Here is a 48881-nt window from a genome sequence, read left to right as displayed (position 1 = left end):
CGGCCCCCGATCCATCCCGGCTCGCCGCGTTGCGCCTCGCTTGCGTACCGCCTTGGGTACGCGACGCTCTGGCGCGCCTTGCGATCCGGGCGCCTCGGCGACCTCGGTGTTAACATGATTTCCGAAACGCAACACTAGGCGCGCGACAGGAGCAGGAGGATCTCGCGCGCCTTGCCGCCCGCCTCCGGAACGGGCTCGGCGCGGATCCTGAGGCGGCGCGGCGCCGCCGTCCCCACGTCCACCGAAACGACCAGATCTTCGGGGGCGGAGGCCGACTCGAGCGCCTGGCGGAGAGCCGCCGCGCAACCCTCCTCGGCCAGGATCCCGGCGATCCGCGCGTCGTCGGCGCCTTCGGGGCGGACGTCGAGAAGCCGCCGCGCCGGGCCGCTCGCGAAGATCGGCCGCAGCTCCCCGTCCACCACCACGATCCCCTCCTCGAGGCCGTCGCCCAGCGTTTGGAGGCGCCGCTCCGCGCGCAGCATGCGATCGGTCTTCAGCGCATCGAAGGTGCGGACCTGCCGCAACAGGCGGTTCAGGTGCCCGGCCAGCTTCCCCACCTCGTCGCTTCCCGCCGGCAGCGCGGCCACGTCCAGATCGCCGCGCTCCGCCTGCTGCAACACGTGCGTGACGCGCCTCAGGGAGCGGACCACGCGGGCCGGGAGGAACAGGACGAGGGAGATCCCCACCAGTCCCGTGAGGACGATCGTCGTCAGCAGGTTCCGCTGGGCCCGGTTGCTCAGGCTCATCACGTGGCGCCGGTGGACCTCGGCGTGCGCCAGCGCGCGGTCCTCGATCTTCTCCGCGATGGCGTCGATGCGTCCCCGAATTCCGGCGACCTCGTCCAGAATCCGGGCGCGGTCGGGGTTTTCCTCGCGGGCTCCCTCGAGCAGCTCCTCGGAGATGGAATCGGCCGCCTGGCGCATCCGCTCGAACAGGCGGCGCCGGGCGGCGGGATCCCGCTCGCCCTCCGCCTGCGCCCGCAGCGAGCGCAGGCGCGCCTGGAGGCGGAAGAGGGCGCGGTCGACCTCCTCCAGGGCCTGCGGGGACTCGGAAGGGGCGGCGTAGAGGTCCGCCAGCCGCGTCATCGTCAGATCGTACTGGTCGACCAGCGAAGCGATCCGCTCGAAGCCGGCGTCGGGGGCCCCGAGATGGGCGAGACCGTCCAGGGTGGTGCGCCGGATCGCGTCCATGGAGCGGCGGTTCTCTTCGAGGTAGGGGCTCGCCCGGAAGAGCACGAAGGCAATCTCGGTTCCGGCAGCCGCGTCCAGGTTCTCCCGGAGGGAGCGCGCCGAGTCGGCGATGCGCGCATCGATCTGGGTGATGCTGACGACGTCTTCCAGGATCTCGTTCAGGTAGAAGAGGGAAAGCCCGATCACCGGCATGAGGACGAGGAACGAGAAGAAGATGCTCAGCGAGACCTTGGTCCGCAGCGACAGGCTCCTCTCGATGTCGCGGGTGCGCGCGGGCAGCTGCCGCAGGAGCGGACGGCGCGGCGGAGCGATGTCAGTTTCCTCCGAACGGCAGGACGTGATAGGCGAGCATGGAGACGGCGGCCGCGGCGGGGATCGTCAGGATCCAGGCCCAGACGATCCGGTTGGCGACGCCCCAGCGGACCGCGGAGAGCCGGTGCGTGGCCCCGACTCCCATGATCGCGCCGGTGATGGTGTGGGTGGTGCTGACGGGAATCCCCCAGAGCGCCGTCCCGAGAAGCGTGACGGCGCCGGCCGTCTCGGCGCAGAATCCTCCGACCGGCTTCAGCTTCGTGATGCGCTGCCCCATCGTCCTCACGATGCGCCAGCCCCCGAACATCGTCCCGAGGGCGATGACGGCGTGACAGAGGAGGATCACCTGAAAGGGGATCGAGAACTCCCGGAGGAACCCGGCGGAGAACAGGAGCGAGCTGATGATCCCCATCGTCTTCTGGGCGTCGTTCGTCCCGTGGCCCAGGGAATAGCAGGCCGCCGAAACAAGCTGGAGGCGGCGGAAGAGCTTGTCGACGCGCGCCGGCGAGGCGCGCCGGCAGAGCCAGAGGATCGAGATCATCAGAAGGTAGCCGAGCGACAGGCCGATGCAGGGGGCGAGCACGATGAAGAGCAGCGTTTTGATCCATCCCGCCGCCACGAGGACCTGGAACCCCGCCTTGGCGATTCCGGCCCCTGCGTAGCCGCCGATCAGGGCATGCGACGAAGACGTCGGCAGTCCCCACCACCAGGTCAGGATGTCCCACACGATGGCGCCCAGGAGGCCCGCCAGGATCACCCGCGTGTCGACGGCCGAGACGTCGATGAGGCCCTTGCCGATCGTCTTCGCCACGGCCGTGCCGAAGCCGAAGGCGGCGACGAAATTGAAGAACGCCGCCCAGGCCACCGCCTGCATCGGAGACAGGACCCGGGTGGTCACCACGGTGGCGATGGAGTTGGCCGCGTCGTGGAAGCCGTTCAGGAAGTCGAACAGCAGCGCCAGACCGATCACCACGAGGACGAGCGTGGGCAGCATCAGGCGTTCTTCACCATGATCCCTTCGAGGACGTTGGCCGCGTCCTCGCAGGTGTCGGTGGCCCGCTCGAGCGCCTCCAGGACCTCCTTCGTCTTGATGAGCTGAATCGGGTCGGTCTCGAGCTTGAAGAGGCGCGCCATCGCCTCTTGGAAGACTCGGTCCCCTTCGTTCTCCAGCCGGTGGATCTCGATGCAGTGATCCAGGATGCGCTTCGGATCGACCAGGGCGCGGACCGCCAGGCGGATCTGCGCGGTCTGGAGCTTGACGACGCGCGCCAGCTCGGCGGCGCCCTCGATGCGGTTTCGGATGTCGAACAGGATTACCTTGTTCGCGGCCGCGTCCGACAGGTCGACGATGTCGTCCATGGACGACGCCAGGTGGTGGATGTCCTCGCGATCCAGCGGGGTGACGAAGGTCGAGTTGAGCTTCCGGATCAGGTCGTGGATCAGCGTGTCTCCCAGGTGCTCCTTCCCCTTGATCGCGCTCGCCCGATCGGGCAGCCGATCGAAGCTCTCCATCATCTCGACGAGGAGCGCCGCGGTCGCGTCGGCGTTCTCCGCCATGGTGTTGAACATCTCGAAGAACTTTCCTTCCCGCGGGATCAGCTTCCTCCACACGCCGCTCGTCTCCTTGGGGCGCGCGTCCCTCTCAGGACTCTCCGCGCGCCAGCCGCTCGATGTTTTCGTCGCTCCCCACGACCACCAGGATGTCGTTGTCCTCGATCACGTCCGTGGGCTTCGGGAGATCGTTGATCGAGATCTCGAACGCGTTCCTTCCGTCGGGCGCCACGACCGGATTCCTTTTCTGGATGGCGATGATGTTGACGCCGAACTGCTGGCGGAAGTTGATCTTGCCGATCGTCTGGCCGAGGAACTCGGGCCGCGGGACCACCTCGGCCAGGCTGTGGCCGGTGGCAAGCGGAAACTGCTCGTGAATCTCGGGGGCGATGATGCTCCGCGCCACCTGCTCGCCCATCTGCTCCTCCACGTTGATGATCCGCGAGGCCCCCACGCTGAGCAGGATCTGGGCGTGGAGGTCGGAGACGGCGCGCGCCACGATCTGCGGGACGCCGAGCCTCTTGAGGATCGCCGTGGTGAGGATCGACAGCTCCAGGTTCTCGCCCGGGGCGACGATCGCCGCGTCGACGTCCTCCAGCCCGGCGGCCCGCATGGCGTCCTCGTCGGTGGAATCGAGGCAGACCGCCTGCGCGACGTGGTCCTTGATCTCCTCCACTTTGCGGATGTCCTCGTCGACCGCCAGGACCTGCCCGCCCTTCTCCGAGAGGGTGAGCGCCACTTTGGTGCCGAATTTCCCCAGTCCGATCACGGCGAACTGCTTCATCGTCTCCCCGCCGGCCTCAGCCGATCAGGATCCGGGCGTCGGGATAGTGGAACGACGGCTGGGCGGCCCTTTCGCCGGCCGCCAGAGCCAGGATCAGCGGGCCGATCCGCCCCGCGCCGATCAAGAAGATGATTATGAGCTTGCCCGCCACCCCGAGCGTCGGCGTCACGCCCAGGGAAAGACCGACGTTCGCGAAGGCCGACACCGCCTCGAAGAGGAGGGCGACGAAGGAGCCCGGCTGGCAGGCCAGAAGCATCGAAAAGCCGAACGCCACGAGGAGCAGCGAGAAAATCACCACGGCGATCGACTTGTTGACCACCTTCCGGGGCACGCGGCGTCCGAACATCTCCGCGTCGTCGCGTCCCCGGAGCATGGCCCGCACCGCCAGAAGGAGGATCCCCGCCGTGGTCGCCTTGACTCCGCCGGCCGTGGAGGAGGGGCATCCTCCGATGAACATCCAGACGAGCATCAGCCAGAGCGTCACGTTCTGGAAGGAGGCCGGGTCCACCGTGTGGAACCCCGCGGTCCTCAGCGTCACCGCGTGGAAGTACGACGCCAGCAGCTTCTCCTTCACGCCGAGCGTCGCCAGGCTGCCGTCGAACTCGAAGAAGAAGATGAAGAGCGTGCCCGCCACGGTGAGAAAAAAAGTGGCCGCCAGGACGAGCTTCGTGTGGGTCGAGAGCCTCCCGAGGTGCAAGCGCCATCCGCGCCGCACGGGGGCCAGGCTCAGGAAGGCGGCCAGGACGGTGAACCCCACGCCTCCCAGGAGCACGAGGGTCGTGACCACCAGGTTCACGGCCGGATCGCCCCGATAGTGCGACAGGTTGCCGGAAAACAGGGAAAGGCCGGAATTGCAGAACGCCGAGACGGCGTGGAAGGCGCTCGAGAACAGGGCTTCCCGCTCGCTGGGAAAATCCTCCCGCCAGCGCAGGTAGAGCAGGAGGCAGCCGACCGCTTCGATCGCCAGGGTGACCCGGACGATGTAGAAGATGATGGAGCTGAACTTCTGGAGGCTCGCCTCCTCCTTCAGATCCTGCACGAGGGCGCGCGTCCCGGTCCCGAGCCTCCTCTTGAAGAAGGTGGCGATCGAGATCGACAGCGCCATGATCCCGAGGCCGCCGATCTGGATCAGCCCGAGAAGGACCGATTGGCCGAACGGCGTGAAGAAGCTTCCGGGGTCGACCACCGTCAGGCCGGTGAGGCAGGCGGCCGCGGTCGCCGTGAACAGGGCGTCGAGGAACGGGGCTCCGCGTCCGTCGGCGGTCGCCGCCGGCAGGGTCAGCAGGTAGGTGCCCGCCAGGATGAAGAGGAGAAACCCGAACGACACCTGCGGCATGGGACGGAACTGCAGATTGAGCAGCCGCTGCGGGATCCAGCGGGTCCGGGCCGCCATCCGGTAGAGCACGAAGCATTCCCGCAGGATCACCAGGCTGGCGCCCGCGATGGCGTGGCCGTAGAAGAGCGCGTAGAGCACCGGGGCGACCAGGACGAGATCGGGAAGGTGCGCTCCGGCCCAGCTGCGGCGGTCGGGCTCGAAGATCAGGTTCAGGGCCACGTCGGAGAGGAACAGGGCCATCGCCAGGTTGAAGACGACCGTCAGGAGCGGGCCGAACCAGAAGGGCGCCTGCAGCCGGTAGCCCTCCGACAGGAGAAGGAGAGCCAGGGCGAGCGCGGAGGCTCCCAGGGCAGGGAGCCGAAGGCGATTCTGGAGGGGGATGCGCGTTTGCATTTCGGGGGATATATCACATCGCGCCGATCGGGATCCATCGCCGCCGGAAAAGCGGCGCGGGGGTGCGGGAAGGCCGGCGGCGCGGTGCTATAATTTCCGCCGCTACCAAGGGTTGCATGGCCCGGTCCAGCCGGCCGGAGGTCCGCTCAAACGAAGGAGCCCTCGTTGGCCTCCCGCGGGCGAATCCTATTCCGTCTCGCCCTCTTTCTCCTGCTCGCCGTCGCGGCGGCCCTCGTCGTCTTGACCACGCCCTGGCCGGTGCAATGGGCCCGGGGGGAGATCCTCCGCCGGGTGGAGCAGCTCTCCGGCGGGCGCCTCGAGATCGATTCCCTGGAGTTGCATTTCTTTCCGCCGCGCGCCGTCGCCCGGGGCATCCGGTTCGCAGGCCGGGACGCCGAGGGACGCGCCATCCGCTTCGCGTGCGGCGCGGCGGACATCGCGGGACCCTATCGCATTTATTTCGGCCGGTTCGATCGGATCGGCTCCGTCCGGCTGCACCGGCCCGTCCTGACGATCCAGCTGAACCCGAACCCCCCCGCCGCAGCCGCCACGAGCCCGGCGCCGGGAGCCTGGCCGGGAATTCCCCTGGTCGTCGACCGCTTCGCGGTCGACGGGGGCGAGGTGCGGATCGGGGACGCCGCCGCCGGGTGGGAGGCGGTCCTGGAAGAGGCCAGCCTCACCGGGCAAGGAACGGGCGGGGTGGGCGGGCCGACCTGGGAGGGGAGCCTCGATTCGGGAAGGCTCTCGATAATCACCGGCGCCCGCCGGGTGAGCGGCCGGGCCGAGGCGGCGTTCCGGGTCGCCGGCAAGCGCGCCGACCTGTCGGGGATCCGGTTCAACCAGGAGAGCGATCCATTCCACGCCTCGGGCGCGGCGAGCCTCGACTGGCGGGAGGCTGCTCCGCGCCTGCAGCTCACCGCCGACGCCGCCCTGGCGAGACCCCGCGCTCCCCGCGAGGTGATCGGCGATCTCTGGGGGCGGTTCCTCCTCGATCTGCGCGGCGAGAGCCGTGGCGACGGCTTTCATGGGACGGCGAAGTTGCGCTCGCCCGCTCTGGGCCTCGCGGGGGTGCGCGCCGGGGAGGCGTCGGTCGAAGCGCTCCTCGGCCCGGGAAGGCTCGGCTTCTCCCGGCTCACCGCCAAGGTGCTGGGAGGAAGCGTGAGCGGCGAGGGAAGCTTGAGCTGGGAGGGAACGAGCCTTCCCCGGGCGCGCCTCGAGGCGCGCGCCGCCTTGTCGGGCGCCGCCACGGAAGAAATCGCCGGGCTCCTGCCCCTGAAGAGCCTTCCCGTGACCGGCCGCGTCGACCACCGGGGCGAATACCGGATGGAGGCTTTCGATCCCGCGACGCTCGAGGGAAAGGGAGAGGTCACTCTGGCCGGCCGGCTTTCGCAGGGGAGCCGCGAGAGGGTGGACGGCTCTTGCCGTTTCCGCGTCGCCCGCTCCCGCCTGGAGGTGGAGGAGGCGCGACTGAAGACCCCGACGGCGTCCGCCCGCTTCCGGGGATCGATCGCCCTCCCGGGAGAAGGGAGGATCGACGGCGTTCTGTCGGCGGCCGCCTCGAATCCACGGCTTCTGCATCCTCTCCTGCCGGAGCTTCCCGAAGCGGCCCGCGCTCCGCTCGCGGAGATCGTCGACGGCTCTCCGGGCGCCTCCCTCGCCTTCGACGGCAGGGTGTCCGGGAGTTTCGAGGAAATCGTCCTGGCGGGGAAGGGAGAAGCGCATTCCCTCGGGCTGCGCGGCAAGCGCCTCGGCGACTTGCGCTCCCGCCTCACGCTTTCCCGGTCGCGGCTGGAAGTCCAGGAGGCCACGCTGTCGGGCGGAGACGTCACGCTGAGCTTTTCCGGCAGTTTTCCCGCCGGCGGGACGCGCGGCGGGAAGGCCCTGGAGGTGCGGGGGAAAGGCGAAGGCATCGAGCTCGCCTGGCTGAAGGCTTGGTTCGGAGTTTCCTTGCCGGCGGAGGGTGAAGCGGCGATCACCGCCGACCTCTCGGGCCGTCCGGAGGAGCTCGCGGGCCGGATCGAATGGCAGATCCTGCATCCCCGCCTGGCGTCGGTGCCGGTCGATTCCGCGGTGGGAAGCCTGAGCCTCGCTCCCGGCGTGGTGACGCTGGAGAAGCTGGTCGTGAGCCGCGGCGCGGGGAAGATCGAGGCGGCGGGCGAGATCGGCTTGGCGGGAAGACCGATCCACGTCCACGCCGCCGGGGAAGGAATCGATCTGGCCTGGCTCGGCGAAAGCGGACTCCTGCCTTATCCCGCGCGAGGAGTCGTCCGGCTCCAGGCGGAAGTCGCGGGGACGATCGAACGGCCCACCGCCGAAATCGATCTGGAGACTCCGAGCCTCGGGGTGAAGGAGATCGACCTGGGAGAGATGGCGGCGCATTTCAGCGCCGGCCCCGACGGTGGTCGCCTCCAGGTCCGTCCCCGGGAAAAGGGGGTGGCGCTCGACGGCCAGGTCGGGTGGGGAGCCGGTCTGCCGTTCGAGGCCAGGCTCACGCTTGCGCAATACGAGCTGGCCGCCTCGCGGCTCGGCGGGGAGAACGCCCAATGGGACGGCAGCGCCACCCTCAGCGGCTCCTTCCTCGCCCGCGGCTCGCTGAAGGATTTCTCGCGCCTGGACGTCACCGGCGATCTCCGGCAGGTGGCCCTCCGTCTCGGCAAGGAGCAGCTCCTCTCCCGCGGTCCGGCCACCTTGCGCTGGCGGCCGCCCCGCCTCGAGCTGACGCCCCTCCAGCTGGCGGGTCCCGGATCGGAGGTCACGCTTTCGGGCGAATACGATCCGGAATCGGGATCGTACCGCTTCAAAGGGGAGGGAAGTCTGGCGCTGGGATCCCTGGCGTCGCTGTGGCCGGGCGTCGTCGCCGACGGTCGCGGGAGTTTTTCCTTATCCTTTCTCGGCTCGCCGTCGGAGTCGAGGGCGGAGGGGTGGCTGAGCCTCGAAGGCGGACGGCTGAGAGGGGGCGGGCTGCCGTTCTCCGTCTCCTCGCTCTCGGGGCGCTGCGTCCTCGACGCGCCCCACGGCTTTCATCTGGAGGGGGTGAGGATGGACGCCGGGGGAGGCCGGATCCTGGTGGAAGGGAAGGGCACCCTCGAGGGGGCCCGCGTCACCGGGATGGATCTCGCCTTGCGGGGAAGCGACGTCCTGGCGATCGCGCCGAAGGGATTCCGGGGGCGCTACGATCTCGACTTGCGGTTGACGCAGAGCGCCCGGGGGAGGGAGCTCGGGGGGAAGATCAACCTGATCCGCGGCGTCTACGATCGCGATTTCCACCTCGAGAGAAACCTCCTTTCCTTCGGCGGCGGGCAGCCGGTGGTGGAGGAAGAGACTGAATCGGCCGCCGGGAGCGGAGGCTGGCTCGACACGATCGGACTGGACCTGGCGCTCGAGGCCGATCGAGGCCTCTGGATCATCAACGATTTCGCGACGCTCGAAGGGACGGCGCGCTTCCACGTCGGAGGGACGGCGGCGAAGCCGGAGATCACCGGCCGGCTCAGCGCCCTGGAAGGGGGCACGATCCGTTTCCGGATGGTCCGCTACCGGCTGGAGCGCGGCAACATCGATCTGATCGACCCCGAGCATTTCAATCCGTACCTCGACCTGCTGGCGGAGACGACGGTCGCCGACTACCAGGTGACCCTCAAGATCGACGGAAGCATCGAGAATTTCACCTACGAGCTGACCTCCAATCCCCCGCTGAGCCAGCCCGAGATCGTGGCGCTTCTGGTTTCCGGCCGATCCCCGAACCCGTTCCTCGAATCGGGGAGGGTCGCGCAGGACATGGCGTCGGGGTACCTGTCGGCCGGGATCGCCTCGGGGCTGGGAGGCGTCCTGCAGGGCGTCACGGGGCTCGATCAGTTCAGCATCGACCCCGTCTTCCTCACCAGCCAGGGAGATCCCGCCTCGCGCGTGACCGTGGGCAAGCAGATCAGCGAGAAGCTGTTCGCCGCCTACTCCACCCTCCTGACCTCCTCCTCGGAGGAGATCTACCAGCTCGAATATCGCCTCGCGCGCGACGTCAAGTTCACCTCGAGCCGGCAGGCGGACGGACAGCTGGGAGGCGACTTCCGCTACGTGCTCCGGCTGAGCACCGCCCCGGGGAGTCCCGACGTGCGGCCGGCGGAGAAGCTCCGGGTCCAGGCGATCCGCATCCTGGGCTCTCCGGGAATGCCCACCCGGAAGCTGTTCCGGCTCTTCCGGGTGGATCCCGGCGACACCCTGGATCGCGATCGCATCGCCGATCGGGTCGACAAGATCCTGAAGCGGTACCGCCGCAAGGATCGCCTGCAGGCGGTGGTGGAAGCGCGGGAGGAGCCGGTGGAGGGAGATCCGGGCCGGGTGAACGTCGTCCTGCTAGCCGACGCCGGCCCGGAAGTCCGCATCCGGGTCGAGGGCGCCCCCCATCGCCGGAAGAGCGAGCATCGGATGCGGGAGCTCTGGAACGCCTCGGTCTTCCCGGAGGAGGTGCCCGAGGAGGCGCGCTCGAAGCTCGAAGCCGACTTGCGCGAGGACGGCTATTCGCGGGCCAAGGTCGAGATCGCGCTTCCCGTCGACACGCCGGCGCGGCGCGAAGTGATCCTGAAGGCGGAGGCGGGACCGCGGGCCAAGGTCGAGACGGTCGAGATCGCGGGCAACCCGACGCTGAGGACCGACTGGCTGATGGATTTCATCAAGACGAAGGAAGGGCGCACGCTGCACCCCGGCCGTGCCAGCGACGACGCGGCGAGAATCCGCTCCCATTACCTTTCCCTCGGGTTCGCCGAGGCGAAAGTCCCGCCGCCGAAGATCGACCTGTCGCCGGACGGCACCCGCGCGCACCTCCGTTTCGAGATCTCGGAAGGCGATCCCACCAAGATCGCCCGGATCCGCGTCGACGGGAACGCCGCGGTCCCCGAAGAGAAGCTCCTCCAGGGTCTTCCCCTCCAGGCGGGCGATTTCTTCACCCGGGAGAAGGCGCGCGCGGCCGGCGAGGCGATCCGGCGCGTCTACGACCGCGAGGGCTACAGCCGGGCGAAGGTGTCGTACTCGGTCGCCGCCGAGGGCGGCCCCGCCCTCGTCTATCACGTCGACGAAGGCCCGCGGCGGTTCGTGGGAAGGATCGAGATCGAGGGGAACCGGCTGACCCGCGACGAGGTGATTCGGCGGGAGATCACGCTGGCGGAGGGGAAGCCCCTCAGCGCGCAGGAAATCCTGAAGACCCGCCGGGCGCTCTACCGGCTGGGAGTCTTCAGCGCCGTGGATATCAAGGAAGTGGAGGGAGAGGATCCGGTGCGGCCGACGGTGCGGATTCTGGTGTCCGAGACGAAGAACCTGACCCAGGCCCTGGGAATCGGCTACGGGACCGACGAGGGGATCCGAGGGCTGTACGAAATCACCAACTCGAACCTCCTCGGCCGCGCCCGCTCGATCGGGCTCCAGCTGCGCGGCAGCGACGTCAACAGCCGGGTCCAGTTCCTGCTCCGCGATCCTTTCCTCTTCAACCGGCGGCTCGACAGCCTCCTCAGCGCGTTTTGGGAGAGGCGGGAGCGCGACAGCTTCACGCTGACCGAGCTGGGGACGACGCTCCAGGTGTCGGACCCCCACGGCGAGAAGGACCGGACGATCTACCGCTACACCCTGAAGGACGAGAACGTGTCGGACCTGCAGATCACGTCGGTGGATCCTGAAACGGAATCGATTCGCCTCTCCGGCCTCTCCGCGGCGTACGTCCACGACAGCCGGGACAACTTCTACAATCCCCGCCGGGGAGCCTTCGCGACGTTCGACCTGGCCGCCTACGGACAGGCCATCGGCTCGGAAGCGGCGTTCGTCAAGTTCTTCTCCCAAGGCAGCCTGTTCAGGAAAGTGTGGAAGGACAGCGTCTGGGCGCAATCGATCCGCCTCGGGGCGGCCCGTCCCTTCGGCATCTCCGACTCGATTCCGGTCTCGGAGCGCTTCTTCGCGGGAGGGGACACGACCGTGCGGGGATTCAAATTCGATCATCTCGGTCCCCGCGACCCGCTGACGGGAGAGCCGACGGGCGGGGAAGCCCTGTTCATCATCAACGAGGAGTTCCGGTTCCCGATCTGGAAGGCCCTGCGCGGCGTCGTCTTCCTCGACGCCGGCAACGTCACCGCCCGGCTCGCCGATCTCGATCCGCTCGACCTGAGGACGGTCCTCGGCGTCGGGCTGCGGATCGAGACTCCCATCGGCCCGGTCCGGTTCGAGTACGGCTGGAAGCTGGATCGGGAAGCCGGAGAGACGGCCGGAGAGCTCCACATCACCGTCGGGCCGGCCTTCTGAACGGAGCGGGTCGAGGCAAGGAGGAGCGATGCGCGCGCGGGGGTGGCCCGGACTCTGCCTGGGGCTGGCGGCGCTTCTGGCGGTGCTCGGGCCGCCGGCCGGCGGGGCGCCGGCCAAGGCGCCCTACGTCATCGTCCTCGGAATCGCCCAGGACGGCGGATTTCCGCAGGCGGGATGCCAAAGGGAATGCTGCCGCCGGGCCTGGAACGACCGATCGAGGCGCCGCTCGGTGGCCTCGCTGGCGCTGGTGGATCCCGAGTCGTCGGAGCGCTGGCTGTTCGACGCGACGCCCGATTTCCGCGAGCAGATCCACCTTCTCGACGCGGCGGCTCCGGTCCATGGCGCGCCGGCCCTGGCGGGAATCGCTCTGACCCATGGGCACATCGGCCACTACACCGGATTGATGCAGCTCGGCCGCGAAGTCCAGGACGCCCGGGGAGTTCCGGTCTACGCCATGCCCCGGATGGCCGAGTTCCTGCGCGGCTCCGGTCCCTGGAGCCAGCTCGTCCGCCTCGGGAACATCGTCCTCCGGCCCCTCGAGGATGGCAAGGAGATTTCGCTCAACGCGCGCCTCCGGATCACCCCGTTCCGGGTCCCGCATCGCGACGAATATACCGAGACGGTCGGATTCAGGATCCGCGGGCCGCGGAGGACCGTCACCTTCGTCCCGGACATCGATCGGTGGGAGAAATCGAGCGTTCCCTTGAAGGAGATTCTGGCGGGCTCCGACGCCGCCTATCTGGACGGGACTTTCTTCGCCGGAGACGAGCTGCCGGGAAGGGACATGACCCAGGTGCCGCATCCTCCGATCGTGGAGACGCTGGCGATCCTGGCGGCGCTGCCTCCCGCCGAGCGCTCCAAGGTGCGGTTCATCCATCTCAACCACACCAATCCGGCGCTCGATCCGGGCAGCGGCGCGGCGCGCCGCATCGAGAAGGCGGGATGCCGGGTCGCCGAGGAGGGGGAGCGCCTCGAGCTTTGAGCCCCGCTTAGCGGGCCCGGACGGCCACGACGGTCTGATCGTCGCGCGGCGTCTTGAGGCGGGAGTGGTCCTGGACGGCGACGAAGATGCGGTCCACGATGTCGGCGGCGGGTCGCGCGGCGTTCTCGACCACGAGGTCGCGAATCCGTCCGACGCCGAATTCGTCGTCGGCCGCGTCCATGGCTTCGGAGACGCCGTCGGTATACAGGATCAGGACGTCCCCCGGCCGCAGGGCGACGTAGCCGCGCATGTAGCGAATGCCCAGGCTGGGACCCAGGACCGGCCCGCCCTCCGACAGCTCCCGGAAGCGATTCCGGTGCAGCAGCAGCGGGGCGGGATGTCCGCAGTTGCTGTAGATGAAGTTCCCGAGAGCGTCCAGCTCGCCGTAGAAAAGCGAGACGAACTTGGACGCCAGGGCGGAGCGGTGGATGACCCGGTTCAGCCTCTCCAGCGTCTTGACGATCTTGAGATCTTCCGCCATCCCCATGCGCAGCCCGATGATGACGTCCCGAGCCTGAAGGGCGGCAGGGAGGCCGTGCCCCGAGGCGTCGGCGATCGCCAGCCCCAGCGTCTCTTCGGAGACGGGGAGGAAATCGTAGAGGTCGCCGCCCACCACCTCGGCCGGCACCGAGCGGCCGTGGATGTCGAAGCGGCCGAACTTGGGAGGCGTTTTCGGCAGCAACGAGACCTGGATCTCCCGGGCCTCGAGCAGCAGATCGAAAAGGGCCTGCTCCCTGAGCTTGAGGTTGATCACGTGGCGGATGGTGTTCAAGGCGTAGGAAGTCCTGCCTTTGAGGATCTGGCCCCGGAGCGTGAACGAGATCACGTATTCGTCATGCTCCCCGACGAGGATGGCGGCGAAGACCTTGACCCCCACCACGTCCTCGATGCGCGGATCGAAGCCCGGGTCGCTCTCGCTCATCAGCAGATAGCCGCTCCGGAGCATCTCCTTGATGGGGGCGTAATGGATCGGGATCTTGTAGCCGAGGGGCGCCCGGCTCTTGCCGGTCTGATGCGTCAGGACGTAGCGCGCTCCCTTCCTCTCGTAGAGGCGCCCGCCCACCACTCCCAGCTCGGCTTGAAAGTCGCGCACGATCGAGACGAGCGCTTCCGAGAGCATCTGGGAGACGGAGTGGGACCGCTCGATGGCGCCGAGAGTTCTTTCGAGTTTCCGGTACCAGGCTTTGTGTCCCGTGCCCGGGATCGGCGCGGGCGGCGCAGACGCTGACTTCTTGGATTCGTCCATAGGGGGCATCATCCTGAAGGACCCTCGGGGCGAAGTCAAACGGGCCCGTCAGTGGCCGGGAGCGGGGGCGGCGAGGTCGGAGCGGACCCAAAGGCGCGCGACGACATAATCGGGCGGGACCAGGACGTAGGAGCGGCTGACGTGGCCGGGAAGAGAGAAAGCCGGGACGCGGGAGAGCCCGGTGAAGACCTTCAGGAATTTCGGGTCGGCCCGGTCGAGCGTTACCAGGAGCGGGAGAGCGGCCAGCGATTCAGGAGGCTCGGCGGGCAGCGCGGTGCGCTGATACAGGACCCCGGGCTCGTCCTTGAGGTACCAGGCGATCGGCCAGGGATAAGGAAGGCAGACGATCGCCTGCGGAAAGGAGCCCGCCTCGAGGCGGGGGATCGTCGCGCGGATCTCGCGGACGAGCTGCATCGCCTCCTCGCCCGTCTGGTGATAGACGAGCGGCTCGGCGACGGGATCCGCGGGATGGACGAAATTCAACAGGAGCGTGCGCGGCAGGGGGAGAAGCGCCAGGAGCGCGGCGGCGGGAAGCGCCAGCCGCGCGCCTCCGGCCTTCTGCAGCGCCGCGAGCAGCCGCGCTCCCGCGCCGCCGCCGAGGATTGCCATCGGCAGCAGCGGCGTCAGCAGGAGCCAGGGCGTCTTGTACGGAAGCGCCAGGTGCACCGCGGTGAGGGCGGCCGCGTCCAGCGTCAGGAAGAGCGCGAGCGGTCTACCGGTTCGCAGCGCGAGCCAGGCGCCGGCGAGGGCCAGAGAGACGATCAGCCATTCGTAGCGGCCGAGGAGCGCCAGGTAGAACGAGGGCGGATGGGCGTGCAGGATCGCCGCGTCCTTGCCGGAAGCTCCCACCGCGATCATCTCCGCGAGGTTGCGGAGGAGGTTCTTCAGGCCAGCGCCGCTCCGGAAGAAATCGGTGTAGGCCGCGGTGACGATCAAGACGCCGCCGAAGAGCACGCCCGCCAGGATCCGGGGACGGCGGAGAATCTCCGCGGCGAACTGGCGAACCGCGGCGCGGAACCGGGGGCCGCCGGCCGCCGCTCCCAGCGCGAGGGCGATGGCGGCGCATCCCCAAACGACGACGAACGTCTCTTTGATCGTCACCATCAAGGCGCCCGAGAGCACGAAGCCGGCGATCACGCCGGGTCTGGCGCGGGCGGCGCATGCGGCGCCGCACGCCAGGAACAAGGCGCTCGCCAGCGCGAAATCGATCTCCTGGATGGCGTAGCGCGAGTAATAGACGAACGAGGGGGAGAAGATCAGGAGCCCGGCCGCCAGAATCCAACCGGGATCGGTGAGCTGCCGCCGGAGGGGAAGGAGGGCGAGCGGCAGAAGGCACCCCGCCAGGGCGAAGGGGAAGCGGATCCAGAAGGTCGAATCGCCGCCCACGGCCAGGGCGGCTCCTCCGGCGAAGTATTGGAAGGGACCGTGGCGATTGGACGATTCGTAGAGGAGGGAGCCGCTGTCGCGGAATTGAGCGGAGAGGAGCGCTCCCACCGCCTCGTCGCCGTGCAGCGGCCGGTTCTCGAGATCGGCGAGCCGCAGGAGGCATCCCGCCGCCAGGAGCGCCGCGAAGATCCAGGGCGCGCCGCGGGCGGGGCGGGGGGCGGCGCGCCGTTCGGCGACCGTCAAGGCCGTTCCTCGAGCCGCCTCTTCAGCGCCGCCGCGTCGGCGTTCCCGGGCTCGGCGGCCAGCGCCGCGTCGAGGTGGCGGCGCGCCGCTTTGCGGTCTCCCCGCGCCAGGAGCAGCTCCCCCGCCTTGACGTGGGCCCGCGCGTAGCCGGGATTCAGCCGGGCGGCCGTTTCGAACTCGCCCAGCGCCTCCGCCGTCTTGCCGCGCGCCTCCAGCAGGAGCCCGAGGTTGAAGTGCGGCTTCTCATAGGAAGGATCGAGCGCCGCCGCGGCGCGGTACTCCTTCTCGGCCTCGTCGAAGCTCCCTTTCTTCTGAAGAACGATCCCGAGCGTGTTGCGCAGGCTGGCGCTGCCGGGCTCCGCCGCGACGGCCCGGCGGGCGGCGTCGACGTCGCCGGCGCCTTGCGAGACGCCGGCTTGCCGCAGCTTCGCCTCGAGATCCGGACTCGCCGTCCCCAAGGAGAGCGCCTTCCGGTACTGCTCCAGGGCCTCTTCCGTCCTGCCTTGCTCCGCGAGCGTCTTGGCCCATTGGATGTAGGCCTTGGCGAAGCGCGGTTTCCGGAGCGTCACCTGCCGGTACTGGTCGATCGCCTCCTCGAAACGCCCCTTCCGGGTCAGCGCGTTTCCGAGGTTGATTCGGTAGAACTCGAAATCGCTCACGGCGAGAGCCTGCCGGTATTCCTCGATCGCCCGATCGTAATCCGCGAGGTCGTAGTAGAGGTTCCCCTGGTTGTAATGGACGTTGGCTTCCTGGAAGAGGTGATCCCGGCCGTAAGGGATCAAGGTCAAGGCTCCGGCAGCTGCGACGGCCAGGGCCGCCGGCAGGGCGTCGAGCAGCGCCCCTTGCCGCAGCCGCGCGCCGATCCTCTCGGCGGCGATGCCGGCGAGGATCGCCAGGGCCGGGACGACCGCGATCCTGTAGCGCGAGGAGACGTAGAAGAGCAGGGGAGGAGCCGCGGTCGCCAGCAGGTAGAGATAGACGGGAGCGAGACGGGCGATCTCTCGCCGCGCCATCCAGGCGCCGGCCGCCGCCCCGGCCGCCAGGAATCCGAAGGGGACGAAGAAGAGCCACAAGACGGACACCTGCCGGCGCTCGAGGGCGAGGCTGTATTCGGTCGAGTATTCGTAGCTCGAAAGCCAGCGCAGCAGTTTCAGCTGCAAGAGGCCGAGGAACTCTCCGGGATGATCGCGGATGACGTCCAGCCCCTGGCGAAACCAGTAGCCCGAGACTTCGGAGGCCGAAAGCTTCCGCCCGACCGCCTTCTCGGCGATCGCCTTCTCCTCGGCCTCCTGGGAGAGCGGCGAGCCGGTGAAGCCCTCCACCGGGCGGTAGAGTCCGCGCGAGGCGGGCAGGTTGCCTTGCAGGAACGTGATTCCGCCCTGCGAGGAGATCGGGAGGAAGCCGCCCCCGGAGCGAAAGTTGTGGAGAGTGGCGGGCGCCAGCGCCAGGATCGTCCCGGCGGCGAGGGCTCCGGCCGGCCGCAGGCCCCCCGCTCGGAACAGGAGCGCGCCGGCGAAGACCGGCGCGAGAAGAAGCGACGCCGGATGGGCCAGCGCCGCCAGCCCGACCGACACCCCCGCGGCCAGCCAGCGTGTCGCGCCGCCCTTCCGCCAGGCGTCGGCCAGCAGAGCCAGCGAGGCGACGGAGAGTGCCACGCCGAGACTCGTCGACATGAGCTTGGTCTCGAAGAAGGGAAGCGGGGCATAAAGGACGAGCAGCGCGCCCGCCAGGATTCCGGCGCCGGCGGAGGCGCACTGCCGGCCGATCCGGATCACCAGGTAGAGGACGCCGATCCCCAGCCCGATCTGGAAGAGGTAGACGGGGAGATAGTGGTGTCCCAGGATCCTGAAGAAGAACGCCAGCAGGTAGGGATAAAGAGGAGCGTGGTAGAAGGCGGGACCGGCGAGCCATTCTCCCGCCGCGATCCGCCCGGCCCAGAGGTCGTAGACCTGCGCGTCCAGCATCAGACGGCCGTAGAAGATGCTCCGGGCGCGGTACTCGAAAAGGTAGAGCAGGCGCATCAGCAGGGCCGCGAAAAGGATCGAGCTGACGAGCCGCCTTTCGGAGCGCGCGGAGAAAACCGGCGCCGCGGCCCCGCCAGCCGCGGCCGGCCGCCCGGCGGGTCCCTTATGGGCTTGGCGGGCGCGGCTCTTCTTCCCCAGATTTCCTCCCCGAAGACGGCGGTCGGCGCGGCGAGAAAGCGCAAAAAAGAGCGACAGTGTACACCGCTCCGGCGCCCGCCGTAATTGAATCGGGAGAGGCCTTCCATTAGAATGCCTGCAGCCCGGTTCGCGCCCCTTTCCGGGCGGGAGTCGGCCGTTATCCTGATTCGCAAGCATTTTTTCCTCGGTCTGGGCTTCGCCGGCGCCTTCTCGCTCGCCTCGGCGGCCGTGCGCGAGGTCGATTTGGTCGTCGAGGGGATGAAGTGTCCTCTCTGCGCGCGCGGCATCCGGGAATCGCTCGTCCGGCTGCCGGGCGTGGGAAGCGTCGAGGCCGATCTCGAAAGCGGCCGGGTGAAGATCGCGGCGATGCCGGGACACTCCCTGGACTTTCAAGGGATTCGAACGCGAGTGGAGAGATGGGGCTTTCAAATCGTTCCCGAGCCGGTGATCGTCCGGGCCGTAGGCACGATCCAGCACGGACCCCGGGACCGGCTGATGTTCCACGTCCTGGGAAACGATCAGGAGTTCGATCTCCTGGAAGGCGAGGAGCTCCGGCGGCTCCTGTCGAAGCTCCCTCCCTCCGGCGCCCCGCGGGTGGCGCTGACCGCCCGGCTGCACGCGCAGCCGGAGCATCTGCCCGCCACCCTTTCCGTCCTGAGCTACGAGGTCAGCCCACGATGAATCTACCCCGGCGCTCCCAGTCCAACTTCTTGGCGCTCGTCGCTCTGGTCGCGGCGCTCGGCTCGTTCCGGTGCTCGGGCGGAGCCACCGCCCCCGCCTCGCCGGCTTCTTCGTCGTCGAAGGAGATCCGCCTGAACTTCTCGCTGCCGACGCCCGGCGGTGCCCCGGTGGATCTGAAGAAGTTCGACGGGAGCATCCGCGTCGTCGATTTCTGGGCCACGTGGTGTCCCCCGTGCCGGGAGGCGATCCCTTCGCTGAACGCGCTGCACCGCAAGTACAAGGAACAAGGGGTGAACATCCTGGGAGTCTCGGTCGACGAGAATCCGAAAGTGCTGGCGGCCTTCGACCAGGAGGTTCACATCGAATACACCTCGCTGATGAGCAGCCGCGACGCCGAGGAGGCCTTCGGCGGCGTGGCCGGACTGCCGACGACTTTCGTCCTGGACCGCCAGGGGCGCGTCTTCCAAAGTTACGTCGGCCCGGTCGACCGGGAGACCCTGGAAGGGGACATCCGGTCGCTGCTCGCCGCCCGGTAGGAGAGATTCCCTTGGACGACCGTCTCCGGGAGCTCGACGAGGCCCTCCTCAAGGTGATGTCCGTGGTCAAGGAGCGGATCATCAAGGGGGAGATGAGCCGCGAGGAGATCGTGAAGTTCCTCGACATGCTCTCGGAGCGGATCAAGCTCCTGCCGGAGCGGGTGGCGCGCTACGAGCGCTTCGGCTCCCTCCCTTTCACCGAGAAGCGCCGGGTGGCCCGCGAGCTCAGCAGCAAAGTGGACGAGGCGCTCGCCTCGTTCAAGGAGTTCATGAGCGAGTACCTCGAGGAGACGGAAGTCCGCGAGGACGAGGAGACGATCCACTGAGGTTTCCGCTCACGGCCCCGCCAGCCGTCTGAAAATCGGATACAGCGTCAGCAGGATGCCGGCGGCCGTCGCCGCGAAATCGGCGCGCGCCAGCGCCGATCCGAAGTCCCGCCGCGTGAAGATCTTCCCCACCTCCAGCCAGTTCCCCCCGGCGCGCTCGGCCGCCTGCACTCCTTTGAGGAAGTCCTCTCCGGAATCGAAGACCGCCCGCGACCCTTCCGGCCAGGGGGCCGTGCGGTAGACCCGGCAGCGCAGCCCGGCGGGGACCGCGATCCGGGCGAGGACCCGCGGGAGGTCGCCATGCGACATGAGGAAGAGGAAGCGGCCGAAGCCTTCCCCGGCGGTGTCGAATCCCAGCCGCACCGCAACGTAGGGCTGGTGAATCCCGACGTTGAGCTGGGCGAGCTGCTGGTAACGATGCGGGTGCGAGGAGAGGGCGAGCCAGGTGCAGAAGGGCTGGTAGCCCGGCGGCCAGTTCAGCTGGGGAAGGTGCGGGTGAAGCCCCTCGATCCCGCGCCGGCGGAAATCGGCCAGGATGTCCTCGCCGAGCGCCGACAGCTTCGGGTGGAGGAGCCGGAGAATCTCCTCGCGGCGGCGCGCGCGGTCGGCAATCCGGAAAGCGGCGAAATCCTCAGGAGAGAAGCCGGGAAACCGGAACGAGGCGGTCATGGGAGAAGTCCACGGAGATCGGCTCCGGACGATTATAGTGCAGCATGAGCCGGTCCGCGGCGCCCCGCGCCGGTTGAATGATTCCCCCGACTTCGGTACGATGGGGCAGAGCCTAGGCCCCTCCGCATTCCTTTCCTTCGGGGAAAAACGTGCCGCAGTCGCCTGTCAAGGTGGACGCGATCGTTCTGGCCGGCACGCATCAGGACAAGCGAAGACTGATCGCCGGCCAGAACAAGGCCTTCCTGCCGCTGGGAGAGCGGATCTGCCTGGAGCTGATCCTGGAGGCGCTGGGAGCCGCGCGCCGAGTCGGGCGGATCTTCGTGGTGGGCCCGGAGGTCGAGCTGCGGCGGCGGGTGCCGCCGGAGCGCTGGGGCCAGCGGATCGTCCCCGAGTCGGGGCGGATGCTCGACAACGCCTGGAAGGCGTTCGCCGCGGCGGAGGAGTCGGCGATCGGCCTGACTTCCGCCGAGCTGGAACGGCGCCCTTACCTCTTCCTCACCTCCGACATTCCGCTGGCCGTCAGCGAAGCGATCGATGACTACGTCGAACGGTGCTTCATGCTGGAAGAGGAGCGTGGCGCGACGTTCGATTTCCTCCCCGGGCTCGCCGACGAGGCGGCCCTCGCCCCCTTCTATCCCCGCACCTCGCGGCGGGGAATACGCCGTCCCTACATGGAGCTGAAGCACCAGCGGCTCCGCCTGGCGAACATCCACCTGGCGCGCCCGCGGCGCATCCGGAACCTCGAAATCCTCCAACAGGGCTTTTCGGCCCGCAAGCTGACCCAATGGTGGAGCGTCGGCCGCCTCATCGGCTCCTTCCTGAGGAATCCGGGCGGGATCCGCGGCGCCTGCCACGTCGCCTGCTTCCAGGCGGCGTCCGTCCTCGAGCGGCACGGCTGGTCCTGGTTCTCCTCCGTGGTGCGAAACTCCCTCGATCTCGCCGCGGTCGAGCGCAGCGCCTCCGCCATGCTGGGATGCGGTTTCGCCGCGGTGATCACCCCGTTCGGCGGCCTTTCCCTGGACATGGACGAGGAGTCGGATTACGAGATCATCCGGGAGAACCTCCTGCCGTGGACGGAGCACCAGCGCACCCTTCTGGCGGCGGGGGTCGCGCCGCGGGCGGCGTCGGCGGTGGCCGAGACCGCCGCGGGCCCTCCCCCCGGAGGCGCTCCGGCCCCGCCGTTACGCCCGACACGGGAGCCCGACCTTTGAAATCGGGCCCCCCGGCGGCCGGAGACCGGGCGGCCCGGCCCGCCGGGAAAGGCGCCCGGGGCCCCTTCCCCCTCCACGACGACGCTCCGACTCACCGCAGGATGGTCCGTTTCCTGTTCGCCCTCTCCGGGGCGAGCGCCTTGGTCTACGAAGTCATCTGGACCAAGCGTCTCACCCTGGTCGTCGGCGTGAGCACCTTCAGCCTGAGCATCGTCCTCGCGGCGTTTCTTTGCGGTCTGGCGCTGGGCAGCCTCCTGTTCGGCAGGAAGGCGGCCCAATGGAGCCGGCCGCTACGCGCGTATGCCGCCCTGGAGCTGGGCGTCGCCGCCGGCGCCCTGGCGCTTCACCTGGTTCTTCCCGGGCTCGAAAGCGCCTACGCCGGGCTGCACCGGCACCTCGGCGCATCGCTTGCGGCCGTCCGGCTCGTCCGGATCGTGATCTGCTTTCTCGCCCTTCTGCCGCCGACCCTGCTGATGGGCGGAACGCTGCCGATTCTCTGCCAGCGCGAGGTTGCGCGCGGCGAGACGCTGCCCGCGAGCCTGGCCGGCTTGTACGCCGTGAACACCTTGGGCGGCGCCGCCGGCACGCTCTTGGCGGGGTTCGTCCTCATCGAGCGACTGGGGCTCACCGGGACGCTCCTGGTCGCCGTCCTCCTCAATCTGCTGGCGGCCGCCGCGGCCTGGACGCTCGACGCCGCGGAGGCGGGCGGCGCCCCCGGCCGGGATCATCCGGGGCGCTCCGGAGAAATGCCCCGCGGCGGGCGCTCGCCGGGGGAGGCCGGAGCTCTCGATCGGCGCGGGCGCGCCGTCCTGCTCGGCGTCTTCGCCCTCTCCGGCTTCGCGGCGCTCTCCTTCGAGATCCTCTGGACCCGCTCTCTGAACATCTTTCTCCGCAGCGGCTTCGTCTATTCCTTCACCCTCATGCTCGCCACGTTTCTTCTCGGGATCGTCCTGGGGAGCTGGATCTTCCACCGCTTCCTCGATCCACGCGGCGTCGCCGGGCTGCTCGGGTTCGCGGCCCTCGAGATCGCCGTCGGCGCCTGGGGCCTTCTTTCGATTCCCCTGCTGACCCGCGCGGCGTCGCTGCCCGAAGCGGTCTCGAAGTCCCTCGGATCGGGGGAGTATTCCTGGGGCGAATGGACGCTGGCCTGGATCTTCGCGTCCGTCATGGTCCTGATCGTCCCCTCGACGCTTATGGGGATCCTGTTCCCGCTCGCCGGCAGGCTCTTCGTGATTCCGGCGCGCGCCGGCAGCGGGGTGGGAGCCTTGTATGCGGCGAACACCGCGGGATGCGTGGCGGGGGCCGCGGTCACCGGCTTCCTCCTGATCCCGCGCTTCGGCACCCTGGAGAGTCTGCGGCTGATCTCCATCTTGAACCTGGCGTGCGCGGCGCTGCCGCTGCTGGCAGTTCGCGGCGCCGGAGGGGCCCGGCGCTCGCGCCGCGCCCTGGCGCTTTCGGCCGCCGCGCTCGTCGCCCTGGGAGGCCTGCTCCTTCCCTCCGGACTGATCCGATCGCGGATCATCGCGTCGCGCCCCGGGCGCAATCTGCTGTTCGCCGAAGGGGCGGCCGGATTGGTGGAAGTCTACGAACGGCGGGGAGTGGAGGGGAACTCCTATCGGAAGCTCTATTTCAACGGCACTTCCTACGCGGGAACCACCCAGAGCGGCCGGCGCTACCACCGTCTTCTGGGGCATCTCCCGGCGTTGCTCCATCCCCGGCCGAGAACCGGGCTGGTCATCGGCTTCGGCAGCGGGATGACCTTCGGCGCCATGATGCTGGACGCGCGGATCGAGCGGGTCGACTGCGCCGAGCTGTCCCCCGAGGTGCTCCGGGCCGGCTCGCTCTTCGCGCGGGACAACGGCGGAGCCCGCGACGACCCGAAAGGGAGGATCATCCTGGGCGACGGCCGCGAGCATCTCCTGATCACCACGGAGCGCTACGACCTCATCACCCTGGAGCCGCCGCCGCCGCGGTTCGCCGGCGTCGTCAACCTCTACTCCGAGGATTTCTACCGCCTGTGCCGCTCCCGAATCCGGAACGGGGGCCTGATGGCGCAGTGGATCCCGATGCACAGCCACAGCGTCCCGGAGATGCGCAACCTCGTGCGCTCCTTCCTCGAGGTCTTTCCGGAGGCGACGTTCTGGGCGCCGACGCCCCGGGACGGGATCCTGGTCGGCTCGGTCGCTCCCGTCCCGGTCAGCGCCGCAGAGCTGCGCGCCCGCATGGCGGCGCCGCGCGTCGCGGCCGATCTGGCGTCGATCGACGTCCCCGATCTCGGGGCCCTTCTCGGCTCGCTCCTCCTCGACGCCCCGGCCCTCGCCGCCTACGTCCGGGACGCCCGATCGATCACCGACGATCGCCCCACCATCGAATACTTCGCGGCGTTCGATCTGGTCGAGCATCCGGGACACCTGGAGGACGTCCTCCGGAATGGGATCAATCCGGCCCGGTGGCTCGAGGCCGCCGGCGGCGGGGCGCCGCTCTCCTTGAGCGCCGCGGAGGTGCGGCACCTCCAGGCGATGCAGCGGCTGCTGCTCGGCGCGGTGGCGGGGGATCGGGGAGACCTGGAAGGGAAGCGCCGGGAATATGCCGCGGCGCTCGGCCTCCATCCCGAGTCGATCTTTCTGCGCCGTCTGAACCGGGTGGGCCCCGGGGGCGACGACTAGTGTTGCGTTTCGGAAATCATGTTAACACCGAGGTCGCCGATGCATCCCGGCTCGCCGGGTCGCGCCGGGCTTGCGTACCGCCCTGGAGCCACGGCACGCATACCGTGCCTTGCGATCCGGGCGCGGCGAGGGGTCAGGCTTCCCGGAGCCCGGCCAGGACGCGGCGGACGGCGGCCTTGGCGAGAGCGACCTTATAACGGTTCTTGGAGAGGGGGGCGGCGCCGGCGAGCGCCGCCTCGGCGCAGCGCGCGAGGCGCGCCGGATCGAGGGCGCGGCCCGCCAGGATCTCTTCCGCCTCGCGGCATCGCCACGGGACGGGCGCCACGCCGCCGAGCACGATGCGGGCGCGCTCGCAGGTCGGCCCTGCGAACGTCAGGACCGCGGCGCAGGAGACAAGCGCGAAGTCGAAGGAGGCCTTCTCGCGGATTTTCAGGTAGGCGCTGCGTGTCCCCGCCAAGGGCTTAGGGACCTGGATCGCCGAGAGAATCTCGTCATCCTTCAGGACGTTCTCGCGCGTCACGTCGGCCGAGGGCATGGCGAAGAACTCGGCAAGCGGCAGGCGCCGCTCGCCGGACGGCGACTGGATCGCCGCCGTGGATCCGAAGGCCACGAGAGCCGGGGCCGTGTCGGAGGGATGGACGATCCGGCATTCGTCCCCCCCGAAGATGGCGTGATACTTGTTCTCGCCCTCCAGGGCGAAGCAGGTGTCGCCCCCCTTCTTCCGGCAGAGAAAGTCCTCGCTGCGGTAATACCAGCAGCGCGGGCGCTGGCACAGGTTGCCGCCGAGCGTCCCGGCGTTCCGGATCTGCGGGGACGCGGCGGCCCCCGCCCCTTGCGAAAGAGCGCGCCAGCTCGAGGCGATCTCCGGATGCTCCGCGATCTCGGCGAGCGAGACGAGCGCTCCCAGGCGCAATTCTCCTCCGTCGCTGTCGATCCGGTTCAGGCCGGGAACGCCCTGGAGGTCGACCAGCCGCTCCGGCTCGGCGATCCGCTCCTTCATCTGGGGGATGAGATCGGTGCCGCCCGCGAGGACCTGCGCTTTCCCCGCTTTCTCCCGGAGGAGCGAAACCGCCTGCTTCAGGCTCCGCGCGCTGGCGTACTCGAAGGCCTTCATGTCCGCCTCGCGGCCGCGGCCTCGAGGGCGTCCAGAATCTTGTCGGGAGTCAGCGGGAGATCGTAGATCCGGAGGCCGAGGGCGTTGGCCACGGCGTTGGCCACGGCGGCGGCCGTGGGGATGATCGCCGGCTCCCCGATTCCCATCACCTGGGTGTTGTTAAAGCCCGCCGCCACCGGGAAGGGATGGATCTCGATTTCCGGGACTTCCAGGGCGCCGATCACCTTGTACGCCTCGAGGTTCGGGTTCAGCACCTTCCCGAAACGATGGTCCATGACCCGCTCCTCGAGCAGCGCGAACGAGATTCCCTGGAGAATCCCCCCGTTCACCTGGCTCTCCCAGAGAAGCGGATTGACCACCCGGCCGGAATCGTGGACCGCCACGACGCGCAGCACGCGCACCTGCCCGGTCTCCACGTCCACCTCCGCTTCCACGAACTGGCACCCTGCCGTTCCCCGGTGGTACCCGGAGAAGTTCGGGGCGCGCTCCCCAACGCCCGCGAGGGTCCCTCCGGGGACCTGGCGCAGGACTTCCTCCCACGCGATCACCTTGCCGCCCGGAGCGGCGACCCGCCGGCGTGAAGTCTTCAGGTCCTCGGCGCGGACGCCCAGAACCGCAGCCGCCCGATCGAGCAGCGCGCGCCGCGCGTCCGCCGCCGCCGAACGGGCGGCGGGCGTGACGGAGGCGGCGGTCAGGCTTCCGCCGCTGAGGATGGAATAAGGGAAATAGGAATCGCCGAGATGGACGGAGACGTCGTCCACGCGGAGCCCCAGCTCCTCGGCCGCGACCTGCGCCAGCAGCGTCCGGGTGCCGGTCCCGATGTCCTGGGTGCCGCAATAGAGATCGACGCCGCCGCGGGCGTGGAGCTTGATTTCGACCCGCGGGCCGGGGATGCCGCTGCCGTCCCAGGTCGATCCCGCCACCCCCATGCCGCGCTTGCGCGGCCCGGGTGAGGTCCCGGAAGGACGGCGGCTCTTCCAGCCGAAGCGCGCGGCTCCCAGCTTGAACTCTTCCCGCCGAAGGTCGCTCGGATCGTTCTTGATCCGCACCTCGAGCGGGTCCAGGCCGAGTTTCTCGCTCAGCTCGTCGATCGCCCCCTCCAGGCCGATCATTCCCTGGACGTGACCGGGGGCGCGCATGGGACAGGCCGGTCCGGCGTGGGTGAAGACGTCCTCCTCCTCGATCCGGAGGCTCGGGAAACGGTAGAGGTCGGGGATCGGGCCGGACGTCTGGGCCCCGCCCTCCGTTCCTCCGGTGCCGTAGCTCTTCCACGACAGCGCGGTCAGAGTCCCGTCCTTTTTCCCGGCGATCTTGACCGTCTGCACCGAGGAGTGACGGTTCCCCGTCGCCAGGAAGTCGTCGCGGCGATTCAGCAGGAGGCGGACGGGGGCGCCCGCCTTTCGGGCCAGCCGCGCCGCGATGGGGGAATAGGAGCGCATCTGCAGCTTGCTTCCGAACCCTCCGCCCGCGTGGTCCTTGATGACGCGGACCTTGTCGGCGGGAATGCCGAGCGCCTTCGCCAGCGAATCGCGCACGTCGAACACCGCCTGCGTCGAATCCCAGAGCGTGACCTGGTCGCCGTCCCACTTCGCCAGGCTCCCGTGCCCTTCGAGACAGGCGTGCAGCGCGACCGGGGTCCGGAAGACGGCCTCCACCACCGCATCCGAGGAGCGCCAGGCGGCTTCCACGTCGCCGCGGCGGGTCGACACGGTCGGCTCCACGTTGCCGGAGGGACGCACCGCCGGAGCGCCCGGCTGGCGGGCCCGATCGGGATCGGTGACGAAGGGGAGCGGCTCGTATTCCACCTTGATCCGCCGCAGCGCCTCCTCGGCCGCCGCGAGCGTGTCGGCCGCGACGGCCGCCACCTCGCATCCGGCGTAGGGATATTCCTTCGCCTCGAGAACGAGGACGGCGCGCACGCCTGGATGGGTCTCGGCAAGCGCCGTGTCGATCCGCTTCAGACGGGCGTGCGGCAGGGGACAGCGCAGGATGGCCCCGTGGAGCATCCCGGGGATTTGCAGATCGAAGGTGTAGCGGGCGCGGCCCGAGACTTTGTCGGGCCCGTCGACGCGGGGGATCCGCCGGCCGACGACCCGGAGATCGGCCTCGATGTCCCACGGATCGGGCTCGCGATCGGGTAGCGATACCTCCGCCTCCTTGAAACGGCCGGGCATGCCGAGGCGGATGCGCGTTTTTCGGGACAAGGGCCCTCTCCGTGGCTCAGGGTCGCGGCTTGAGCCGCGAGGCGGCCAGAGCCACCGCTTCGAAGATCTTCGGATAGGCGGCGCACCGGCAGGTGTTCCCCGCGAGCGCCGCGCGGATCTCCTCCGGCTTGGGATCGGGCCGGCGCCGCAGCAGCGCCGCCGCGGCCATCACCTGCCCGGGCGTGCAGAAGCCGCATTGCAGGCCGTCGGTCTCCACGAACGCCGCCTGCAGCGGATGGAGATCGCCGGCGGGGGAGGCGAGACCCTCGATCGTGGTGACGCTTCTGCCGTCCGCCTGGACGGCGAGCGTCAGGCAGGCGTAGCGCGCCGTTTGGCCGAGAAGGATCGTGCAGGCGCCGCACTGCCCCAGCTCGCAGACGCTCTTGGTGCCGGTCAGCCGCAGCTCGTCGCGCAGCGCCGCCAGCAACGTGGTTCTCGGCTCCACGGAGAGCTCGCGCCGCCGCCCGTTCACCTCGAGGGTGATCTTCGTCTTGCCCGGTCCCCGAATCGGTTTCGCCGTGGCTCCCTCCTCCGCGGATCCGAGAAGCTTCCCTCCGGCCATCGCCGCCGCGGTCAGCGCGCCGGTGACGCCGGTCAAGAATTCGCGGCGGGTTGTGCCGCGCCCCGGAGAAGTCCTGGCGCGATCGGGTGCCGTCATCCTCGGCTCCTGCGCGGCGTGGGGCGCCGCCCATTGGAGATCGGGTGCCCGGACAAGTCAAATGCTCCGGACGCCGCCTACCGACAATACGCCGGGGGGGAGACAAGGTTTCGAGACGGACCGCGCCGGGCCCGGGAAGGGGCCGGCGAGAAGAGGCTTCAGTCGTCGAAGCCGCAGGTGCCGCGCTGCGGGGCGCCGCAGCTGGTGCAGGGGCCCGACTCCAGCGCCGCCGTCTCGCGCCGGGAGCCGCCGGCGACGGCGAACACCGAGATGAGCTTCTGGACCCGCGGGCTGTGGCACTTCTTACAGGTGACGGTGCGGCGGCGATCGAAGACGACCTTCTCGAAGCGCTCGCCGCACTCCTGGCAACGGTATTCGAAGAGAGGCATCGCAGACCTCGCTGGCGGATGTTTTGAAATCATTCTAGCGCCGCGCGGCGGCTCGTTGCAACGTGTGGGGTTGTTCCGAATCCGGCGCGGGGGCTATAATCCCGCGCCGGCGCCGCCCCGGGCGCCGCCCGGAGCGACGCATGGACGGATCCCATGAAGGACCGCGCGCCAAGCCGCCGAGAGTGGCGCTGGTGCTGGGCTCCGGCGGCATCAAGTGCATCGCCACGCTGGGCCTCTTCCGTATGCTGACGCGGGAGAAGATCGGCGTCGACCTGATCGCCGCCAGCAGCGGCGGCGCCGTCTTCGCCACCGCCTACGCCCTCTACCCCGACGATCTGGAGAAGATCGAGGGCTTCCTCTGGAGCTACTGGAAGCCGGAGATCTTCCGCGATTTCGACTACTTCGGTCTCCTGGCGGCGCTGCTGCGCCCGCGGTCGAGGCCGATCGAGAAGTTCGGCTTCATCAAGGGGAAGCGAATCCTGAGGAACCTCGACGCGATGTTTCCGGGGAAGACTTTCGCCGACACGCGGATTCCGCTGCGGATTGTGGCGACCGACATCCGGACGGGGCGCTCGGTGGTCTTGCGCGAGGGCAGCCTGTCCCGCGCCGTGCGGGCCAGCGTCTCGCTGCCGATCTATATGAGGCCGGTGCGCTGGGGGGAGTCGTTGCTGGTGGACGGCGGGATGACGAACCCGCTGCCGTGCGACATCGCCAGCGCCGAAGGGTCGCACGTGATCCTGGCGATGTCGTTCGGCTCGTCGCTGGACACTCCGCTCGACAGCCCGCTGCGCCTCCTCAATCAGATCGTGCGCGTCTCGGCCAGCAACCTCATTCGCGCCCACGACGACCTGCACCGCTACACGCACAAGGGGGCGATCGTCGGCATCCACCCCGTGTTCGACCACGTCCACTCCTTCTTCAATTTCCACACCATGGAGGAGATCATCGCCCGGGGCGAGGAGGCGAGCGAGGCGGCGCTGCCGAGGATCCGGGCGGCGCTGGGCTCCCTGCACGCGGTGGGGAGCTGACGCTTCAATACGCGGGAGCGGCTGCTCCTTCAGAGGCCGCGGCCGGCGACGGGGAAGGTCATCGTCGAGGCGGTCCCGTCGGCCCGGCGCAGGGTGATGCTAACGTTGAGATCCCCGGCCCCGATCAGCCGCTTGCCGTCGATCTTGAGCTTGAAGGGGATGCGCGCCGGCTGGGCGCGGTCGTGGGCGGCGTAGTAGGCCGCGATCTCCTTGAAGGCGTCGGCGCGCTCGAAGACCGCTCGCTCTCCCTTCCCTTCAACCTTCACGTCGGCGCCCGCCAGACCCGTCCCGCTGAACTCTCCGCGCAGCGTCAGGTCCGGAAGCAGGAGCGAGCCTTCGTACTTGGTGGAGTTGATCTTCATCGCGCCATCGGGCGAAGCGGCAAGCGGCCCGGCGGTGGCGGGAGGCACCGCCGCCGTCCCTCCTTCGGGAGCCGTCGAGCCCGGAGCCGTCGTCCCCGGAACCGTACCTGGAGTCGCGCCCGGCGCGGGTGCGCCCGGATTCGGGACGCCCTTGCGCCCGAGGATGGCGCCCGCCAGCTCGCCGAGCGGCGACTTTCTCTTGGACAGCTTCTCCAGCACTTCGCCCTGGGCCGCGGCGCGCGTGATCGACTGCACGTCCACGCCGTAGGTCGGCGCCGCCACCGGCCCGCGGATGGTCAGCGGCAGCGCGATGCGATCCCCTTCGCGCTCGAGATACCGGGCGCGGCTGCCTTCGCGCAGCAGCGTGGCGGTGAGGTCGGGGGAGAAGAGCACCTTCAGGTCGAAGTCGAGCATCCCGGCCAGATTAAGCGATCCCTTCCCCTCCACGCCCAGGTCGCGGCTCGTCACCTTCAGGTCCTGCGTCGACAGCCGCCCGTTGGCGACGCGCACGCCGGCGGTGAGGACGGAGAAGTCGGTGCGGTTCTTGGCCACTTCGCCGCTCACCTTGGCGAGCGTCGCCTCGCCGAGCAGATTCGACACCTTGGCGAGCCCGCCCAGCACGTTGATCCGTCCGATCCAGCCGCGATCGATCCGCAGGCTGCCTTCGCCCTGCATCGAGTTCAGGATGCGGTCGACGTCGCTTCCGGCTCCCGAAAGCGTCAGGTTGGCGGTGAGCGCCCCGGCCAGGAGGTCCTTGACGCCGAAGTTGTCCGCCAGGAACCTCTGGCTATCGACCCCGGCGAGGCTGCTGTTGTACGAATACCGGGGCACAGCGCCGCGCAGGTCGGCGGAGAGCAGCCCCTTGTAGGTCCCGCCGTAGAGCTGGAAGGTGACCGGGTCGAAGGTGACGACCTTGCCGTCGAGCCGCAGATCACCGGCGAAGCGCGAGAAGCGGAACGTCCCGAACGACCCCTCGTCGATGCGGATCGTTCCCGTGCCGCGCGTGCGTTGCATGACGTCGCCGCCCGGCGTCCGCGAAGGCGCCTGCGCGGCCGTCTTCTGGCTGGGAGTCATCAGTGCGAGGAGATCGTCCAGGTTGGCCTTTCGCGAGGAGAGGGCGAGCGTGAGCTGCGGAGTGCGGAAATCCTTCACCGACAGATTCCCCGCCATCCTCGTTTCCCCGACGCGCGCCGAGAAGCGATCCACGCGCAGCGCGCCATCGGCGAAGGCGAGCCGGCCGGCCGCGTCTTCGATCGGCTTGCCGAACGACGGATCGGCATAGCGCACCCCTGACATCTCAATCTCGCCGCGGAAGTTCATCCGATCGGGTCGGGCCAGCGGCCCCGAAGCGCTCCCCTTGAAGGCGATGGGGGACTTGGAAGAGACACCGGTGGGGAAGGGTGCTCCCAGGACCGCGGCCACCGTCTCGAGATCCTCCGCCATGATCCGGGACGGACGCACCGTCACGTCGATCTGGCTGCCGGCGTCGGACAGGAAAACGTTGCCGCCGGCCGACAGACGGCTCTTGCCCGTCGCGGCCTCCAGCTTCTTGAAGGCGATCCGCCGCCCGCCGTCGGTGAGCGCCGTGTCGATCGTGAGGTCGAGGTTCCCTCTCCGCCCGCGTCCCGCCGGCGCGCCGCTCAGAGCCACCTCGCGCAGCGCAACCGTGCCGCGCAGGAAGCCGTCGCTGTCCAGCTCCCATTTCCCGCTCGGCCCCGCCCGCAGGCGGGCCCGCGTCTGGATCTTCGCGGAGACCCTCCCCAGCGGCGGGCTGATGCCGAGGAACGACTGGAAATAAGGAGTGAACGCGGCAGGCTGGAAGTCGTCCGCTTCGACCGAGAGGTCGGTCACGCCCGAAGATGCCGTCCCGCCGACCGGCAGCGCCACGATCCCCGAGAGCTTCAGCGATCCGGAGTTGGCCGGAGGAAGGTCGGCGGCCAGGTCGATGCCGAACGGCCGGCCGGGCGCGTAGCCGTTCAGCGCCATGTCCACCTCTTCCAGGACCGTCGTGACCGTCTTTCCGGGAATCACCTTCTCGTCGACGAAGCGCACCCGGGCGTTGCGGATGCGCAGCCGCGCCAGCGTGAACGTGCTGGTGCCTCCTGCGCCGGAGGGCGGGGGGACCTGCGCCGGCCCGGCCGGCGCGGGCGTGGGCGACGGGAGGTTGAAGCGGCCGTCGGGATAGCGGTGCAGGTTCAGCTCGGGTCGCGAGGCAGAAAGCGAGGCGATCTCCAAGCGCCCGCGCAGCAGCGGCAAGATGCGGGCGCGCGCCGAGAACGACTCCGCCTGGAAGAAGGGCGGATCCCCGGGCCGATCCGAGGCGATGCGCACCGGGCGGACGCCCACGCCCGGAATCGGCAACAGCCGCAGGCTCATCCGCCCCAGCGAAACTTCGCGGCCGAGCATCCTCTTCGCCTGCGCTTCGATCGGGTCGTGATAGCGGTTGATGTCGACGAGGAGGGGAGCGGCGAGCGCGACGACGACCAGCAGGCCGACCACGGCGGCTGCGATCCAAAGGAGGCGACGGGTCCGGGAAGTCATGACGTCTCTCCTTCCATCCAACCCCATTATATTTAAACTCCGCGGCGCCGGTGAGGCTACCCCGGGAGACGCCGCGGCGCGCGCCCGGACACCCGCTGTGCGAAACACCGCCACGCCGCAAGTCTTCGATTCATCCGCAGTTGGCTCCGGCCCGCCGAAGGCGCTGTCGGGATTCCGCACAGAGGCCGCTCCCGGAGCGTTGCGCGCCGTTTTCCGGCGGAGGCCCGGAAAGGCCCGCCGGGAAAGGCGTTGCGCCGCACGCCGCCGGCGCGGCTCCGGGCGGTGCGCGTCTTGCACTAAGGGAAGGGCGCGGACACGACAGGTTCAAGGGCTGACGGCCACTTATCAACCTGGTCCGGCTGACCGTACGTGGAGCTGACAGCCAGCGTACGACGAGCTGCGGGCGGCGGGGAATGGGCCCTGCCGCCCATTTTTTTTGTTATCCTTCCCGGCGCCTATGAGCGGTCGCCGGTTCGCGAATGCGGTCCTTCTGGCCGGAGCGTCGATCTCGGCGGCCGCCACCGTCTTCGCCGTGGGCTCCGCGATGGGCCACGGCGGTCTCACCCTCCGCGCCGTCGCTCTCGCCGCAGGACCACTCCTCCTCGCCGCCGTCTTCCTCCTCGCCCTGAGGCTGCCGATCGATGGCCGAATCGCTCTGGCGGTGACCTGTCTGTCCCTCGCCCTGGCCGTCTACGCGGCCGAGTGGTACCTGCGCGAGCTGCCGGTATGGCGCATGAAGCGCATCGCACGCAGCCTGGGGATGAAATACGACCCTCGCACTAAGATCGAGGTCCTCCGCGACCTGCGCCGCAGAGGGGTCGACGCTTGGCCCGCCATGGCGCCGGAGCTGCTCTTCGGCAGCCACGACCCGACTTTCCTGCCGCTGGGCGGGATCTCCAACGTCGTGACCGTCTCCTGCAACGAGATCGGCAGCTACCTCGTCTATCGCAGCGACGAGCACGGCTTCCACAACCCACCCGGGCTGTGGTCCTCCCCGGCGCTCGAAGTCGCGGCGGTAGGCGATTCCTACGCGCAGGGGCGCTGCGTCCCTTCCGAGCAGAACATGGTGGCGCTGATCCGCAAGAAATATCCCGCCACGCTGAACCTGGGAATGTCGGGCAACGGACCGCTGACCGATCTGGCCAACGTGCTGGAATACCTCACCCTCCTCCAGCCGCGGCGCATCCTCTGGTTCTATTACGAAGGAAACGACCTCACCGACGATCTCCCTCGTGACCTCAGCGACCGGATGCTCGCGCGCTACCTCGAGGCCGGCTTCCGTCAGAACCTCCTGTCGCGCCAGGCCGAGATCGACTCCTTCCTCAAGCGCCGCGTCGAAGAGAAATACCTCGAGGCGGAGCAGAGGTTCCTGGAAAGGCAGGCGGAGGATCGCTGGCAAGGAGCCCTGCGCCTGCGCACGCTGCGCGCCTCCCTCGGACTGGCGGTGTGGAAGCACCCAGAGAGCTTCGCCGGGGTCGACTACCCCCTGTTCCGGCGCATCCTGCTGACCGCCCGCGACGCCGCCCGAACCTGGGACGGTCGCATTTACTTCGTGTACCTGCCCGCCTCGGGACGCTACCTCAGCGGCGATCTGCGCCGCCTCAACGACGAGGTGCGGGTGAAGATCCTCACCATCCTGCGCGAGCTGGGGATTCCGCTGATCGACCTGACGGGACCCATCGGGGAAGCGCCGGTGGACGAGCTCTACGCGCCCAACGGCGGCCATTTCACACCCAGGGGCTATTCTCTCGCCGCCGAGCATGTCCTGCAGGCCCTTGACGCAGGTGGGCGTTGACCTCATTGACCCCCATGGATACCGGAAGCTATCCTTGTCGACCGAGAGGGACAAGCACCGGGGAGGAAACCGTGAGCACGCAAGGTAGGAGTCTTGCCTTCGTCGCGATCGTTCTTCTCGCTGCGGACCTGGCGTGGGCGGCGGGAAAGCCGGGAGGCCCCGGCGGGAGCGAGAACGTGCCCGAGAGCAAGAACATGCCGGAGAGCAAGAACGTCGCTGAGGGCAAGAACGTGCCCCGGAAGCTGCAGGCCATGCTCGACCGCTACGCGAAGGCGGAGATGAGCTTCGATGCCCGGCCCCTCCCCGCCAAGGACAAGCAGCTCCTCAAGCACCTGATCGCCGCCGGCAAGCAGATCGACGCCATCTTCTGGCGGCAGTCCGATCCCAAGGCCGTGGAGATCCGCGACCGCCTGGCGCGCGCCAAGGATCCCGAATCTCAGGCGCTGTACCGCCTCGTCCTGCTCAACGCCGGTCCCTTCGATCGCTTCGACGAGTTCAAGTCCTTCACCGGCAGCCGTCCCGCCCCGCCCGGAGCCGGCTTCTATCCGGAGGACCTCACCAAGGAGGAGCTGGACGCCTACTTCGCCGCGCATCCGGAGGAGAAGGAGCGCCTGCTCTCCCCCCACACCCTCGTGCGCCGCGCAGGGAAGAAGCTGGTGACCGTGCCCTACCACGTCGCCTACGCGCAGTGGATCGAGCCGGCCGCGCGCGAGCTGGAAGCGGCGGCGGCGCTCTCGCAGAACGCCTCCTTTACCCGCTACCTGCGCTCGCGCGCCAAGGCGCTGCGCAGCGACGATTTCTTCGCCAGCGACTGCGATTGGATCGATCTGCGGGACACGCCCTACGAGCTGGTCTTTGGCCCCTTCGAGGTCTACGACGACCGACTGATGGGGGTGAAGGCGACCTACGAAGCGTCGGTCGCCGTGCGCGACGCCGTCGAAAGCGATCGCCTGAAGACGTACGTGTCCCACCTGCAGGAGCTGGAGGACAACCTGCCGTACCCGGAGCAGGACCGCCGAAAGGTCGGGACCCTCTCTTCGCCGATGGTGGTGGTGCGCGACATCTATCGCGGCGGCGACCTCAACTACGGCTACCAGGCCGTGGCCACCAACCTGCCGAACGACCCCCGGGTGCACGAAGCGAAGGGGAGCAAGAAGATCTTCTGGAAGAACGTCATGGACGCCCGCGTCAACCAGGTCATCCTGCCCATCAGCCGCGAGCTGCTGGTGCATGAGCAGGCGGTGAAGGTTACCCCTCGCGGCGTCTTCGAGGACGTCCTGATGCACGAGATCTCGCACGCCCTGGGGCCACGCTACGTGCGCGGCACCGGCGAGAAGGTGCCGGTGAACGAGCGCATCGGGGACCTCTACTCTCCGCTGGAGGAGATGAAGGCGACAGTGGCGGGACTGGTGTCGATGGCCTGGTTCTTCGACCACGGCGTCATGCCCGCCGACTCCGAAGAGGAGCATTACGCCTCCTACCTCGGCGGCATCTTCCGCTCCGTACGCTTCGGGGCCAGTGAAGCGCACGGCCGTGCGGGCATGGTGGAGCTCAACTTCGGGCGCGAGCGCGGCGCCATCCGCCGCGACGCGGCCACCGGCCGCTGGTCGGTCGTGACCCCCAAGATGCGCGACTCGATCCGCGCTTTGGCCGAGAAGGCGCTGGAAATCGAGCGCGCCGGCGACCGCAGCGCCGCCGGGGCTCTCTTCGCCAAATACGGCAGCGTCCCTGAGGATCTACAGAAGGACCTGGACCGTCTGCGCAACGTCCCGATCGAGATCGAGCCCATCTACAAGAACGCCTGGTGAGGACCGAGCCGATGCCGACCGAGGTGGTGCGCAGCAGCGAAGAGGTGAGTTGGGAAGAAGTCCACCGGCGCCAGGGCGAGAAAGGCCTGGCGATCGTGGATGTCCTGCCCGAGGCCTCGTACCAATCCGGCCACATTCCCGGGGCGCTCAGCCTGCCCGTGGCCGAGCTGCGCGAGAAATCGCCGGAGATCCTTCCCGATCGCAAGCAGGAGATCATCGTCTACTGCGGCAGCTTCACGTGACCCCTCGCCAAACAGGCCGTCGGTCTGCTGCGCGAGATGGGCTACGAGAACGTGCGGGACTATGCGGGCGGTTTGCAGGACTGGAAGGATCACGGCGAGAAAGTCGAGAGGGGAGAGGCGCCGCTACCCCCCGTCGCCGCGCTGTTGCCCGCCCAGCGGGATGCGTCCCAGCGCGAAGGGGGCGCGCGCGCAGCGCCGCCGGTCTCCCGTCCCGCCCCGGCACGACCGGGCCGCGCCTCCTGGCTGCTCGATCGCATCGCCGAATGGTCGATCGCCCGGCTGCTTTCGATCTGGCTCGCGATGGTCGTGGGCATGGGGGCGATCTACTGGCTTTGGACGGCGCTGCGCGGCGACGGAATACGGAGCGCCGCCCGTCCCCTGGGGTCGGGGTTCGCCGACCTGCTCAGCGCCACCTACTTCAGCTTCGTGACCGCCCTATCCATCGGCTACGGCGACCTCACCCCAGTCGGCAGCCTCCGCTGGCTGGCTATCCTGGAAGGCGGAGTCGGACTGCTTCTGTGGGGCGCGGTCATCTCGAAGATGGTCTCCCGCCGGCAGGAGAAGCTCACCGAGGAGCTGCACCGTCTCGGATTCGAGGACCGGCTGGATCGGATTCGGACCAACCTCCACTTTCTCCTGGCCGATCTCCACGCCATCTCGGCGCTCTGCGCCGTGCGGCAGGAAAGGCCCGATCGGATCCTGGTGCGCGTGGAGAGCGCCGCCACCGTCTTCGCCGGCGAGCTGCGCGACATCCACGACCTCCTGTACCGCCCCCAGCAGCTTCCCGACGAGGACGTGCTGGAGTCGATCCTGGCCGGCCTGGCCGCGACGATGCGCGAGATGACCGAGGTCGTCGCTTGCGTGGAAGGGGCGCGGCAGCGTTCGCCGACGCTCGGGAGGACCCTCGACACCGTCTCCAGGCTGGCCGGAGAGGTCTGCGGAGATTGCGTCCCGCGCGAATACGCTCCCGACATGAAGGCCTGGATGGACCGCATCCAGGATCTGGCGCGCCAGATCACGTGAAGCAGCGCCTCGCCGCGGGCCTTGCCGTGGGCGCCGCCCTCGCGCTTCTCTTCACCTTGCGAGTCCGCGATCCCGGCTTTCTTCCCGGACATCACGGCTACAACAGCACTCTCGCCCTGGCGCTCGCCAAGAACCTCGGCCCCACCCACGGCTTCCTGATGTTCTCGCGCGCCCATCTCGACGCCGCCGGCCGCGTACAGCTCGACCCCCACAACCGCCTGCCCATCCCCGCTTTCCTGCTGATCCGCGCGGCGATGCTGCCGTGCGGCGGCGACGTACTCTGCGAGATCGCCGCAGCGCGGTTGCTGATGATCCTCTTGCTCGGTGGGGCGATGGTCGTTTCGTATCTGCTGATGGTCGAGATCTCGGGACGGCCGCTCCTCGCCGCTGCCGTGGCGATCCTGGCTTTCTCTTCTTACTACTTGCAGTACTACGGCGACATGATCTACAACGACATACCCGCCCTGTTCGGCTTCCTCCTCATCCTGCTCGGCATCGCGCGTTACGAGAGGGACGGCGCGAGGGGGATTCTCTATGCCGGAGTCGCAATCGGCGTCGGCTTCGGATGGCAGGCCTTCGGCGCGCTCGCCGCCTGGTGGGTGGTGGATTTCGTGGGGAGCGTGCGGAGGGCGAGCGGAGGAGCAAGTTCCACGCTTCGCGGCCTGATCCGCAGGGAGCCGACCCGGGCGCTGGGGGCGGCGCTGCTCTTCGGTGCCCTCCTTCTCGCCTTCAATCTTCTCAACGAATGGCGCGTTCTGGGCGGGAATCTTACGAGCCTGCCTTCGGTCCGCTCTATCCTCTTCCGCACCGGGGTCGCGTCGGAGGAAGCCGGCGCCGCCGAGGCTTCCGAGATCCGCTGGACCCGTTTCCTCACCAAGCAGGCCCGCCGCGTCATGAAGGCGTCCCTGCCCGCAGGCGCCATGCACGACGCCGTCTCCAAGCTCGGCAACGCCGCCGACGCCCGGCCTTTCCTCGTTCTCGCCGCGGCCCTGGCCGGAGCAGCGCTTCTGGTATGGCGGTTCATGCGTGTGCGCGGGAATCGCGTCGTCCTCGGCACCGTCCTTCTTTCCGGCTTCTTCTGGACGATCCCCCTGAAGAACTTCAGCGCCTTCCACGAGTACCAGAGCTTCTTCTACGTCGGCTTCGCCCTCGTCTTCTATTACGCGTTGCTCGATCGGACCTCCGGCTGGCCGACCTGGGTCGTCCTCCCCGCTGCGCTCGTCCTCTTCGCCTGGTCCTGCGTTGCGCTGCGCGCCGAGAAAGCGAATCTCGCCCGCCCGTTCAACACGCGGAGCGTCGATTTCGCGGCCATCCGCGCCGCCCTCGGACCGGGACGCAAGGTGCTGCTTGGCGCGGAGCCGGACGAGTTCGCCGGTGAAGGCAAGGCCCTCCGCTATTTTCTGGCGGGGGAGTACGAGGCACCTGCCGAGCTAGCGGAATTCGTGATCACGCGAAGAAGGGATTACGGTAGGGAACCGATGACGCCGGCGAACCGGGAAGTTTTCCTGTTCCGGACGCGCCCTTAGTGCATCACCAACGGGGCTTCGCGCGAGGATCGAGGACTCCGCGGAAGGAAGGTCCGTAAGCGTAGGCTAGAAAGATCTCCAGCGCGAGGACTACGTAGGCAATTACCAGGCCGGTCGCATCGACGAAGTGATGGTAGAAGAAAATGTTGACGACGATGGGCGCCAGGAGAATTAGACCCAGCGGTGTGAGGAACCCCCGTCAGAACCATCAGGCCAGCGACGAATTGCACGCCGCCAAGCAAGGGCAAGAAGATCGGGTGTTCATCATGGCCTGAAAGAAAGAGGCGGCCGCCTCCGGCATCTCCTTCGGCATCGGCATGAATCCTTTGCCAAAGAGCGACATCAGGACCCCATTGAGCCCGAACACCGTGAACACGAGTCCGAACAGGACTCGAGCAATCAACGTGACGTAGCGCATTTCCTCCTCCTTCGTGATGGCCGGTGAGTCGTCGAGGCTGCCGAAAGTTCGCGGCCAGCTCGACGTGTCAAGGCCTCCTCACGATCTTCCCTTCCTTCATCACAAAATCCACCGAGGAGACGACCTGGATGTCACGCAGCGGGTCACCCGGCAGGGCGACGATGTCCGCGGTTTTGCCTTGTACCAGGGCGCCGAGGTCGCTCCGGTCCAGCAAAGCGGCGGCTTCGAGCGTGGCGGCGCGCAGGGCGCGCAGGGGCGTGATGCCGGAATGGACGAGGGAGACGAACTCGCGCCAAGCCTCGGCGTGAGGATAGGCGCCGACGTCGGTGCCGTAGGCGAGGCGCACGCGGCTGCGGGCCACGGCGGCGCGGCGCTCGAGCAGGCGCGGACGGTAGCGCTCCAGCTTCTCCAGGGCGTAGGCGGGGAGGCCTTGCTCGTGACCGTGCTCGAGGAGGAAGTCGACGACGCTCCAGGTAGGGACGAGCCAGGCTCCCTTCTGCTCCATCAGCTTGAGCCCTTCGTCGTCCACGAAAGTGCCGTGCTCGATCGAGCGGATGCCGGCGCGCACGGCGCGCTTGATCCCCTCGGCGCCGTGGGCGTGGGCGCAGACGTGGTGGCCGAGCGCTTCGGCCTCCTCGGCCGCCGCCCGCAGTTCCGCTTCGGAATAGGTAGCGGTGCCCGGCTCGTCGCCGGCAGAGAGGAAGCCTCCCGTAGCCATGATCTTGATCCAATCGGAGCCGTTGCGGAATTCGCGGCGCACCGCCTTGCGGATCTCGTCGGGGCCGTCGGCGATCGCCGCGCCTTCGATGCCGAGCGCGGGGTCGAAGTGGGACCAATCGCCGTGTCCGCCGGTGGCCGACAGGGCGTGCGAGGCGACGAACATGCGCGGTCCTTCGACCAGGCCGCTGGCCACCGCGCGCTTCAGGTCGGCGGCGCCCCAGGCGAGGTCCTCGTCTCCCGGGACGCGCACGCTGGTGAAGCCGGCGTGCAGCATGGCGCGGGCGTTGGCGAAGCCGTGCAGCGTCTTCATGGCGGAGGAGCGGGTCACCATCTGCGCGTCCATGTCTCCCGGCTCGAACATCAGGTGGGCGTGCGTGTCGATGAAGCCGGGAAGGCAGGTGTGGCCATCGAGGTTCACGACGTCGGCGCCCAGCGGGCGGCCCACCGACTTCGAGATCCAGATGATCTTCCCGCCGCTGACCAGGATCTCGGTCGGACCGGAGAGCGAGGAGGAGGTCCCGTCGAAGACGCGAGCGCAGAGCAGGATGGTCGCTTTACCCGGCGGCTCCTCGGTGAGGGCGGGGGCAGACAGGGCGGGGGCAGACAGGGCGAGGCACAGCAGGGCGGCGCAGGGAAGTCGGCGCATCCGGGACCCTCCGGGTCGAATACGATTCCGTAAGGGAAGATTCTGAGCGGCCGATTCTACCACCGGCCGGGCCTCGTTTTGCGGAGGATCAGTCTTCGGCTTGCCGAGGAAACGGTCACAGCCTTGCGAATGGTTCGACTCCCGCCTTGTGAAGTCTCTGGCGTGACCTTAAGTTTCCCTCGGAGGTGATATTGGCTAAACAACGGGTCGGGGACGAGACCGTCAGCCTCCCGCGTCCGGTCGTGTCGCCGAAGCTCGACCGGGGGCACGCCGGCCTGGTGGTCATCCAGGGACGGGAAATCGGCCGGCTCTACCGCCTGCGCCGCCGCGAATCGGTCCTGGGGCGCGAGGAAGCGGCCGATCTGCGCGTCCCGGACGACCGCATCTCACGGTGTCACGCGCGGCTGTCGGTCGTGCGTGAAGGCGATGGGGGCGCCCTGCACGTCTTCCTCAGCGACCTGGGGAGCACCAACGGCACCACGGTAAACGGAGAGCCAGTCTCCCGGAGGGAGCTTCGGGAAGGGGACAAGGTGCGGATGGGGGACACCGTCCTGAAGTTCGTTCTCCAGGACGCGCTGGACGCCCGCTTCCACCGCGAGATCCGAAACCGGATCGCCTTCGACCAGCTCACCGGGCTCTTGACCAAGGAGTCGCTGATGACGGCCGCCGAAGGCGAGCTGAAGCGTTGCGCGCGCTTCTCCCTGCCGATGGCGGTCCTGATGATGGACCTGGACCGCTTCAAGAACGTCAACGACACGCACGGGCACCTCACGGGGAGCAGCGTCCTGGCGGAAGTGGGGCGGCTGATCCGGCTGGGCTTCCGCAGCACCGACGTCTCGGCACGTTACGGCGGCGAGGAGTTCGTGGCCTATCTGGCGGAAATCGGGGCGGACGGCGCCGCCAGCGCCGCCGAGCGCATCCGCGCCTCGATCGAAGGGCATCCTTTCCGGCGGGCGGCCGACGCGGCCGGCGACTCCGTCCAAGACTCCGCCCAGGTCCTGCGCGTCACGATCAGCATCGGGGTCTCGGAATTCCCGAAGGATGGCGCGACGCTCGTATCCCTCATCGCCGCGGCGGACCGCGCCCTGTACCGCGCCAAGGAGACGGGCCGGAACCGCGTCTGCCCGGCGTGAACCGTCCCGTGCTCGGAAGCCGCGTCTTCCCGGCTTGAAACGGCCTCGACGCGCTTGTCGGTGGCTGAGCGCTGTTGTAAACTCCGGCACTCTCGGACCAGCCGAACATTCTGCCTGCCATGGGAATCTGAGGATGCCTAAGGAAACGCCGACCGTCATGCCGAAAGAGACTCCGGCGAAAGACCCGAAGGACACGCTGACCGTCACCGACAATCGGACGGGGAAGACGTACGAGATCCCGATCGAGCACGGCGCGATCCGGGCGCTCGATCTCCGCCAGATCCGGACCTCGCCCGAGGATTTCGGCCTGATGACCTACGATCCGGCGTTCACCAACACCGCCAGCTGCAAGAGCGCCGTCACCTACATCGACGGCGAGCGGGGAGTCCTCAACTACCGCGGCTATCCGATCGAGCAGCTGGCGGAGAAGAGCAGCTACCTGGAGGTCGCCTACCTGATCCTCCACGGCGAGCTGCCCGCGAAGCAGGACTACAGCGCCTGGGTCAAGAACATCACGACGCACACCCTGCTCCACGAGAACATCAAGAAGTTCATGGAGGGCTTCTGGCACGACGCCCATCCCATGGGGATGCTGGTGTCCACCGTCGGAGCGCTCTCCACGTTCTATCCCGACGCCAAGAACATCACCGATCCCCAGTCGCGGCGGTGGCAGTCGGTGCGGCTGATCGCGAAGACGCCGACGCTGGCCGCGTTCGCCTACCGCTACAGCATCGGCCGGCCGTACGCCTATCCCGACAACGAGCTGTCGTACACGGGCAACTTCCTCAACATGATGTTCAAGCTGACGGAGCTGAAGTACCGGCCCAAGCCGGTCCTGGAGCGGGCGCTGGACGTCCTCTTCATCCTGCACGCCGATCACGAGCAGAACTGCTCGGCGAACGCCATGCGCAGCGTCGGGTCCTCCCAGGTCGATCCCTACTCCGCAGTGGCCGCGGCGACCGCCGCGCTCTACGGACCGCTGCACGGGGGGGCGAACGAAATGGTGATCCGCATGCTCCGGGAGATCGGCGGCAAGGGCCGGGTGCCGGAGTTCATCAAGCGGGTCAAGGCGGGGGAGCGGCGGCTCATGGGCTTCGGCCACCGCGTCTACAAGAACTACGATCCGCGGGCGAAGATCATCAAGCAGATGGCCGATCAGGTCTTCGCGGAGATGGGCTCGAACCCGCTGCTCGAGATCGCGCTGGAGCTGGAGAGGATCGCCCTGGAGGACGAGTACTTCGTGTCCCGGAAGCTCTACCCGAACGTTGACTTCTACTCCGGGCTGATCTATCAGAGCATGGGCTTCCCGATGGACATGTTCCCCGTCCTCTTCGCCATCGCGCGGACCGCGGGGTGGATGGCGCAGTGGGAGGAGATGATGCGGGACCCGGAGCAGAAGATCTCGCGCCCGAGGCAGATCTACCTGGGCGCCGTCCGCCGCGACTACGTGCCGATGGAGCGCCGCGAGCCCGCGGGGAGCTGGAAGGCGGCGCGCTACCGCCCCGACTAACCCGAATTATTCACAAAGCTCCTACTGCGACCGCGGATCGGGCCCCCTGACGGGCGTCCTCGGGTCGCGGACCCTGCGGGCTCCCGTGATGGCAGCCATCTCCACGTTCTCGCTACGGACCTTCATGAATACTCGGGCTTTAGGTCCGAAGGCCGCCGATCGGGCGATCGGCGGCTTCGTTCGATCGTCAGTTCTTGACGATCTTGTGCTCCCCCTTCATGTGATGATCGATGCTCTCGGCGAGGGCCTCGTCGGAGATCTTCGCGAGCGTCGCCTCCAGCGTCACCTGCTCCGTCCCCCGCGCGACCACCCAGGTCGTCTTGTCGCCGATCTTGGCGTCGCGCTGCATGCCGTGAATCTTCTCCTGGTTGTCGCCGTTGGCCTCCACGCCGTTGATCGACACGACCTGATCGCCCACCTGAAAGCCCGCCTTCTCGGCCGGACTGCCGGCCCACACCTTGCTGACCGTGAGCTGATCCGTGTCCCCCATGTCCAGCCCGATGCCGAGCCACCCGTGGGTCTTGGCGTCCTTCTTCATCGACTGGGCGCATTCCTCGGCTTTCATGCCGCACTCATGCCCCGACTTGTCCGCAGCGTTCTCGGCCTTCTCGCCGGCATGGCATTCCTTGCCTCCCGCATACGATGCGCCGCTGGCGACGACGAGCGCAAGGGCGAGCGACAGCGCTCCCAGGATTCGATTCCAATGCAATGGACACCTCCGCAGGGGGCCGGCCGATCGATCGCTGGCCGGACGGTTTGAGGACGAACGGGCCATGATTATAGGGGGTCGGGGCGGTCCCGAGCAAAAAGCCGGCCCGCGATCCCGGCGCCGGTGCGGCGTGCGAGCCGCAGGCGATTTGCTCAACCGGAGGGCTTCGTCGTAGGGTTAAGGTCTTTCGAGGCTTTCCCGATGACCTCCGACCCGCGTCCTTCGCTGCACGGTGGCCCGCCGCCAGGCAGCCGATCGCTCGGCTTCGTGGCCTGCACCTCGCTGGTCGTGGGGAACATGATCGGCTCCGGCATCTTCCTTCTTCCGACCTCGCTTTCCCCCTACGGAGGGATCTCCCTTCTCGGATGGGGCTTCACCACGCTGGGCGCCATCTGCCTGGCCCTGGTCTTCGCGCGCCTGGCGGCGCTCGTGCCGAAGGCCGGAGGCCCCTACGCCTACACGCGGGCGGGATTCGGGGACTTCCCCGGCTTCTGGGTCGCGTGGGGATATTGGACGTCGATCTTGGCGGGCAACGCCGCCATCTCCGTGGCGATGGTCAGCTATCTCCGGGTCTTCGTGCCGGCGATGAGCGGCGTCACGCTCGTGGCCTGCCTGGTGGCGATCGCCGCGGTCTGGCTCCTTACCTGGGTGAATTGCCGCGGGGTCCGGACGGCCGGATGGGTGCAGGTCGCGACGACTGTCCTCAAGATCGTCCCGCTCGCCGCCCTCGCCGTGTTCGGACTGTTCGGAATGAATCCCGCGCATTTCGTTCCCTTCAATCGAAGCGGGCTTTCCGGCTTCTCCGCCGTCTCCGCGGTCGCCGCGCTCACCCTGTGGTCGTTCCTCGGGCTCGAATCGGCGACCATCCCCGCGGAGGAGGTGACGGCCCCGGCCAGGACGATCCCCCGGGCCACGGTGGCCGGCACCTTGATCGTCGCGGTGGTCTACATCCTCGGGACGGTAGCGGTCATGGGAATCCTCCCCCCCGAAGCCCTCGCCAAGTCGGGGGCCCCGTTCGCCGACGCCGCCCGGGCGCTGTGGGGGGACTGGGCTTACTATTTCGTGGGGTTCGGCGCCGTGGTGTCCTGCTTCGGCGCCCTGAACGGATGGATCCTGCTGCAGGGACGGATCCCGATGGCGGCGGCGCGCGACGGTCTTTTCCCGTCCCAGTTCGGGAGGCTCTCGAAAGCGGGCGTGCCCGCCTTCGGGCTCGTCGTCTCGAGCCTCTTCGTCACGGCGATGCTGGCGCTGAACTACTCCGGATCCCAAAGCCTCGTCGAGTTGTTCGATTTCGTCATCCTGCTCGCCACCCTGGCGACGCTGATTCCCTACGTCTTCTGCGCCATGGCGGAGCTGATGATCTACGTGCGCGACCGGTCGCGCTTCCGCTCCGAGCGCCTGGCCGGGTCCGTCGTGATCGCCCTCGCCGCCTTCGCCTACTCGGCGTGGGCCATCTACGGCTCGGGGGCGCGGACCGTGCTCTACGGGTTCCTGCTGCTGGTGGCCGGATTGCCGATCTACGTCCTGCTGGGATGGCAGCAATCGGCCGCCCGCGGCGAGCGCCCGTCCGCCGGCGGGAGAGGCTGAGGTGCGGATCGTGGTGGCGCTGGGGGGCAACGCGCTGTTGCGCCGGGGAGAGCCGATGACGGCCGAGAATCAGCGCAGCAACGTCCAGGCGGCGGCGCGGGCGCTCGCCCCACTCGCCCGCAATCATCAGCTGGTAATCTCCCACGGCAACGGTCCCCAGGTCGGCCTGATGGCGCTTCAGGCCTCCGCCTACAAGGAGGTCGATCCCTATCCTCTCGACGTCCTGGGCGCGCAGACGGAAGGGAGCATCGGCTACATGATCGAGCAGGAGCTGGGGAACCTGCTGCCTTTCGAGGTTCCTTTCGCCACCATCCTGACGATGGTGGAGGTCGATCCCGACGATCCAGCGTTCCGGAACCCGGACAAGCCGATCGGGCCAATCTACACGAAAGAGGAGGCGCAGCGCCTCGCCGACGAGAAGGGATGGACGATGGCGCCCGACGGGGATCGCTTCCGCCGGGTCGTTCCTTCGCCGCTCCCCCGCAGGATCTTCGAAATCCGCCCGGTGCGCTGGCTGATGGAGAAGGGGACCATCGTCATCTGCGCCGGGGGCGGAGGGATTCCGACGATGTACGGCAAGGACGGAAAGCTTCACGGCGCGGAAGTGGTGATCGACAAGGACCGCGCCAGCGCCTTGCTGGCGCGCGATCTCGAGGCCGATTTTTTCATCATGGCGACCGACGTCGACGCGGTCCAGGCCGACTGGGGAACGCCGCGCGCCCGGGCCATTCGCCGCATCTCGCCGGCGGCGCTGCGTGGCCTCCGGTTCGCCGCCGGCTCGATGGGACCCAAAGTGCAGGCGGCCTGCGAGTTCGCCGAGCAGACGGGGAAGACGGCGGCCATCGGCGCCCTGACCGGCCTCCCGGCGATTCTCGAGGGCCGGGCCGGGACGCTGGTCTCCCGGGACGTCGCCGAGGTGATCTGGGGCTGAGCGCGCCGACTCATGAAGGCGCTGCCAAACGAAGGGCCGCCGGTGTTCCGGCGGCCCTCGTGGTTTCCGGCGCGCGTCTCAGGTGGCGGCGCAGCTCCGCCACGCCCGGCCCCCATCAAGCTCATGGGCGTCGCCGAATTGCGGCGCGAGGTGACGCCGACGAACCAGCCCGACGCGGATCGCGGCGTCCTTGGGGTGGCGGAGCCCGACTTCACCCTCACGCTCGCAGCCGGTAGTGAACTGTCCGTTGGCCGCCGCCCCGCGTTAGCCCCTCCGAAGGCCCGGCGTTATTTCCGAAGACGCGACACCGGCTACCGCAGCTTGGGACAGTCGTCGCCTTCTCCGGCCGCCCATTCCTTGAGGCTCTCGGCGATCTTCTTGAACCCAATCGTCGGGCGGTACAGGACGACCTCGGTGCGTCCCTTGCCGAGCGACTTCAGATCGGCGGCCATCACGTAGAGCCCGCCGGGTGGCGGGGTGGCGCCAATCCCCCGGGGGCGGTGGACCACCTGCAGCGTGAATTCGGCCGCCGAGCCGGCGAGCCGCTTCAGGGTCGGATGGTAGCTCGAGGAGCTGACCTCCATCTGCCCTCCGACGAATCCGGAGCGCTTCACCTCCGGGTCGAGACAGGCGGACGATTGCCGGGCCACGTCCGCATAGACCCGGTCGAAATCGCGCTCGAACACGAAACGCTCCATCTTCGCCGCGTGCTCGCCGCTGGCGACCGCCTCGACGAACTCGCGACGGCTCTGCGGCACGTCCAGAGCGAGGAGGGAACCGGCCCCGAGAAGGATGCCGCAGGGCAGCGCCCAGCGGAGCTTCCGCGCGGCCATCACTCCGGCTTCTCGGAATCGGACTTTTCCGGATCCGGCTGCGCCGCGCCGGCGTCCGCCGGCTTCGGTTTTCCCGATTTCCCCGTCGGGTCATGCTTCTTGCCGCGCCCCTTGCCGGGCTGCGGGTGGTCGTGGCCGCGCTCGGACTTGCCGGAGGCGTTCTCGGGCTTGCTCGGCCGGGGAGCGGCCGAGCTCGGTGCCGGCGGGTTCCCCGGAGACTCGGGACGGCCTCCGCCCGGCCGGGCTCCCGCATCGTCCCGGCCCCGCGGCGCCGTTCGGGGCGTCGCCGGCTCGGTCGATGGCGAAGAAGCTCCTGGTTCCCGGCGCTCCTGCCCGGGGGCCGCCCGATCGATACGCGAAGGGCGCTGATCCCGGCCCGTCCGCGCCGCCTCGCGCGCCTCCCCAGCGGAGCGGCCAGCGGGCGCGGAGGCATTTTCCTGGATCGGCTCCGGGCGGCCCGGGGCGGGGAAGCGCCGCCGCTCCTGCCCGGGGGGAAGGCTCCGTCCCGGCGGGCGCCCGCCGCGCGCCATCCCCGGACGGTAGACGACGAACTCGCCGTCGCGCACGCCGCCGCCGGACGACATTTCCGGAGATTCCGCTTCCCGCAGCGGGTAACGCCGGATCGGGCGCCCCACCGCCCGGCCGACGAAGTCGGCGCGGATGCTCTGATCGACGATGCGGTTGTCGACGTAGGTGTAATTCGTCACGTGCTGCGTCAGGCGAATCAACGTGACGTTCTGATCCGGGGACGCGATCCGGAAGCGCAGCCCGGGATCGACGAGATAGCGGGTCCGGACGAAATACCAGGACGAGGGAGCCAGCGCCACGTCGATCCGAACGCTGCCCCAATCCAGCCCGATCCCGGCTCTCCAGCGCACCTGCCAGGGAAGGGGCGCCCAGCCGATCCAGTCTCCTCCCTGATGCCAGGCGACCCAGGCCGGTCCCCACTCGGTGCCCGGGACCCAGACCCAGCCGTAAGCCGGGTCGCTGTGCCAGCGGCCGTAGTGGTAGACGGCCCAGCCGAATTCTTCGTCCGAAGCCCACGTCCAGCCGTAATCGGTGAGCACCCAATGGCCGAGCTGATAGGGACGCCACCCGGCCTCGGTCTCTGAAGGACACCAGACCCATCCGGGGCCGGAGACGTAGATCCACTCGCCGTACAGAGACAAATCGTCGTAGAAGGGCTGCTCTTCAGCCCCGATCGGGACGGCGACTCTCCGCGGCGCGGGCTGGACCTCGACGCGCTGCGGCGCCACGGTGACGCAGGCGGAAGCCAGCGCGGAGAAGATCAGGATCGCCAGGACGCTTGAAACCCTCATGGTTTTCATCGTCTGCTTTCCTCCGAGGAAACGACTCGGTCGCCGCCAAGCACCGCGATGGGCGCGGCGACCTCAGAGAAATATAGATGTCGCAAGAAGCGGGATCACGAAAGATCGGCGACAGATTTCTGACGGCTTTCCGTGCCGCGCCGGCTTTCCGGGACGACGTCTAGAATCAGCCCACCCCACCGGCTTCCCGGCGTCGGCTTTCCGCCTGGCGGGGAGGCCGGCGGAAAACGACTCGGGATCGTCGAGAAGAAGCGCGGCCGGCGATCGTCGCGGGCGGGGGGCTGGTGCTAGTGTCGCGTCTCAAAAATCATGTTACATTCGGCCCCCGATCCATCCCGGCTCGCCGCGTTGCGCCTCGCTTGCGTACCGCCTTGGGTACGCGACGCTCTGGCGCGCCTTGCGATCCGGGCGCCTCGGCGACCTCGG

Annotated in this window: 36 protein-coding genes; 17 read left to right on the top strand and 19 right to left on the bottom strand. The window is 68.7% G+C overall.

Annotated elements, in window-relative coordinates; translation table 11 throughout:
- Window positions 1–134 precede the first annotated feature (134 nt).
- From VGR67_03340 to VGR67_03320, 5 genes are all read right to left on the bottom strand, one after another.
- Window positions 135–1382 (bottom strand): HAMP domain-containing protein, encoded by a 1248-nt coding sequence (locus VGR67_03340; GenBank protein HEV8335430.1) that lies wholly within the window; start codon window positions 1380–1382, stop codon window positions 135–137.
- 121 nt (window positions 1383–1503) lie between these two features.
- Window positions 1504–2496: an inorganic phosphate transporter gene (locus VGR67_03335; protein HEV8335429.1), complete on the bottom strand. Its 993-nt coding sequence runs from the start codon at window positions 2494–2496 to the stop codon at window positions 1504–1506.
- Window positions 2496–3113, bottom strand: coding sequence for a DUF47 family protein (locus tag VGR67_03330; GenBank protein HEV8335428.1), 618 nt, complete (start codon window positions 3111–3113; stop codon window positions 2496–2498). Before VGR67_03330 ends, VGR67_03335 begins: the two co-directional genes overlap by 1 nt.
- A gap of 31 nt (window positions 3114–3144) precedes the next feature.
- Window positions 3145–3837 carry a TrkA family potassium uptake protein gene (locus VGR67_03325; protein HEV8335427.1) on the bottom strand — a complete coding sequence of 231 codons (693 nt, stop codon included), beginning with the start codon at window positions 3835–3837 and terminating at the stop codon, window positions 3145–3147.
- Between the two features lie 16 nt (window positions 3838–3853).
- Window positions 3854–5566, bottom strand: a complete 1713-nt coding sequence (locus VGR67_03320) for a TrkH family potassium uptake protein (protein HEV8335426.1) — start codon at window positions 5564–5566, stop codon at window positions 3854–3856.
- 165 nt (window positions 5567–5731) lie between these two features.
- Here VGR67_03320 and bamA point away from each other — a divergent pair, with 165 nt between their 5' ends.
- Entirely contained in the window at window positions 5732–11842 is a 6111-nt protein-coding gene (bamA, locus tag VGR67_03315) for an outer membrane protein assembly factor BamA (protein HEV8335425.1), read from the top strand.
- 28 nt (window positions 11843–11870) lie between these two features.
- On the top strand, window positions 11871–12824 hold the full coding sequence (locus tag VGR67_03310) for an MBL fold metallo-hydrolase (protein HEV8335424.1): 954 nt from the start codon (window positions 11871–11873) through the stop codon (window positions 12822–12824).
- Window positions 12825–12831: 7 nt separating this feature from the next.
- On the opposite strand, the gene VGR67_03305 is transcribed toward VGR67_03310, so the two are convergent.
- The 3 genes from VGR67_03305 to VGR67_03295 are packed head-to-tail and all read right to left on the bottom strand — an operon-like array spanning window position 12832 to window position 17720.
- The gene (locus VGR67_03305) at window positions 12832–14070 is read right to left on the bottom strand and encodes a PP2C family protein-serine/threonine phosphatase (GenBank protein HEV8335423.1); all 1239 of its coding nucleotides are present in this window, start codon (window positions 14068–14070) and stop codon (window positions 12832–12834) included.
- A gap of 48 nt (window positions 14071–14118) precedes the next feature.
- Window positions 14119–15699, bottom strand: a complete 1581-nt coding sequence (locus tag VGR67_03300; protein ID HEV8335422.1) for a flippase activity-associated protein Agl23 — start codon at window positions 15697–15699, stop codon at window positions 14119–14121.
- Window positions 15696–17720 carry a tetratricopeptide repeat protein gene (locus VGR67_03295; GenBank protein HEV8335421.1) on the bottom strand — a complete coding sequence of 675 codons (2025 nt, stop codon included), beginning with the start codon at window positions 17718–17720 and terminating at the stop codon, window positions 15696–15698. The genes VGR67_03300 and VGR67_03295 overlap by 4 nt, the downstream gene beginning before the upstream one ends.
- A gap of 252 nt (window positions 17721–17972) precedes the next feature.
- Between VGR67_03295 and VGR67_03290 the strand changes: the two genes are divergently transcribed.
- Genes VGR67_03290 through VGR67_03280 form a run of 3 tightly spaced genes read left to right on the top strand, consistent with a single transcriptional unit; the run spans window position 17973 to window position 19404 of the window.
- Window positions 17973–18542: a heavy metal-associated domain-containing protein gene (locus VGR67_03290; GenBank protein ID HEV8335420.1), complete on the top strand. Its 570-nt coding sequence runs from the start codon at window positions 17973–17975 to the stop codon at window positions 18540–18542.
- Window positions 18539–19078, top strand: coding sequence for a TlpA disulfide reductase family protein (locus tag VGR67_03285; GenBank protein ID HEV8335419.1), 540 nt, complete (start codon window positions 18539–18541; stop codon window positions 19076–19078). Before VGR67_03290 ends, VGR67_03285 begins: the two co-directional genes overlap by 4 nt.
- An 11-nt stretch (window positions 19079–19089) precedes the next feature.
- Window positions 19090–19404 carry a hypothetical protein gene (locus tag VGR67_03280; GenBank protein HEV8335418.1) on the top strand — a complete coding sequence of 105 codons (315 nt, stop codon included), beginning with the start codon at window positions 19090–19092 and terminating at the stop codon, window positions 19402–19404.
- A 9-nt stretch (window positions 19405–19413) separates the two neighbouring features.
- On the opposite strand, the gene VGR67_03275 is transcribed toward VGR67_03280, so the two are convergent.
- Window positions 19414–20073, bottom strand: coding sequence for a DUF1054 family protein (locus VGR67_03275; GenBank protein HEV8335417.1), 660 nt, complete (start codon window positions 20071–20073; stop codon window positions 19414–19416).
- Window positions 20074–20222: 149 nt separating this feature from the next.
- On the opposite strand from VGR67_03275, the gene VGR67_03270 reads away from it, so the two are divergent.
- Together VGR67_03270 and VGR67_03265 are read left to right on the top strand one after the other, a co-directional pair.
- Window positions 20223–21284, top strand: coding sequence for a hypothetical protein (locus VGR67_03270; protein HEV8335416.1), 1062 nt, complete (start codon window positions 20223–20225; stop codon window positions 21282–21284).
- Window positions 21281–23950 carry a fused MFS/spermidine synthase gene (locus VGR67_03265; GenBank protein ID HEV8335415.1) on the top strand — a complete coding sequence of 890 codons (2670 nt, stop codon included), beginning with the start codon at window positions 21281–21283 and terminating at the stop codon, window positions 23948–23950. Before VGR67_03270 ends, VGR67_03265 begins: the two co-directional genes overlap by 4 nt.
- A gap of 133 nt (window positions 23951–24083) precedes the next feature.
- On the opposite strand, the gene VGR67_03260 is transcribed toward VGR67_03265, so the two are convergent.
- The 4 genes from VGR67_03260 to VGR67_03245 all read right to left on the bottom strand — a co-directional run bounded on the left by VGR67_03260 (window position 24084) and on the right by VGR67_03245 (window position 28315).
- Complete coding sequence (locus tag VGR67_03260; GenBank protein HEV8335414.1) at window positions 24084–25064, bottom strand: xanthine dehydrogenase family protein subunit M; 981 nt, start codon at window positions 25062–25064, stop codon at window positions 24084–24086.
- Window positions 25061–27268 carry a xanthine dehydrogenase family protein molybdopterin-binding subunit gene (locus VGR67_03255; protein ID HEV8335413.1) on the bottom strand — a complete coding sequence of 736 codons (2208 nt, stop codon included), beginning with the start codon at window positions 27266–27268 and terminating at the stop codon, window positions 25061–25063. The genes VGR67_03260 and VGR67_03255 overlap by 4 nt, the downstream gene beginning before the upstream one ends.
- 16 nt (window positions 27269–27284) lie before the next feature.
- Window positions 27285–27926, bottom strand: coding sequence for a (2Fe-2S)-binding protein (locus tag VGR67_03250; protein ID HEV8335412.1), 642 nt, complete (start codon window positions 27924–27926; stop codon window positions 27285–27287).
- 158 nt (window positions 27927–28084) lie between these two features.
- Window positions 28085–28315, bottom strand: a complete 231-nt coding sequence (locus VGR67_03245) for a zinc ribbon domain-containing protein (GenBank protein ID HEV8335411.1) — start codon at window positions 28313–28315, stop codon at window positions 28085–28087.
- 140 nt (window positions 28316–28455) lie between these two features.
- Between VGR67_03245 and VGR67_03240 the strand changes: the two genes are divergently transcribed.
- Entirely contained in the window at window positions 28456–29343 is an 888-nt protein-coding gene (locus VGR67_03240) for a patatin-like phospholipase family protein (GenBank protein HEV8335410.1), read from the top strand.
- 29 nt (window positions 29344–29372) lie between these two features.
- Here VGR67_03240 and VGR67_03235 read toward each other — a convergent pair whose 3' ends face one another.
- Window positions 29373–32246: an AsmA family protein gene (locus VGR67_03235; protein ID HEV8335409.1), complete on the bottom strand. Its 2874-nt coding sequence runs from the start codon at window positions 32244–32246 to the stop codon at window positions 29373–29375.
- Window positions 32247–32703: 457 nt separating this feature from the next.
- Here VGR67_03235 and VGR67_03230 point away from each other — a divergent pair, with 457 nt between their 5' ends.
- From VGR67_03230 to VGR67_03210, 5 genes are all read left to right on the top strand, one after another.
- Window positions 32704–34041: an SGNH/GDSL hydrolase family protein gene (locus tag VGR67_03230; GenBank protein ID HEV8335408.1), complete on the top strand. Its 1338-nt coding sequence runs from the start codon at window positions 32704–32706 to the stop codon at window positions 34039–34041.
- 71 nt (window positions 34042–34112) lie between these two features.
- Window positions 34113–35849: a Zn-dependent hydrolase gene (locus VGR67_03225; protein HEV8335407.1), complete on the top strand. Its 1737-nt coding sequence runs from the start codon at window positions 34113–34115 to the stop codon at window positions 35847–35849.
- Window positions 35846–36091: a rhodanese-like domain-containing protein gene (locus VGR67_03220; GenBank protein ID HEV8335406.1), complete on the top strand. Its 246-nt coding sequence runs from the start codon at window positions 35846–35848 to the stop codon at window positions 36089–36091. Before VGR67_03225 ends, VGR67_03220 begins: the two co-directional genes overlap by 4 nt.
- Before the next feature lie 36 nt (window positions 36092–36127).
- A complete protein-coding gene (locus tag VGR67_03215) occupies window positions 36128–37114 on the top strand; it encodes a potassium channel family protein (GenBank protein HEV8335405.1) in 987 nt (328 codons plus the stop codon).
- Window positions 37111–38640, top strand: a complete 1530-nt coding sequence (locus tag VGR67_03210; protein ID HEV8335404.1) for a hypothetical protein — start codon at window positions 37111–37113, stop codon at window positions 38638–38640. Before VGR67_03215 ends, VGR67_03210 begins: the two co-directional genes overlap by 4 nt.
- Before the next feature lie 208 nt (window positions 38641–38848).
- On the opposite strand, the gene VGR67_03205 is transcribed toward VGR67_03210, so the two are convergent.
- Together VGR67_03205 and VGR67_03200 are read right to left on the bottom strand one after the other, a co-directional pair.
- Window positions 38849–39058: a hypothetical protein gene (locus tag VGR67_03205; GenBank protein ID HEV8335403.1), complete on the bottom strand. Its 210-nt coding sequence runs from the start codon at window positions 39056–39058 to the stop codon at window positions 38849–38851.
- Window positions 39059–39125: 67 nt separating this feature from the next.
- Window positions 39126–40424, bottom strand: coding sequence for an amidohydrolase family protein (locus VGR67_03200; protein HEV8335402.1), 1299 nt, complete (start codon window positions 40422–40424; stop codon window positions 39126–39128).
- A 191-nt stretch (window positions 40425–40615) separates the two neighbouring features.
- Between VGR67_03200 and VGR67_03195 the strand changes: the two genes are divergently transcribed.
- The gene (locus VGR67_03195) at window positions 40616–41557 is read left to right on the top strand and encodes a GGDEF domain-containing protein (protein ID HEV8335401.1); all 942 of its coding nucleotides are present in this window, start codon (window positions 40616–40618) and stop codon (window positions 41555–41557) included.
- A 157-nt stretch (window positions 41558–41714) separates the two neighbouring features.
- The gene (locus VGR67_03190; protein ID HEV8335400.1) at window positions 41715–43067 is read left to right on the top strand and encodes a citrate synthase; all 1353 of its coding nucleotides are present in this window, start codon (window positions 41715–41717) and stop codon (window positions 43065–43067) included.
- A 187-nt stretch (window positions 43068–43254) separates the two neighbouring features.
- Here VGR67_03190 and VGR67_03185 read toward each other — a convergent pair whose 3' ends face one another.
- A complete protein-coding gene (locus VGR67_03185; GenBank protein HEV8335399.1) occupies window positions 43255–43776 on the bottom strand; it encodes a PDZ domain-containing protein in 522 nt (173 codons plus the stop codon).
- 201 nt (window positions 43777–43977) lie between these two features.
- Between VGR67_03185 and VGR67_03180 the strand changes: the two genes are divergently transcribed.
- Both VGR67_03180 and arcC read left to right on the top strand, forming a co-directional pair.
- Window positions 43978–45363, top strand: a complete 1386-nt coding sequence (locus tag VGR67_03180; protein ID HEV8335398.1) for an amino acid permease — start codon at window positions 43978–43980, stop codon at window positions 45361–45363.
- A 1-nt stretch (window position 45364) separates the two neighbouring features.
- Window positions 45365–46294: a carbamate kinase gene (arcC, locus tag VGR67_03175; protein HEV8335397.1), complete on the top strand. Its 930-nt coding sequence runs from the start codon at window positions 45365–45367 to the stop codon at window positions 46292–46294.
- 311 nt (window positions 46295–46605) lie between these two features.
- Here arcC and VGR67_03170 read toward each other — a convergent pair whose 3' ends face one another.
- Entirely contained in the window at window positions 46606–47127 is a 522-nt protein-coding gene (locus tag VGR67_03170; protein ID HEV8335396.1) for a hypothetical protein, read from the bottom strand.
- Window positions 47127–48455 carry a DUF6600 domain-containing protein gene (locus tag VGR67_03165; GenBank protein ID HEV8335395.1) on the bottom strand — a complete coding sequence of 443 codons (1329 nt, stop codon included), beginning with the start codon at window positions 48453–48455 and terminating at the stop codon, window positions 47127–47129. The genes VGR67_03170 and VGR67_03165 overlap by 1 nt, the downstream gene beginning before the upstream one ends.
- Window positions 48456–48881: the final 426 nt, after the last annotated feature.

The sequence above is a fragment of the Candidatus Polarisedimenticolia bacterium genome (assembly GCA_036004685.1).
Taxonomy (GTDB): domain Bacteria; phylum Acidobacteriota; class Polarisedimenticolia; order Gp22-AA2; family AA152; genus DASYRE01.
This window is presented reverse-complemented; position numbering and strand designations above follow the sequence as displayed.

What these genes read in the sequence shown, in the direction of transcription:
- VGR67_03165 (HEV8335395.1), bottom strand. Translation starts at nt 48,455, where the DNA reads ATGAAAACCATGAGGGTTTCAAGCGTCCTGGCGATCCTGATCTTCTCC.
- VGR67_03205 (HEV8335403.1), bottom strand. Translation starts at nt 39,058, where the DNA reads ATGCGCTACGTCACGTTGATTGCTCGAGTCCTGTTCGGACTCGTGTTC.
- VGR67_03245 (HEV8335411.1), bottom strand. Translation starts at nt 28,315, where the DNA reads ATGCCTCTCTTCGAATACCGTTGCCAGGAGTGCGGCGAGCGCTTCGAG.
- VGR67_03200 (HEV8335402.1), bottom strand. Translation starts at nt 40,424, where the DNA reads ATGCGCCGACTTCCCTGCGCCGCCCTGCTGTGCCTCGCCCTGTCTGCC.
- VGR67_03230 (HEV8335408.1), top strand. Translation starts at nt 32,704, where the DNA reads ATGAGCGGTCGCCGGTTCGCGAATGCGGTCCTTCTGGCCGGAGCGTCG.
- VGR67_03250 (HEV8335412.1), bottom strand. Translation starts at nt 27,926, where the DNA reads ATGACGGCACCCGATCGCGCCAGGACTTCTCCGGGGCGCGGCACAACC.
- VGR67_03310 (HEV8335424.1), top strand. Translation starts at nt 11,871, where the DNA reads ATGCGCGCGCGGGGGTGGCCCGGACTCTGCCTGGGGCTGGCGGCGCTT.
- VGR67_03235 (HEV8335409.1), bottom strand. Translation starts at nt 32,246, where the DNA reads ATGACTTCCCGGACCCGTCGCCTCCTTTGGATCGCAGCCGCCGTGGTC.
- VGR67_03305 (HEV8335423.1), bottom strand. Translation starts at nt 14,070, where the DNA reads ATGGACGAATCCAAGAAGTCAGCGTCTGCGCCGCCCGCGCCGATCCCG.
- VGR67_03325 (HEV8335427.1), bottom strand. Translation starts at nt 3,837, where the DNA reads ATGAAGCAGTTCGCCGTGATCGGACTGGGGAAATTCGGCACCAAAGTG.
- VGR67_03260 (HEV8335414.1), bottom strand. Translation starts at nt 25,064, where the DNA reads ATGAAGGCCTTCGAGTACGCCAGCGCGCGGAGCCTGAAGCAGGCGGTT.
- VGR67_03290 (HEV8335420.1), top strand. Translation starts at nt 17,973, where the DNA reads ATGCCTGCAGCCCGGTTCGCGCCCCTTTCCGGGCGGGAGTCGGCCGTT.
- VGR67_03190 (HEV8335400.1), top strand. Translation starts at nt 41,715, where the DNA reads ATGCCGAAAGAGACTCCGGCGAAAGACCCGAAGGACACGCTGACCGTC.
- VGR67_03295 (HEV8335421.1), bottom strand. Translation starts at nt 17,720, where the DNA reads ATGCGCCTGCTCTACCTTTTCGAGTACCGCGCCCGGAGCATCTTCTAC.
- VGR67_03170 (HEV8335396.1), bottom strand. Translation starts at nt 47,127, where the DNA reads ATGGCCGCGCGGAAGCTCCGCTGGGCGCTGCCCTGCGGCATCCTTCTC.
- VGR67_03215 (HEV8335405.1), top strand. Translation starts at nt 36,128, where the DNA reads ATGGGCTACGAGAACGTGCGGGACTATGCGGGCGGTTTGCAGGACTGG.
- VGR67_03340 (HEV8335430.1), bottom strand. Translation starts at nt 1,382, where the DNA reads ATGCCGGTGATCGGGCTTTCCCTCTTCTACCTGAACGAGATCCTGGAA.
- VGR67_03275 (HEV8335417.1), bottom strand. Translation starts at nt 20,073, where the DNA reads ATGACCGCCTCGTTCCGGTTTCCCGGCTTCTCTCCTGAGGATTTCGCC.
- VGR67_03285 (HEV8335419.1), top strand. Translation starts at nt 18,539, where the DNA reads ATGAATCTACCCCGGCGCTCCCAGTCCAACTTCTTGGCGCTCGTCGCT.
- VGR67_03320 (HEV8335426.1), bottom strand. Translation starts at nt 5,566, where the DNA reads ATGCAAACGCGCATCCCCCTCCAGAATCGCCTTCGGCTCCCTGCCCTG.
- VGR67_03180 (HEV8335398.1), top strand. Translation starts at nt 43,978, where the DNA reads ATGACCTCCGACCCGCGTCCTTCGCTGCACGGTGGCCCGCCGCCAGGC.
- VGR67_03335 (HEV8335429.1), bottom strand. Translation starts at nt 2,496, where the DNA reads ATGCTGCCCACGCTCGTCCTCGTGGTGATCGGTCTGGCGCTGCTGTTC.
- VGR67_03240 (HEV8335410.1), top strand. Translation starts at nt 28,456, where the DNA reads ATGGACGGATCCCATGAAGGACCGCGCGCCAAGCCGCCGAGAGTGGCG.